We start from the raw sequence: 57,671 nt of genomic DNA on the forward strand, positions 1-57,671 counted from the left end.
ACGTACAATGGGTCATTGTCGTTAAGCGTCGTTATACCCCGGATCCGAACAGTCGCAGATGACCCTGGTTGTCCGGCGTTAGCAGCGACATATACGCCCGCGGTACGGCCCTGGATTGACTGCTCAATCCGGCTGAGGGGTTGTTTGGAGAGGTCCTGTACTCTCACCTTGGAAATCGCACCGGTTACCACACTCTTTTTCTGGGTGCCATACCCGATTACTACCACCTCATTCAGGCTTTCGGTTTCAGGCATGAGTCGGACGTCGATGCTACGACGGTCGAGAATTGTTTCTTCTTTTGACTGATAACCTACAAAAGAAAAAACAAGCGTGGCGTTGGCATCCGCCGTAATCTGGAATTTACCGTCCAGATCGGTAGAGGTGCCGTTTGTGGAGCCTTTCACCACCACACTGGCACTCGGGATAGGCATCCCGGTTTCGTCTGTCACCGTTCCTGATACCGTCACGCTCTGACTGAACGCCACCATCGAGAACAATGAAAAACAAAATACAAGTAGTTTTGTCAATTTCATATTTCTGAAATTTTGGGTTGGTTAATTATTGATTTGACGCAATAATACTATCTATTTTAGAAACATCGCAGACAGTTTTCTTTACAAAAACACATCACTTGATTTATTTTTGCTTTACAAAAACACATCAAGCAAATTTTAAAATATTTATATTCAATTATTTATGTTTTAATTTTATATGTTAGCTAAAAGTTAATGGTTTGTTTTTAACCCTACAGTTGTACTTTTAGGATGAATTACGATTTTTAAGGTTTTTTGCACTCCGATTGGCTGTTGCCCGCAAACGTTTGAACTCGTATTAGTTCGTTAAAAATTTGAGATTTTGATAAGGATTTACCGATATAAGGTTACTAAATGTGCTGCGCTTGTGGCGCTTTTACTGCTTTTTCAAACGTTTGCGGAAGCACAGATCAAGTCGATTGGCCTACCTGAGATACGGAATTACCGAAAATCGGAGTACGGAGGGGCCACTCAGAACTGGTGCGCCGACCAAGATGGAAATGGGAATCTCTACTTTGCCAACAATAATGGATTACTTCAGTTCGATGGCTCATCGTGGACGCTTTATCCGCTTCCCGAACGTCCCGCGGTCCGGTCATTAAAGGTGGGGAAGAACCATCGTATCTATGTCGGAGGCTACAACGAGTTCGGGTATTTTGCGGCGGGGGCCAACGGAAAGCTCAGCTATCACTCCTTGTCGAAACGACTTACTAGGGAATCACGCGACTTAATTGACTTCATCTGGAAGATACACACGTCCGGTGACGAAGTCATTTTTCAGGCGTTTACCTCTATCTATAGTTATAAGGAGGATAAACTCAGCGTCGTTGAAGCGCCCGAGCGGTTTCAGTTTTCTTTTTTGGTGGAGGCGCAGCTCTATGTGCAGGACATGAAGAATGGACTCATGCGATATCGCGAAGGAAGGCTGTCGGCACTTCCGGGCACAACGGATCTTAATAATACAGAGGTATGGGGTATTTTTCAGATGGGCGGCGACCAGCTTCTGATAACCACCATCGATAAAGGACTTTTCATCTATCAGGGCGGACGCTTGCGTCCGTGGGCAAGCGAGGCTAACGATTTTATGCGCCGGAATAGCTGTCTGGGTGGCGCGGCAATCGGCGACCGTTTCATTGCCCTGAACTCGGTGTCGGATGGGGTTATTGTGGTCGATTACGCCGGCCATATTGTCCAACATATCAATAGGAAGAAAGGGCTTCAGAACAATACCATCCTGGGCTCATTTGTAGATTCGGCTGATAATCTTTGGTTGGCTCTTGACAATGGCGTGACGTTTGTCAACGAGAATTCACCTTTTACGTTTTTCGGGTTCAGCTACGAACTTAGTTCGGTCTACGCGTCTGTTATCTATGACGGGCGCCTGTATGTAGCGACCAATCGCGGCGTGTATGTGCACGACTGGAGCGTTCCGTTCCGGCAGGATACGTTTGAATTGGTAGAAGGCACCACCGGTCAGGCCTGGAGTCTTAGCGTCATCGACGGGGAGTTGCTATGCGGACACAATCGCGGTGCGCTGGTATTGAAGGGTAATCGCGTGGTGAGGGTCATCGATTCAAAAGGCTATTGGTGCTTCCGGAAGATTCCTTCGCGCCTCAACATCATGATGGGTGCAAATTACAGTGGGTTTGGGATTTTCGAACGCACGTCATCCGGTTGGAAGCTTACGAATCAGGTGGCGGGTTTTGATAAGTCAACGGGTACTTTTGAAATGGATGAACGCTTTGCGTGGTTCCGAAAGGACGGCCAGTTGTTCCAAATGCAGCTTTCAGAGGATTTAAGCCGCTTTAAGTCTATAAAGGTCTATACCTCACTTTCTTCAAAAGACAAAGGCATCGGTGGCGTTCAGGCGATCGGGGGAAAGATTTATTTCCAGGCTAACAATCATTTTTATACCTATTCGAGGCAGGAAGATGCCTTCAGGCCTGAGCAGTACTATACCGGACTCTTTTCGAAAGTACCACCCACCCGCAGCATATTCGAGGATGCGGAAGGTAATATATGGTACATCCACGGAGAGTCAATTGGGGCGTTCATGCGCAGTGGCGCCGGCTATACCCACGTGAGCGAACCGTTCTCGAACCTGAAGGGGGAACTGGTTGCCAATTATGAAAATGTGTATACTTCGGGGCCCGGTAATATCTTCATCGGATTGGCTGAGGGATTGGTGCACTATGATTCAGGACTGCAGCGGAATTTCAACGATCGTCCCACTGTCTATGTTCGGAGTTTCACTTTTGGTGACGAAGTGCGTATCTTCGGAAATGGACCGAAGCGCGCGGAGGAATATGATTTATCATACGACCAGAACAACGTGAAGTTTACCTTTTCGGCACCCATTTATGAGGGTCGTGAAAATGTAATGTTCTCCTATAAGCTGGAAGGGTTTGATGGAAAATGGAGTCCGTGGTCACGCGGTTCTGTAAAGGAATACACGAACTTACATGAAGGTGACTACCGCATGCTGGTTCGTGTACGCAACAGCTTCGGCATCGTGTCCGCTACCACCACGCTCCCGTTTCATGTGGCGCCGCCCTGGTATCGGCACCCATTGGCCTATGTGGTATATATCATCCTGGCCGTACTCGCTTTCTATTACATCCGGATCCGGATATCGGCCCATATCCGACGCAATAAATATTATGAGACATTGGAGCAGCGCCGCCTTTACCTCGAAAAAGAAGCGCGTATCCGGCAGGAGCAGTATGAGTTGGAGAAAGAGATCGAACGACTCAAAAACGAACGGCTTCGGATCAGTTTGCTCACGAAGGATAAAGAGCTGGTCAACAATTCGCTCCAGGTAGTGAAGAAGAATAAAATACTGAATGGCATCATCCAGAAGATCAAGGACATCGATGCCGAACGACTGGACGAGGGTGCGCGTTCACAGATTACCCGCATCCACAAAAGCATTACCAAAGAGGTGAGTGCCGATAAGAGTTGGAAAGACCTTGAAAAGCATATCCGAAACGTGCATTTTGACTTTTTGAAGCGCTTGAAAGAGCAGTTTCCGACCATTTCACCCCGCGAGCTTGATCTTGCTACCTATCTTTTGATGAACATGTCAACCAAGGAAATCGCAGAGGTAATGAATATCTCGCAGGGAGGGGTCGAACTGGCTCGTTACCGATTACGCAAGAAACTCGGACTCACTAAAAAAGAGAACCTGGTAGGCTTCCTGATGAGTATTTAAAGTACGTCCATCAAACGTTCCAACGCCATGCCCCTTGAACCTTTGATTAGCAGTGTGGCATTTGTTGGTGTGTGCTTTTGCAGGTACGCCGCGGCCGAGTCAAAATCCGCAAAAAAGTTCTGTCCGGATGCCATATCCTGATGTTCGAAGAAACTTTTGCCGATAAATAGCGCAGGTATACCCAATTCGCGGGTCAGCGACACAATATCCAGGTGTTCCTGACGGCCTTCGTTTCCTAATTCAAACATGTCGCCCAGTACGGCGTATTTCGTTTTCTTATTAAGGGCGGAAAGGTTTCGGAGCGCCTCGCGCATGCTGCTCGGGTTGGCGTTATAGGCGTCGAGGATGATGTCGTTCGAGCCTTTCTTTACAATTTGTGACCGGTTATTTGAAGGCACGTATCCTTCAATCCCTGCCTTTATCAACGTATCGGGAATATCAAAATGGCGGCCGATAACGATGGCGGCATGTATGTTTGAAGCGTTGTAAAGACCGATAAGATGCGAGTGTATTTCAGTGGCGCCGTACGATGTAATGACAAAAGGGTCGGCTACGGGCGTATGGAACACCACATCCGCTTCGGATACATTTGTGCCAAACGTGATACGCCGTAGGTGACCGGATTTTTCGCGCTGGATGGGGTCGTCAAGGTTGATGATCGCGGTTTTCTGCCCTTCACCCAGGTACTCATACAATTCGCTTTTCCCTTTAATAACACCTTCAAAACCGCCGAAGCCCTCTAAATGCGCCTTACCGAAATTCGTGATATAACCGTAATCAGGCGTCGCAATTGAGCACAGGAATTCGATTTCTTTTTGGTGGTTGGCGCCCATTTCCACAATCCCGATTTCGGTATCGTCTGAAAAGGAAAGGAGGGTGAGCGGCACGCCAATATGGTTGTTTAGGTTACCCACCGTGGCATGTGCGTTATACTGCTGTTTCAGTACGGCATGGATCAGTTCTTTTGTCGTAGTCTTACCATTACTTCCCGTTAGCGCAATGATAGGTATATTCAGATAGTTCCGGTGATAGGCCGCGAGTTCCTGCAATGCGGTGAGAGCGTCTTCGACGAGCAGGGTGCGAGGACCGGTTTGGTAGGCAGGGTTATCGATGACGGCATAGGAAGCGCCTTTCGAAAGCGCATCATTTGCAAATGTATTGGCATCAAAGTTGGCTCCTTTCAAAGCAAAGAACATTGAGCCGTCGCCGATTTTCCGGGTGTCGGTGGATAGGCCGTTACAATCCAGGAAAAGGCGGTGTAATTCGTGTATTTCCATAAGAGAAACAAAAATAAAAAAAAGGGCCGTCTACTTTCAGACAGCCCTTGTTATATTTTTGGAAAACGCGATTTAGTTGCGAGCCCGTTTCTTTTTGTCAGATTTTGGACCTACACGTGACATCGCGCAACGGAAGCCAATGTAATCGGTTGCCATATCCTGAGGGAAGAACCTTCTTTGAGCCGGATCGAGCCAGTAGGCACGATCTCTCCAGGAACCTCCTTTGTATACACGTGCATCGTCATTTACCAATGTCGTACGCTTGTTTGACTTATCGTACTTGCGCTCCATTTGGTTCAGACTGTCGACTGATACGTTGTGAAGCGGAGAGTCATACATACGCTTGGTATCCACTTCTTTTTTCACGTCTTCTTCGCTGTTACCGTAGTCGTAATAACGGGTCGATTGCTTGTCACCATCACGGTAGTTACGGTTGTCGCTACGATCGAAGTTCTGACGGAGGTAGGTTTCTTTCTCATCCACCGGGACTTGGGCGATTTGGCCCGGGAAGTCACGTGCCATTACGCGTCCGTTGCTGATCGTATCGTATTTAATAGTTTCGGTAGTAACCAACTCGATTTGTCCGTCTTCACCGATTTTATTCTTTGTGTATACGTTGCCACGGTAGTAGTTGAAGTCGTTCGCTTCGTCGTCAACGATTGGACGGTATACGTCAGCAACCCACTCGGCAACGTTACCTGCCATATCATACAGACCGAAGTCGTTTGGTGGATATTGCTTCACCGCATTCGTGATGTCGGCGCCGTCGTCTGACCAACCTGCGATTCCGCCGTAGTCACCTTTACCTTGTTTGAAGTTCGCCAACTGGTCGCCACGGTACGCGCGTTTACCACTACGGGTATAAGCACCACGCCAAGGGTATTTCTTCTGGCCTTTGTAATTATTGTATTCACGGTTACCTACGTCAGAAGCAGCTGCATATTCCCATTCCGCTTCGGTTGGAAGGCGGTATTCAGGATTGATAAGGCCTGAACTTCTTTGGGCGTAGATATTGGTAGCTTCCTTCGTTTCAGAGCCACCGTCTTTTCCTTTTACAGTAGTCGGTTTCGCCTTACCATTACGACCTTTCAATACGATTTCTTCGTTTCCGCCAAATGCTTTGGTCGGGGCATTCAGATAGGTCTCTGTGCTGAATGTAGCACTGGCCTCAACATCCTGTGTTTTAGCGTCACGCTTCAGGTAGCCTTCGCGCTCCAAAGCGGCTTCGTTCACACGATCCGTACGCCATTTGGCGAACTCTGTAGCCTGGATCCAGTTAACGCCTACCACCGGATAGTTGGCATACGCCGGGTGGTGCAGGTAGTTGTTGGTCATGGTTTCATTGTAGCCCAAACGGTTACGCCACACCAGTGTATCCGGCAATACGCCGTCATAGATGTTTTTGTAGTTATCGTCTGTTGGCGGGAATACTTTCTTGATCCAGAACAGGTATTCATCGTACATAGCATTCGTTACCTCCGTTTCATCCATATAAAACGACTGCACGTGCTGCTGCGTCGGTGAATTGTTCCAGTCGTGCATTACGTCGTCCTGGACCTTACCCATTGTGAAGGTACCACCTTCCACCAAGACGAGTCCCGGGGCTGGCGCCTGCTTCTTGTAACGGGTATTCAATTGAAAGCCGCCTTTCTTGTCGTTAATTTTCCAGCCCGTAGCGCTTGAAACGTTCGAGCCCCCCTTCTTGCTGCAGGCGGTAAAAGCGAGTACCAATGCCGCTGTGAGCATCAGTTTCATTGCCGTTTGCATGTGTACTTTCATGTGTTAACAGGTACTAAATTTTCGTGGCGCAATATAACAATAACCGTTTAGATTGCAACAACTTTTTTTATTTAATCACGATTCCCTCCGTTTTTGTCAGGATACGCAAACTGAAACGCAATTTTCACTGCATTATTGTCAAATGCCGTTTTCAAATGAATTATTTTTACGCCTGTAATAAAAGTACACACGCTGCGTTACGTACTCTGATGAAGAAATTACTGTTACATTGCCTTCTGTTCTTTTGCGTCGTGTCGAATGCCCAGATAAAAGGAAGCCAGGTAGTGCAGTGGAAAGCCATTGCGCCGTCCGGGCCGGGCGAGACCGCGCTTCGTTTGCCGCAGTTCCAGGCCCAGCACATGATCGTCGACGGACGCACGCTCCGGTTCGGCTTGTCGGTGCCGGTGCGCCAGGCGGTGAACGAGTCGTCATTGCGCCTTACCGAGGTTGATTTCGAAACCATCGGACGCGAAGCACTGGGTGATCTCGACCCCGCCGCGCTGCCCACAGACTGGAGCGCAACGCTGACGAATTCAAATGCGCGGGGCGTCATGACCGCTGTGTTGGTAGTAACACCTATTATAAAAGACGCCGCCGGATTCAAGAGGCTCCGTTCGTTTTCATATGAAGCGTCCGCCGCACCCCCTGTTTTTTCGACTGCCCGCGATCGTTTCACTCCCGGCAACTCCGTGTTGGCATCGGGTGACTGGTACCGTTTCTACGTAGAGAAGTCCGGTGTTTATCGCATTTCGAAGAGTTTCCTTCAGTCATTAGGGATGAAATTGGGATCCGTCAACCCCCAAAATATCAAGATTTATGGAAACGGTGGGCGTATGTTGCCACTCAGTAATGCCGTCGACTATCCCGTCGATCTGACCGAAAATGCCATCTATGTGAAAGGTGGAGAGGACGGCTCTTTCGATAGTGAAGACTACATTGTATTTTATGCGGAAGGAACCGACAACTGGAGTCAGGAGAACCTTTCCCACAATAACCTTTACTCGGACAAGTCCTATTATTATGTCACGATTTCCGGAGGCGCAGGCAAACGCATCCAACCTATGCCCGACCTTTCCGGTTCGACCGAACCCATAACCACCATCTCGGAGGTAGACGATTACCATTTCCATGAAGTCGACAAGACTAATATTGCCCGAATGGGACGCCGTTGGTTCGGGGAGGATTTTGCCATCGATAACGAACAGTCATTTGATTTCGAACTGCCCGATTTCGTGCCCGGAAGCCAGGTAAATGTGAGTGTTACCGCTGCTGCGGCGGCGTTCACCAACACCTCTTTCTCGATCAAGGCTAATGGCTCTGACATCGGTTTGATATCGCTATTGTCTCTTAATACGATCGGCACGGAAGCGGCAGATGGAGTATTGAACGCAAATTTTCCCGCTGCCGCTGATGTAGAAATCGCGGTCGCCTACGATAATAATGGGGTGCCCGGCTCGAAAGCCTACCTCGATTACATCATCCTTCGATCAAAACGGCAACTGAAAGGCAACGGCAAACAATTCCGGTTCCGGTATAACGCCGCGGCAACGACCGACGGTATCGGGCAGTACCAGGTCGCCAATGCCACGTCGATTTCGGAGGTGTGGGACGTAACCGATATTTTCAATGTGACAACGGCTGTCAACAATGGACAGGCGTCTTTTTCGTTTCTGGCGCCCCTCGGGGAAGTGCGTGAATATATTGCCGTTTGCCCACAGGATTACCTTTCACCGAAAAAAGAAAGCCAGTCAAAGGTGGTCAACCAAAATCTGAAAGGGACTATCTTCCAGGATAACGGTGCATTTCGCGATATCGATTATCTGATCATCACACCCAAAGTATTCGCAACCGAGGCCGAGCGTCTGGCTGCCTTCCACCGCACCTATTCCGGACTCAATGTCAAAGTGGTGAACGTTGAATCGATCTACCCGGAATTTTCATCCGGGAAGCAGGATATCGGCGCTATTCGCAATTTCATCCGCTACGTCTACAAGAACGCTTCATCCGATGCCAAACGCGTGCGGTATGTCAACCTTTTTGGCGACGCATCCTTCGACTTTAAAAACCGCATTCCGAACAACACGAATTTTATACCTATCTACACGGCCACAAGCTCCTTTTCGCTTTCTTCTACCTATATCTCGGATGACTTTTTTGTGCTGATGGATGACAACGAGGGAACCATGAATGCCACCAATTCCCGCGGACTCGATATCGCTGTAGGACGGATGCCGGTCGACGATCTGGCGAAGGCGCGTGAAATGGTAGATAAAGTCCTGGAATACCACGATGCCAAATCGTATGGACGTTGGCGGAACAACTTCGTTTTGATTTCCGATGACGTTGATGAAGATTGGGAAGCAACCCTCGAGTTTGGACTGGATGAACTGGGCGACGAAATCCATAGCCAGAAACCGTTTGTCAACATTCAGAAGATACACGCGGATTCGTATGTTCAGGAGAGCTCGTCGGGGGGAGAGCGCTATCCCGGCGTGTACCGCGATTTTATTGAATCGCTTAATCAGGGAGCCCTGGTGTTCAATTACTTCGGCCACGGCGGTGAGGAGGGGTTGGCCTCGGAACGCATTTTTGACAAGGCCTCTATTACAGAGCTGACCAACCGTTACAAGTATCCACTTTTCGTAACGATTACCTGCGAGTTTACCCGCTTCGATAACCCGTTCCGACCGACCGCGGGAGAAGAATTGTTTTGGAAGAACCAATCCGGCGCTATAGCCCTTGTGACGACCACACGGCAAATATCACCTACAACCGGACAGGCGATAAACGAAGCATTTTCGTCAAACCTGTATGGCTACGGCACTAACGATCTCGACTCGATAGCAGAAGCGTTACGGCGCTCGAAGTCTAATTACGGAGGCGTCTCGTTGATGGTGTTCTTTATCGGCGACCCGGCGTTGCATTTGGCCATCCCGAAGCCAAGTATTGTCCTGACACAGGTGAATGACGCCCCCATTGCCGGTCCTGTCGACGACTTCAAGGCGCTCAGTCCGATGAAGGTATCCGGCGAAGTCCGCGACGAAACGGGCACTACCTTGCTTTCGGATTACAACGGAGAGCTGGCTCTCACAGTGTATGATAAGTCCCTGCAGAGCACCACTATCGGAAACGACGGCACCACTAACGGTTCCGGGTTGATTCTGTTGCCATTTACGAACATTGGTGAAACGCTATTTCGCGGTAATGCCACGGTCACCGGTGGAAAGTTCGACGTGCGGTTTGTAGTGCCGCGCGACATCCGAATCCCGGTCGACAAGGGCCGTATCAGTTTCTACGCCAAGAAAACCGGTCAGTTGATGGACCAGACGGGCTATAACATCGACATCAACGTGGGCGGTATCAACACCAATGCTACAAGTGATATAACTGGGCCCACCGTGCGTTTGTATATGAACGACGAGAGCTTCGTCAACGGCGGTATCACCAACACGTCACCGATTTTGCTGGCGATCCTGGAGGATGCCAACGGTATCAATACGGTAAGTGGTATTGGCCATGACATCGTAGGCATACTCGACGGGGATGAAGCGAATCCGTACATCATGAATCAGTACTACGAAGCCGAAGCCGATAACTATGCAAAAGGCAGGGTTCGTTTCCCGTTCAAGGATCTCGAGCCCGGATTACATACCCTTACGTTCAAGGCCTGGGATGTATACAATAATCCCGTGACAGCGGAAATTCAATTCGTGGTGGTAGGAGAGGAGATCCTTGCATTGAAGAATGTATTGAACTATCCGAATCCCTTCGTCGACTATACGGAATTCTGGTTTACCCACAACCGGCCTTTTGAACCATTGGAGGTGCAGGTGCAGGTGATGACCGTAACCGGAAAGGTCGTCTGGACCCGAAACCAGACCGTTGTAACCGACGGATTTTTGTCGCGTGACATCAAATGGGACGGCCGTGACGACTTCGGCGACCGCATCGGAAAAGGCGTCTATGTCTATAAATTAACGGTGCGATCGACCACCTCGGGCAAGCAATCCGAAAAGTTCGAGAAACTTGTAATCCTCTGATAAAGTACTATATTTGTTCCACTAACGTTCTAGATTCGAATGAAAAAAATTGCTAGTTTATTGATCTTCCTCGCTGCAGCACAGCACATTAGTGCGCAGGCAGACAGCAGGGTGATCACCACCGGCGTACCTTTCCTGCTGGTTGCGGCCGACGCTCGTTCGGCGGGTTTGGCCGATCAGGGGGTAGCCACTTCTCCGGATGTTTTCTCACAACAATACAACCCTGCCAAGTACGCTTTTTCATTGGATAAGCAAGGCTTTTCCGTAAGCTACACGCCGTATCTGACCGATTTGGTGAACGGAATCGCATTAGGGCAGGTGACCTACTACAACCGCTTCGGCGCGGAAGGACGGAGTGCCTTCGCGGCGAGTCTGCGGTATTTCGGACTTGGGGACATCGAACTCACGGAAGGACCCGATTCGCCTGTTCGAGTGGTATCACCGAGCGAATTCGCACTTGATGGGTCGTATGCCCTAAAGCTCAGTGACCGCTTCTCGATGTCGGTTGCCGGACGCTACATCCGCTCGAATCTCCGTATACCGGATGGTATCAGTGATGCGTCAGCTGCGACTTCTTTCGCCGTAGACATTGCCGGTTACTACCAGTCGGAGGAGCAAGCCTACACCGACTTCAACGGACGGTGGCGGGCTGGTTTCAATTTCCAGAACATGGGTCCGAAAATTAGCTATGATTCCGACGACATCAGTACCAACTTCCTACCGGCGAACATGCGATTGGGCGGGGGCTTCGATTTCATCTTCGACGAATACAATAAAGTAGGTGTTGGAATCGAGTTCACGAAGTTACTCGTACCGACACCTCCCAAGACGACCGATATGGACGGCGATGGGGACATCGATGATACCGACGTGCAGGCTGCCTATGACGATTATCGTAAAATCGGATGGGTGGAAGGGATTTTCAAATCCTTTGGTGACGCACCGGATGGCATAAGCGAAGAACTTAAAGAGGTCACCTACTCGCTCGGAGCGGAGTATCTCTATCAGGATTCGTTCGCTTTCCGTCTTGGCTACTTCAATGAAAATAAAGATAAAGGGGCACGTAAGTTCTTCTCACTTGGAGCAGGTTTCAAATACAATGTCGTTAAAATCGACGTGTCGTATCTCTTCTCGGCATCAAAAGTGCGCAACCCGCTCGAGAATACACTTCGTTTTTCCCTTACGTTCAACTTTGGAGAGAAATACGACGAATACTAGAAAAACCAAAACCGATAGCAAGGTCCAAATTCCAGCAATGGGGTTTGGATTTTTTTTCCTTACTACATCATGAAACACATTGACGTTACCGCACGTTTCGACGTATACGACTCTATCGGCGAGACACCGGTCGATATCCAGAACCTTATGGCCCGTGCCGTGGAAGCCCGAAGGGGAGCTTATGCGCCCTATTCGAATTTCCGCGTCGGTGTAGCGCTGTTGTTGGATAATGGCCAGGTATTGATTGGATCGAACCAGGAGAATGCCGCCTATCCGTCAGGACTCTGTGCCGAGCGGGTCGCCGTGTTCCAATCAGGGGCCGTGTATCCGGATGCGCGCATCCTTAAAATGGCGATCACCGCCGCCTCCGATCACAATCCGACGACTGAGCCGATTCCGCCTTGCGGGGCCTGCCGGCAGTCGATTGCGGAATACGAATTGCGTCATGGGCAGGATATCGAAATCTGGTTTATGGGTGAGACGGGTGTGGTATGTAAATCGGCCTCCCTCAAAAACCTGTTGCCGTTTACCTTTGACCGGAATTTCCTCTGAAAAAAGCCAATCCTAAATTTTCCTCCTATAAGTTAATGTCTTATTTTTGCAATCCGATCTGTCGGAGGCGCAAATTCGTGTGAGGCAACTGGTTTGCAGCCCATAAAATCGAACAAAAAAGTAACGAAGCGAAATGAAAGAAGTAACTAAAGAAGTCTACCTGAAATGGTATGAAGACATGCTGCTGTGGCGGAAGTTCGAAGACAAGCTGGCGGCCCTCTACATCCAACAGAAAGTCAGGGGCTTTCTTCACCTCTACAACGGGCAGGAAGCCGTCCTCGCCGGAGCCTTGCACGCAATGGACCTTTCCAAAGACAAGATGATCACCGCCTACCGGAACCACGTTCAGCCCATCGGAATGGGAGTGGATCCGCGTCGCGTCATGGCCGAGTTGCTCGGTAAAGTGACCGGAACATCAAAAGGAATGGGTGGATCCATGCACATTTTCTCAAAAGAACACGGCTTTTATGGCGGTCACGGAATCGTAGGGGCACAGATCCCTGTCGGTGCCGGTATCGCGTTTGCCGATAAATATTTCGGACGCGACGGCGTTACCCTTACCTATTTCGGTGATGGCGCTGCACGTCAGGGTTCCCTGCACGAAGCCTTCAATATGGCGATGCTGTGGAAACTGCCGGTGGTTTTTATCGTTGAGAACAACGGGTATGCCATGGGAACGTCTGTTGAGCGTACTGCCAATCACACAGACGTCTGGAAGCTCGGTTTGGGCTATGAAATGCCTTGCGGACCAGTAGACGGTATGAACCCGGTAAAAGTAGCCGAGGCTATGCACGAAGCCATCGACCGCGCCCGCCGTGGAGATGGTCCGACCTTCCTCGAAATGAAAACATACCGCTACCGAGGACACTCGATGTCGGATGCACAATTGTACCGCACGAAGGAAGAGGTAGAGGAATACAAAAAAATCGACCCCATCACGCAGGTACTCGACGTCATCCGTGAGAACAAATATGCTACGGAAGCCGAAATCGAAGCCATCGACGAGCGTGTGAAAGACCTCGTAGAGGAATGTGCGACGTTTGCGGAAGAATCCGAGTTCCCGCCGATCCAGCAGTTATATGATGTTGTGTACGAACAGGAAAATTATCCATTCATCCCTCATAAACTCTAAGCAATGGCGACAAAAATTACAATGCCGCGACTGAGCGACACCATGACCGAAGGAACGGTGGCGACCTGGCTGAAAAAAGTAGGGGATAAAGTAAACGAAGGTGATATCCTGGCCGAGATCGAGACCGACAAAGCGACGATGGAGTTTGAGTCGTTCAACGCCGGAACACTCCTGCACATCGGCGTACAGGAAGGTGAAACGGCCCCGGTTGATGCGCTTTTGGCCATCATCGGTAAGGAAGGCGAAGATATATCCGGCCTGCTGAACGGAAGTGCCCCTGCTGCTGCCGCTCCGGCACCGGCTGCCGAGAGTGCTCCTGCGACGGAAGCGCCGGCTGCGGCTCCCGCTCCGGCCAGTACGGAACTCCCTAAGGGTGTAAAGATTGTAACCATGCCTCGTTTGAGCGATACCATGACCGATGGTACGGTGGCCACGTGGCTTAAGAAAATTGGAGATAAAGTAAACGAAGGCGATATCCTGGCGGAAATCGAAACCGATAAGGCTACGATGGAGTTCGAATCGTTCAATGCCGGTACGCTGTTGTACATCGGCGTACAGGAGGGTGAAACCGCGCCGGTTGACTCGGTATTGGCGATCATCGGACCAGAAGGAACCGACGTTGCCGGTATCGCTGCCTCGTATGGCAAAGGCGGTGCTGTCGCATCGGCTCCGGCAGCCACTACGGAAGCGCCTGCTGCTGCATCTGCGACCACTACCGAAACGCATGTCGCTGCAGACGGTCGTCGTGTGTTCATTTCGCCGCTGGCCCGTAAAATGGCAGAAGAAAAAGGAATCGACATTGCACAAATAAAAGGTACTGGCGAAAACGGTCGAATCGTGAAAAGCGATGTCGAGGCGTTCAAGCCGGGAAGCGTGACAGCGCCACCTGTTGCTGCTGCGCCTGCTCCGGCCGAAAAAGCAGCTCCGGCGGTTACGCCGTTTGTGCCTGCCGGTCAGGAATACGCAGAGGAAGTCAAGAACTCACAAATGCGCAAAACCATCGCCCGCCGCCTGAGCGAATCAAAGAATGGCGCGCCACATTACTACCTGACCATTGAGGTGGCAATGGACGAGGCGATGAAGTCACGTACTGTAATCAATAATGTGCCCGATACCAAAGTGTCATTCAATGATATGGTAATCAAGGCGTGTGCGATGGCGTTGAAGAAACATCCACAGGTCAATACCACCTGGAAAGACGACGTCACAATCGTGAACCACCATGTCCACATTGGCGTTGCGGTTGCGGTGGAAGACGGATTGCTCGTACCCGTATTGAAGTTCGCCGATCAAATGACGCTTTCGCAAATCGGGGGTGCCGTAAAAGATATGGCAGGTAAGGCACGCAACAAGAAATTGCAGCCAGCTGAAATGGAAGGAAGCACCTTCACCGTTTCGAATCTGGGTATGTTTGGTATCACGGAATTCACGTCGATCATCAACCAGCCTAATTCTGCGATTCTTTCAGTGGGTGCGATTATCGAGAAACCGGTCGTTCGCGACGGGCAGATCGTGGTCGGACATACCATGAAAGTAACGTTGGCGTGCGACCACCGCACGGTTGACGGTGCAACGGGAGCCCAGTTCCTGCAAACACTTCGGGTGTATCTGGAGAATCCGGTGACCATGTTGGCCTAATAGCATCCCATCCTATACAATAAATCCCGCTTTCTCAGCGGGATTTTTTTTAGAGGTTACGGAAGCCTTCCAGCGCGGTTAACAATTGCGCTTTTTTGCGCGACGAAACCGGAAGCGTCGTCTGGTCACTTAGCAATACGTAGCCGCCATCGCGGTTGATATAGCTGACGAGGTGATCCAGGTTGATGATGTGCGAATGGTGGATACGTTCGAAACCGGTTCCGCCAGAGGCAACGGGAAGCAGTTCTTCAAATTCCTTCAATGGCCGTGCGACCAATAACTTTTTTCCGTTGGTAAAATGGACGCAGGTGTAGTTACCCTCTGCGTTGCAACGCACAATCGACTGTAGTTCATATAGATGGATGCCTTGCGAGGTGTGCAGTGCGATGCGGCGGTTTTGTTGGGGAAGCGCCTGGTTCCGCAGGAAGTTTTCTATTTGCATACCCAGATCGGCTGATTTCTGGCTTTGCGCACGTGCCACGGCTTCTTTGAGTTCTGTGGCATCGATGGGCTTAAGGAGGTAGTCAAGTGCGCTGAACCGAATGGCCTTGATTGCGTATTGGCTGTAAGCAGTGGTGAAAATCACCTGTACCTTTTGACCTTTGCAGGCTTCCAGTATATCGAAACCGAGTCCATCAGTAAGTTGTATATCAAGAAACACCAACTCCGGTTGGGCGCTTGCCATGAGGGCAATGCCATCCTGTACGGTACCTGCCGTTCCGATAACAGACAGCTCCGGGCAGTGCTTGGCGATGTCGGCCTTGAGGGCAGATATGGCCTGTTGTTCGTCTTCGATGATAATAGTTCGCATCTACCAAATGGTTTTAAATGGGATAATAAGCGTAACAGTCGTGCCGGCGGCGTCACCGTTTTCGTGGTAACGGTCGGTAATTTTGAAGGTGGTTTCACCAGGTGTAACCGCCATGAGTTGGAGTCGCTCGCGCGTAATTTCGATCGCCTTTCCGTCATGGTCGCGGTGCCGGTTGCGAGTAGCAGAAGCGGCGCGGCCTATACCATCATCCTGGACGGTACACACCAGTTGATCACCGTCCCGACGAAAGGACACTTCGAGCAGGCCTTTGTTTTTTTTCGGCGCCAGACCGTGAATGATGGCATTTTCAATCAGGGGTTGCAGCAGCAGGGTCGGAATCGCCACTTCGTCCCGGTTGAGGTACGGATCTGAATGAATGTGATAGTCGAAGGCATCCGGGTACCGAATCAGTGCAAGGTCGATATAGAGCGTCAACATCTGTATCTCGGTGGCCAGCGAAATCTGTTGTTCCGCATTCTCCAACAGCAGACGTAACAAGCGTGAGAATTTGGTAATATAGGTCCCGGCCAAATCGTCATTTCGTTCTGAATAGTAGCCTTTTATCGTATTAAGGGCGTTGAAGATGAAATGCGGGTTCATTTGCATCAGCAGTACTTTCTGCTCTAGTTCCGCTGCTTTTTTCTCGAGTTGGGCGCGATCGCGTTCCCGCCGGATCCGGTCGCGCTCCGCGGTAAACTGAGCGTCCAATGCGCGCAAACGCCATTTCCATATTCCATACAGAACACCACTTATAACCAAAATACTGATGAGGATAAAGGGCCATCGAAGCCAGAACGGTTCCCGGACCGTAAAGTCAAAATGTTGGGGTGTACTTGACGTCCCCGATACGTTGATCGCGGCCACAGTGAACCGATAATGCCCTGGGGGAAGCGCTTTATAGCGAATGTCTGTTTCCCCACTGATCGTCCAGCCGCGGTCATACCCGTCGAGTTTGTAGCGGTATCGGATGTTTTTGCCCGATCGGAACGAAATACCTCCAAAAAAGATACGCACTTCGTTCTGGTCATACGGAAGTTCCGTTCCGTTTGCCAAAGGATGTGTATCGTTTACCATGACCTTGCGAATCGTGACCCGCGGCGGTATCGAGATCCCGCGTATATCGCGCGCCGCAATCGCCAGTAGTGCATCGTCGGTCGCTAAAAACAGTGTATCTCCCACGATCTCCGTGTCGTTTACGCGCGTTTGTGCGAGACCCAGGGCCCGGTTGAGGTTGGTAACAGTACATCTGCCGTTCTCAATAAATAATTGGTCGACGCCCGCATTGTGGCTGATAAAAACCGTATGGGGATGGATGCCCGGTTTTATTGCATAGATGCTGTTACTGCCGAGTCCACTTCTCCTGGTAAGCTCCTGCACCAATTTCTCGTTTCGATATACCAGCAGCCCTTTCGAGTCGGTGCCCGCCAACAGTATACTACCTTCCTGGTAAAGCGTCAGGATGGTAGTCGGACCGTCGGGTGTGGGTAGTGGATGTCGTTGTTTCGGATTATCCAGTGAAACCCGGTATACGCCTTTCTTGGTTCCAGCCCACACATACCGGTCATCGGCCATCAGGCTGTAGGTAGGAAAATGCAGGACCATGCTGGAATCCTCATCATGGATAATATGGTTGGAGAGGTTGTACATCGTGGTGCGATCGAGGGCTACCAGCGCCGCCAATCCAAGCCAGTTGCGTCCTTTTGCGTCAATATATAAGGCTTTTCCGCCGGGCATGTCGACATCCCGGATGCGTCCGTTATCGATAAAACGAAAGCCGGCACTTCCGATAATGGCGGTGAAATGATCCTTGTGATAAATCTGTGACACCACACTATTGGGAGACGGTGTCGGAATGCTGTTTTCGGTTAACGTCCCGTTGCGCCAACGATAGTAGTCACTCGAAAATCCGCCGGCCCATAATTCATCCCGGTAGTAAGAGAGGCAGTTGGCTACAATATCGCTGCCGTCCCTTTTTTTGATGGCCGTCATGTGCCGTGACGGAATCAGGAACACTCCGTCGTCAAGGGTCGTCACCCACATCGCATGTTCAAAATCCTCGGCAACCGATGACACGGCGTGGCCTTTCAGGAAATGGGAGAAGCGGGCACCTGTATCGCGTAATCTTCGTCGGAAGAGCCCGTTTCGTGTTCCCACCCAGAGGTCTTCTTTTGAATCAATATAAATGCTGATGATTTCATCGTGCTCCAGATCAAGGTCGGCAACAAGACGCTGTTCGCGCCCGTCAAAACTGTAAAGCCGGTCGCCGTCGGAGAAGTACATGCCATCACGCCAACGAAGGGTGCGGCAGATATGTTTTCGGAATTCGGGCGGGCGGAAGGTGAACCGCCGCTTTTGCTGTCGGTCAGTGATGCCGGTCCGGAAGAACAATAGGTTTTCGTTTTGGTAACGAAAAATATCCAGGACTTCAGAACGGGCTCCAGTCCTGTTTAAACGGCTTCCGGTTTTCGGATTGAAGAAGATGTAATAACGGTTGCGGTACAGGAAAAATACGTTGCCGTTCGAATCCCCGTTCACCTTGAGCATCATGGTCGGCTCGGGGGTGCGCATCAGGCGTTTGTCTCGTGCGTCATTGTAGAAACGACCGTTTTGGTAGTACGAGATACGGCCATTATAAGTAGAGAACCAAATCCGGCCGGCCGGATCCTGATAGCATCCGAACACTTCATTGTCGCCCAAACCGTCTTCGGTGCTGTAATGCTGGAAAGTCGCGCCGTCAAAGCGCAGTACACCAATATCGGTACCGAACCACATGTATCCGTCGCGGTCTTGCATAGCGCAATAGACATTGGTGGTGGGTAACCCATCCTTGCGGCCAAAATGTACAGCATACGGTTCCTGGGCCCAGGTGGCCATCGTCCATAATCCGAAAAGCGCAAGCAAAAGACGCCACATCCTACAAATGTAACCTTTTGCATTTTGCAACACGCGTCCTGTACCTACGCCAGATTTACCGACCCACGCAGTTATCTACCGGAAGGGCGCACCTGATAACTTTTTGCCCTCACTTATCCGATTTGCGTAGGGTAGGGCTGTTTACCGTTGTTTTTTTGTAAACATAAGCAACTATGGGAACATCCACACATCACACGCGCTATTACGGAGCCTACGTGGCATTTGGTGCCGCCAGTTGTTTGTTTATACTGGCTATGGTGTGTTTGTCAGATGGTTTTTCGAACTTCGATTGGGAACACATCCGACAAAACCGGCTTTTGGATGCCACTCCGGTACTCCGCTCCTTATTTGCCCGCTTGCCGAACCCAGGGTTGATGCTTTCCTACGCTTTATTCATCTGGCCTGCGTTTGCCCTGCGAAAAGGCGCGGCTTCGGATCGTTGGATCAGTGCCTGCTCGTTTCTCATGATCGTCATTATCCTGTTCCTATTTATAAAAAGCTAACCTTTAAAACACAAAAAACCAATGAAAAAACTGATGATTGCGGCTGCTGTAGCCGTTGCTTTTGCATCAACTGCCCACGCGCAGAAACTTGATAAATTTGGTGCCGACCTGGGCAAAAAGAGTGTGATGGGTAAAGACATCCGTGTGCCCTATACCGATCTTACCAGTTATTTTGGGTACATCAAGCCAGGTGCGGCCCCAGATGAAGTAAAGAATGGAAAAAAGATGTACTATGTCTATGTCTGGATTCCGATTGCAGCCCCGGAAATCGGGATTCGTATGATGTCGCCAGCACCGGAAGGGATGAAGCCAGGTGCGAAAGACTTCGTAACGGCTGATTTTACGGCAAATGCTGCCGATACCAAAAGCTTCTTCGACACCTGGATCACGTTCGAACGTGCCGAAGGTATCCTGAAACTGGAAGACGCAGCGGCAAAAGCCAAGACGGCTAAGTGGGTTTCGATCGAGTCGAATGACGATTCAGGCGATATGCCGGCACAACCATCCGGAAAAAAATACAACTCGCTGATGCGCATCACCAGCGATCCAAACAATCCGACCAAGTCACTTGTAATGGGACTCTATCGAATCGGTTTCACCACGTATAAAACAGGCGAGGTACAAGGCAGCTTCCTGGCACAATTAGGTGCGCCAATAAGCCTTCCGGGCGTAGCTGTAGCAGCCCGTCCTGAGGATTTGCTGGCAGCCAAAAGGTAAATGGAAAGGCCGTTCTTGCCGGCCCTTCCACCTATGTATTCGTTTTTGGAGGAATCCCGCTGTGAAACCGGCGGGATTTCTTATTTTTAGCCACTAGCGGCGAGCGAAAGCCGCAGTCACGTTATGAAGAAAATTGTGATTACCGGCACCAGCCGCGGCATCGGATATGAACTGGCCCTACGCTTTGCTGAAGCGGGTTGGGAAGTGCTGGCGTTATCCCGTCAAACCCCACGTGTTTTGATGGAGCATCCTTCCATCACCTGCCTGTCAGTTGACTTCGGAGCCGCTGATGCGTTCGAACGTGTTGCCGCCTTTTTGTCTGAATGGGGTCCTATCGACGCGGTAGTGCACAACGCCGGACGATTGGTCGCGCGACCCTTTGCCGAGCTGACCGCCGCCGATTTCCAGTCGGTCTATCAGGTCAACGTTTTTGCGGTGGCCGGATTAACGCAGGTATGTTTGCCGTATTTGACGAAAGGCAGTCATGTGGTTTCTATCAGCAGTATGGGTGGCGTGCAGGGAGCGGCGAAATTTCCCGGACTTGCCGCCTATTCCTCAAGTAAGGCCGCGCTGATCGGGCTGTCCGAGTTGCTGGCAGAGGAATACAAAGAAGCGGGCATAGCGTTCAACGTACTCGCCCTGGGTGCCGTGCAGACCGAAATGCTTGAAGAGGCCTTTCCGGGCTATAAAGCACCGGTGACCGCATCGCAGATGGCGGATTACATCTTTCGGTTCACCCTCGACGGCCATCATTTTCACAACGGCAAAATCCTGGAAGTATCGGTATCGACACCATGAGTGACGTGTTGCAGAAATACCTGCCGGAACATGCCGTCATGCCGGTGTTTGAGTTGATCCGTACAAAAGGCGTGCACCTGCGGATCGTAAACGAACGGCAAACCCGTCACGGCGACTACCGACACTCTCCTTCTGGGAAACATGAGATCACGGTGAATGCAAACCTGAACCGGTATCGTTTCCTGATCACGCTCATTCATGAAATCGCACATCTGGTCGCGTTTGAAACATTTGGCCGTGGCATAAAGCCTCACGGAATAGAATGGAAGATGACCTTCCAACGGCTGATGGCGCCCTTCATCCGTCCGGAAATCTTTCCCGCCTCCGTACTTCCTTTGGTCGCCCGGCATTTCCGAAATCCGACGGCCAGTAGTGACACCGACCCCCATCTTTCCCGGGCACTGAAGTCGTTTGATGAACAGACGGATGATCGCTGTTATGTGTCGGAAGTGCCGAACGGACATTTGTTCCGAATCAAGGGCGGGCGCGTATTCCGTAAAATCGGCCTGCGCGTAAAACGCTACCAATGTGTGGAATTGACGACGGGCCGCGTTTTCCTTTTTAATGCAAACGCAGAAGTCGAAATGGTGCCAGGCGATTGATTTCACTTTTCTTTGGCGCCGCAACTCATATTCTTTTACTATTTTTAGTGTAGAAATACATCCAATGAACCAAAATTACTACGCCGTTCTGATGGCAGGCGGTGTCGGCTCACGCTTTTGGCCGGTCAGCACACAAGATTATCCCAAACAGTTCCATGACATGCTGGGCGCAGGGCAAACACTTATTCAAAAGACGTTTTCACGCCTTTCACGTCTTATCCCCGCAGAGAATATCCTTATCCTTACCAACGAACGTTACAACGATTTGGTACTGGAACAATTGCCGCAGGTAAAGCCGGAACAGGTGTTGTTGGAACCTGCCATGCGCAACACGGCTCCGTGTATTTTGTATGCGGCCCTTAAAATCCAGAAGCAAAACCCGGATGCGGTAATGGTAGTAGCACCGAGCGACCACTGGATCGAAGACGAAGCAGCGTTTGTTTCCAATCTCGAAACCTGTTTTCAGTTCTGTGCATCGCACAACGCCTTGATGACCCTGGGTATACAACCCACATTTCCCAATACCGGTTTTGGGTACATCGAGTTTGATGAGGAAGACCGTCAGCCTGTCAAGAGGGTGCGGCAGTTTCGGGAAAAACCCGACTATGAGACGGCAAAGTCTTTCCTTGAATCCGGGAACTTCTTGTGGAACGGTGGTATCTTTATCTGGAGCGCCGCCGCTATCACAGACGCCTTTGCGCAGTTTCAACCCGAAATGGACCAGCTTTTCCGCAGGGGCTTGCCGGTTTACAACACGCCCGACGAAGGTGCGTTTATTCAGGGAGAATATGCCTCGGCTGCAAATATCTCGATCGATTATGCCGTGATGGAGAAAGCAGAGAATGTGTATGTATTGCCCGCTTCCTTCGATTGGAATGATCTGGGGACCTGGGGTTCCCTACACGAGAAACTGCCGAAAGACGCGGAGAACAATGCCGTGGTGAACGCAACGGTCATACTCGAGAACGCGCATAATAACATTATTCGTGCGGAGGGTAAAAAGATGGTTATAATAGACGGATTGGATGACTTTATTATTGTGGACCGTGAGGAAGTATTATTAATATATCCGAAGTCCAAAGAGCAAGATATAAAACGGATTATGTCAATGGCAGACAAAACGATTTAATTTGTATTTTTACAGGGAAAGCAAGAGTCTCTTGGTACCTAGAATCCTCAAACTATCGGTATTCTTTTATCTTCTGTTAACTACGGTTGTGTCGGCCCAGTTGACCGATTTTTCTTTATCGCTAAGCAAAGTAGATGAGATCTGCCCGGGCAATGGAAGTATCACGTTTACGGTTGCCGGGGCCACCCCGGGGTCCACTTTTTTGTATTTCATCTATAAACTTCCCGATGAAACCAATCCCCTGGCGTTAATCGATGAAACAACGTACGAGGGCCTCACAGCAGGGATGTACAAGGTGGTGGCCGTTCAGTCGCTGGGGGTACAGACCAACTCACAGACGGCCTATATAACTATCGACCCTGTATACCAGCCTCTCATTTTTGCAGTCACCGGCTCGATTGCACCCTGTTCTACGGTTGGTTCTATCACCATTACAGGACTTCAAGGGGCGATCGCGACATATGAAATCACATCCGGACCTGTCATTCCTCCTCCGCAAAGCACGGGCTTTTTTCCTAACTTACCCCAAGGTGCCTACTCGGTAAAAGTTAGTGATGTGTGCGGGTTCGCTGCCACAATGGATTATTCATTGCTTCCACCCACCACTTCGCTTACGATTGCGCAGGCGGCACCTAATAATGCCTCATGTACCACCCAGATACTGTCGGGCTCTTTTGTCGCAACCGGGGCGCAGTCGATTGCAGCACCCATCCAGATGACCTGTGTGATACACCCTCCGTCGGGTGGGCCGGATATCGTATTAACACAAACATTCACTACCAATATGTACTCTTTCTCAGTACCCTTTTTTCCGTCGGAAACCTACACCTATGATTTGACGGCTGTCAACTCCTGTGGGAATACGGCCCAGGTTATGGGTGCTGTGGCAATGACGGATATTGCGCCTGAAGTAAATGGCTCTCCCCTTTTATGTTTGGAACAACTGACATTTTCCGGCGCCACGGCGGTACAACTTGTTTCAGCTCCGCCCGATTATACTGGTCCGGTTCCGTTTACCATTCCCCCAGGTTCTCAGAATAGCTTTACGCTTGGGAACATTGTTGGCGGTGAATATGGTTTTCAGGCAATAGACATTTGTGGAGGTCTTCACGCCCTTTCGTATATATCGGAACCACCTGTCCTTACACCACCGGTTATCGATACCTATCCCGGCTGTGGTGAGGAAGAAGGTGGCATCCGTATTTTGGCGAATGTCTCGAGTGGATCGCTTGTCAGCGCAGTAATTACGTCAGCTCCGGCTACCTTTTCGGGTCCTTTCGACGTCGCCAGCGCGATCGTGAACGGCTCTCTGTACCTGGGCGACTTACCTAAAGGGCCTTATTCCTTCCATGTTACCACGTTATGTGGTGGCGACTTTGATCTGTCTGTCAACGTCAATGGCGTTACGATAACGAATCTGGTATATGAAGTACAACAGGGGTGCGGCACGTTCGACTTGTTTTTGTCGGCCACCGTTTCAGCCCCTAACTTCAATATTTTTTATATCCAAAAGTACAATCCTGTATCGGGTTTGTGGACGCATCCTTTCACGAACGTTCCCCAACAACCCGGACAGTCACTGGGTGCGGTCAATGCCTATGGATTGAACAACGGCGGTATCACACCGAACTTTTTTGTAAATGCTACATATCGTATCCTAAATCAAGGACTCACATGGCAAACAGGCAATTCGTCGCTCAAACTTTGCTGGAAACCGATTGCTGAATTCACAGTAGGAGGTTTTATACCCTCCATCAGTGCCTTCGTTTTTGGTTGTAATGACGGTCAGTCGGATGTTTTGGTGAACTTCAACGGCATTCCACCCTATTCCTATCGCATTATTTTGAAGGATAATTTGCCGTTTATTGTGGATAATGGCGATTCGCCAGTGTTTACGAACCTGACGACCGGGCTTTACACCTTCGAGGTAACTGACGCCTGCGGTAACGTATACAATACGACCATCAATACCGTCGATGGCTTTGGCCTGCCGATTTCGGGTATTACGGGCTGCGAAAACACTCCAGGAAGTCTGGCTGTCCCGTATTTCGACTTTTTCGAATACAAATGGTGGAAAGGGGATGATGAGAGCAACGTCATTGGCACGAATAGCGTGCTTGCCTTTCCCTCATTATCGCCCGGTGACATAGGTGTTTATCACGTACGGGTCACGTATCTCTCCAACAGCAGTTCGTGCATCAACTTTGTGGCGACTTACAACTTGTCTGATGTTCCCCGTTTGCCAAAGGCTGGCGTTGGGAAATCAATCGAATCCTGTTCGTCGGTGGGCGCAATTGACCTTTTTACCCTGCTGGACCCGCCTTTCGACAATGGAGGAACATGGACGGCCCTGACGTCGGGTGATGTCGTCAGCGGAAGTACGTGGACGGCTGATTCTGCATCGTCTATCGGAAATCATGCCTTCCAATATACCGTACTCAATGGTTGCGGCACCGTCAATGCCGTAGCGAACGTGATGCTGCTTGACGCTCCTGAAACGCCGGTCGCTTCGGCCCTTCCTACGGCATGTGAAGGATCCGACCTTCAGTTATTCTCGACCACTGTATCGGGTGCCGAATATGTGTGGCGGGGTCCGAACGGTTTTGAGTCATCAGAAAAAGACCCTGTCATACCGAATGTGTCACCCGACGCATCGGGCACCTATACGCTGAGTGCCCGTACTACCGCATGTGAATCCGGAATCTCCGAAGTGGCGGTTATGGTGACCCCGCTGCCGCGATTTACGGTTAATGGCGTGTGCGAAGGGGCGCGGTTCCGACTGAGTGCGGTGCCAGAATCACCCGACATGGGACCTCTGTCCTATACATGGTCAGGCCCGAATGGTTACGTGGGCGACGGCGATTCTATTATTGCGCCGCAAAAAGGGAGTTACACGATTGTTTCGTCTGATATAAATGGCTGCAGTTTCGCACGAGATTTTGAAGTAGCAAGTATTGTGTGCGAGATCCCGCAAGGTATTTCACCTAACGGCGATGGGAAAAATGATTCATTTGACCTGTCGGGACTGGACGTGAAAAAGTTAGAGATATTGAACCGGTACGGTACTGTGGTTTTTGACAAGTTGCATTATCTCAACGAATGGCACGGGCAAGACAAATGCGGAAATCCGCTTCCGACAGCGACCTATTTTTATTATATCGAACTCGAAAACGGCACTGGCAAAGCAGGTTGGGTCTACCTGACCCGAAATTAATCAGAGGCTTTCGCCGAAATCTTCCTTCCGCTGTGCCTTGCGGATTTTTTTGAACAGGTTGGAGGAATACACAAAGTCGACCACTGCTTCGTTGTCGGTTCTGAAGATGTCTTTTTTGGTTCCTTCCCAAGCCAATACACCATTCTTCAAAAAGACGATTTTCTCACCGATCTCCATTACCGAGTTCATATCGTGTGTATTGATGACGGTCGTGATGTTATACTCCTGTGTGATTTCCTGGATGAGGTTGTCAATGACAATGGCGGTTTTAGGATCGAGTCCGGAATTCGGTTCGTCGCAAAACAAATACTTTGGATTGTTTACGATAGCCCGTGCAATCGCCACCCGTTTCTGCATCCCTCCGGATATTTCCGACGGCTTTTTATGGTTCGCCTCGAGAAGGTTGACCCGTTTCAATACGACGTCCACACGCTCCCGTATTTCTGCTGCGGTTTTATTGGTAAACATCGTCAGCGGAAACCCCACGTTTTGTTCTACCGTCATACTGTCGAACAACGCACTTCCCTGAAAAACCATCCCGATTTCGGTGCGGAGTTCCCGTCGCTCGTCGTCGGTCATGTCAGAGTACACCCGGCCATCATAGGATATGGTTCCCGAATCGGGCGTGTGGATACCCAGCAGGCTTTTCAATAGAACGGTTTTGCCCGAGCCACTCTGTCCGATGATCAGATTGGTCTTGCCGGTTTCAAAGACCGTCGAGATGCCTTTGAGCACCTTGCTGTCGCCAAACGACTTTTCTACGTTTTTGACTTCTATCATTTGCTCAGGAGGACTTGCGTCAGGATGTAATTCGACAAAATGATGACGACCGACGTCCATACAAATGACGTGGTACTGGCCTTTCCTACTTCAAGGGCGCCTCCCTTCATATAATAACCGTGGAACGAAGGGATGGTAGCCAACAGCATCGCGAATACCAATGTCTTGATGAATGCATACGTCACGTGGAAGGGTGTGAACTCGGTTTGCAACCCCTGGATGAACTCCGAACTACTCGTAAAACCGCCATAAACCGCCCCAAGCCATCCGCCTACGATGCCCAGGAACATGCTGAGCATGATGACAAACGGGTAGAGTGTAAGCGCCACAATTTTCGGGAAAACCAGGTAGTTCAGTGAATTGACACCCATTACTTCAAGGGCATCAATCTGCTCGGTCACCCGCATGGTGCCAATGCTGGATGTGATAAAAGAGCCGACTTTACCCGCCATGATGATCGAAATGAAGGTAGGGGCAAATTCCAGAATCACCGACTGTCGCGTGGCGAAACCGATCAACATCTTTGGAATAAGCGGATTGGTCAGGTTAAGCGCCGTCTGGATGGCAACAACCCCACCGACGAAGAAGGAGATAAACGCAACGATGCCGAGAGAATCAAAGACCAGATCGTCTATTTCCTTAAAAATCAGCTGTCGCATCGCTGACCATTTGGTGGGTTTTCGAAATACTTCCTGTATCATCAGGAAGTACTTGCCGGTCTGTGAAAGGATGCGGATAATGAACATTCGGGAAAAATAAGTGCTAAAATACGAATAAAGCCCCGAACCGATGTTACGTCTTTCATTTTTACGGATGCTTCAGTTGAGGGGTTGGCTTTCCAATTTCCGTACTTTCCGACTATCTTTGTGCACCGGGCCTTTGGTCGTACGGTAAGACGTAACACAACTACTATGAACTATTTTTCCTCCGGGTTTACACTGGGGATCCTGGGCGGTGGCCAATTGGGCAAAATGCTGCTGGCCGACACCCGCAAATTCGACATCCGGACACACGTATTGGACCCGGCCGGCGATGCACCCGGGCGTATCGCCTGCGATCATTTTGTGCAGGGCAGCCTGATGGACTTCGACACGGTTTATGAATTTGGTAAACAGGTAGACGTCCTGACCATCGAAATCGAACTCGTCAACCTCGAGGCACTGGAACGATTGGAGCAGGAGGGAACTATCGTATATCCTTCTTCTGCTACCTTGCGCCTTATCCAGGACAAAGGCACCCAAAAAGATTTCTATGCGGCCCACGGAATACCCACTGCACCCTATCGTAGGTTCGATTCTTTGGAGGAGCTTCGTGCCGCTGCGGTGGATTTTCCGTTTGTATGGAAAAGCGCCCGTTTCGGATACGACGGCAACGGCGTGAAGATCGTTCGTTCGCAGGCCGATTTGGTGTCGCTGCCGGATGTGCCCTGTATTATGGAAGAAATGGTGCCGTTCAAAAACGAACTGGCGGTCATCGTAGCGCGCAGTGCCAAGGGCGAGATACTAACTTATCCGGTTGTAGAGATGGAATTCCACCCCGAAGCCAATCAGGTGGAATATGTTCTGTGCCCGGCCCGTATCCCAGACAACATTGCTCAAAAAGCCCGTGCGATTGCACTGGAGGTCTCGGAAAAGTTCGCGCATGTGGGCTTGTTAGCCGTTGAGATGTTCCAGACAGAAGACGATGCTATCCTCGTGAATGAGGTGGCGCCGCGGCCCCATAACTCCGGTCACTATAGCATCGAAGCCAGTTATACCTCCCAGTTTGAAAACCACCTGCGCGCGGTCTTAGGACTGCCGTTGGGCGACACCGAAAGCAAGGTCGCCGGTGTAATGGTCAATTTGGTAGGGGCAGAGGGCCACAGCGGAAAGGTAGTGTATGAAAATATCGAAGAAATACTCGGAATGCCGGGAGTGACGCCCCATATCTACGGGAAAAAAGAAACCCGGCCTTTCCGAAAAATGGGACATGTGACCATCGTTGCGCACGACATCAACCAAGCCCGCGAAATGGCAGCGAATGTAAAGCGCACCATACGCGTGGTCAGCCAATAAAACTACAAACTTCAAGCAACCCAACCTATGAAAGTAGCCATCGTAATGGGATCACAATCGGACCTGCCCGTCATGCAGGAAGCCATCGACATGCTGGTTCAGTTCGGAGTCGAGACCGAAACCGACATCGTGTCGGCGCACCGCACACCCGAAAAACTCGTTGATTTCGCTACCCACGCCCACGAACGCGGCATTTCGGTTATCATCGCCGGGGCTGGGGGCGCCGCGCATCTGCCTGGGATGGTGGCGTCGATGTCGCCTTTGCCAGTGATTGGTGTGCCCGTTAAATCGAGTAATTCCATCGATGGCTGGGACAGCATCTTATCAATCCTCCAAATGCCGGGCGGCGTGCCCGTTGCGACCGTGGCATTGAACGGTGGTAAAAACGCGGGGATACTCGCGGCCCAAATCCTGGGAAGCCAAAATGCAGCGATACAACAACGCATCATCGACTATAAACTTCAGTTGAAACAGGCTGTGTTAGACGCATCCGACTCCCTAAAAAAACGCGGATAGCCGTTGGCATAAAAAGAAAAAGGCTTCCGCGCCCAAGCGGAAGCCCAAAAATCTTAAAAAGTGTTCCGGGACCTAATCAGTACATGTTTTTGTTTGGGGCAAAAAGAGTGCAGGCGGTACCGGAACGATGTACAAAAAGTTGAAACCTCGGTAAAAGTACAAATAAAATCGACAAAATACACTATTTGAACGTATTTAACAAATGGATGCATTTTTGTTATATTCCATAAATCATGAATTCCCTCACAGTTCCTTTTAATACGCGCCACGACAGCGCCCCGTTTTCATCGATTGCAACCCCTGATTTCAAACCGTTGATCGAAGCGGCCCTCGAAGAAGCACGCGCGGAAATCGCTGCGATTCGCAACCATACGGCCGCGCCCGATTTTTCAAACACCATTGAGACCCTTGAGTTCTCGGGGCAGAAACTCGACCGTATCACCTCGATTTTCTTTAACCTCAATTCGGCAGAGACCAACGACGAGATGCAGCAGATCGCGCAGGAGGTATCACCACTGTTAACAGCCTTCAGCAACGATATATCGCTTGACGAAACGCTGTTTGCCCGTGTACGTGCCGTATATGAGCAGCGGGCTAACCTGGCACTTAATGCAGAACAGTCGATGTTATTGGAGAAGAAGTTCAAATCGTTTGCCCGAAATGGCGCACTTCTGCCTGAAGAGAAAAAACAACAGTTACGCACTATCGATACCGAATTGGCGAAATTGAAGCTTACCTATGGGGAAAACGTCCTGGCGGAAACCCATGATTATATCCTCCATATTACAAAGCGCGAGGATTTGGCGGGACTTCCGGAAGGTGCCATCGAAGCAGCGGCCGCAGAAGCTACTGCGCGCCAACTTGAAGGATGGGTGTTCACACTTGACTTTCCCAGTTACCTGCCCTTCGTAACCTATGCTGAAAACCGGGACTTGCGCAAAGAACTGACGCTCGCGGCCGGTCGAAAAGCCTTTAGGGGCAACGCGCACGACAACCGTGACAATGTCAAGCGCATCGCAACGCTACGCCATGAACGGGCGGTTTTGCTGGGCTATGAAAGCCATGCACATTTTGTATTAGAGGAACGGATGGCACAGACGCCCGCAGCGGTAAAGGCCTTTCTAAACGATTTGCTCGAAAAGGCAAAGCCAGCCGCCCAACGCGAGTTTGCCGAACTCGAAGCGTTTGCAAAATCGAAAGACGGATTGGATCGCCTCGAAAAATGGGACGGCCCGTTTTACGCCGAGAAACTGAAACAGCAACGTTTCAACCTTGACGATGAGGTGCTGAAGCCCTACTTCCAATTGGAGGATGTAGTAGACGGTGCCTTCACGGTGGCCGGTCGCTTGTTCGGTATCCGGTTTGAAGAAGTGTTCGACGTCGATACCTACCATGAAGAAGTGCGGACATTTGAAGTGCGCGATGCCGACGATTCGTTCCTCGCACTCTTCTACGCCGATTTCTTTCCCCGTAAAGGAAAGCGGAATGGTGCCTGGATGACGTCGTTCAAACCACAATTCCGTAAGGAAGGTCGGGAGGAGCGCCCCCATGTGTCGATCGTTTGCAATTTCACGCGCCCCACCGATACGAAGCCGTCGTTGTTGACCTTTAACGAGGTGACGACGCTGTTCCACGAGTTCGGTCACGCGTTGCATGGTATGTTGGCGAACACGACCTATCCGTCGCTTTCGGGCACATCGGTGTATTGGGATTTTGTGGAGCTGCCGAGCCAGGTGATGGAAAATTGGTGTTACGAACCCGAAGCACTTGCCCTGTTCGCCCGTCATTACGAAACCGCAGAGGTGATTCCGCAGGAATATGTCGACCGAATCAGGGAAAGTGCGGCCTTTTTGGAAGGGATGGCCACCCTCCGGCAATTGAGTTTCGGATTGCTCGACATGGCCTACCACAGTGCCGACCCATCCGGCATTACGGATGTGAAAGCGTTTGAGAAACAGGCATTCGAATCGACGGCGCTGTATCCAGATGTGGAAGAAAATTGTATGAGCGTCGCCTTTTCCCATATTTTCCAGGGGGGCTATTCATCGGGATATTATAGTTATAAATGGGCGGAAGTGCTTGACGCCGATGCCTTCGCGTACTTTCAGGAAACCGGTATCTTCAATACGGAAACCGCTGCCAAATTCCGTGAGCATGTGCTGTCGAAAGGCGGAACCGAACATCCGATGACGCTCTACAAACGCTTCCGCGGACAAGAACCGAAGCCGGATGCGTTGCTGCGGAGGGCGGGGTTGGTTGATTAGCGAATGGGACAATTAGCCAATTAGATAATTAGAAAATTAGATAATGGTTGGACTGTGGTGGAATTGCGGTTGGTAATTAGCGAATGAGGCGATTAGCGAATGAGAAAATTAGATAATTAGCTAATGAGAGAATTGGATGGTGGGAAAGCATGCGCACTTTCGACTTTTGACTTTTGACTTTCGACTCCGGTTTTCGCGTTAGCGGTTGCAGCGGCAGCCCGCAGCCCCGCAGCCTGCGGAGGGGCGAGGACTATAGCGGAAGACGCGGCCCGACGCCTGTACAAAAGAGCCTTTAACCACAAAACCTTCCGGCGGAGGGAAACGCTCAAAAATAAATTTCAAATATTTTTGAAAGTTTCAAAATAACGTGTACCTTTGAAACATGGAATTCAAACAGGCAAAAGATCGATTCGTGCAGAGTTGGGGCGCCCTCGGGTCGCAATGGGGTATCAACAAGACCATGGCCCAGTTGCATGCGTTGTTGATGATTTCACCCGATGCGCTGTCGATGGAGGAACTGATGGATGAACTCCACATTTCAAGGGGCAACGCCAGCATGAACCTGCGGGCCCTGATCGAGTGGGGGATTGTCTATAAGGAATACAAACCAGGCGAACGCCGCGAGTATTTCAGGGCCGAGAAAGACCTCGACGAATTGGCGGTAAAGATTGCCCGTGAACGCAGTAAGCGTGAAATCAAGCCAGCACTAAAAGTGTTGAAAGATGTGTCGTCGATAGAAACCGGTTCACATCCGGAAGCACGGCATTTCGTCGACCAGACGAGCAAACTGTATGATTTCGTGCTGCGGGCCGATAACATGTTGGATAAGATCACGGAGTTGAAAGACAATTGGTTAGCCGGACTCTTGTTGAAAATGATGAAATAGTGAAAGCGGGTGGAAAACACCCGTTTTTTTTCAAAATAAGTTTCAATTTTTTCTGAAATAAATATAATTATGAAAACACTACCCAAACACACGCTGCTATACGATGATGAATGTCCGTTGTGTACGCTCTATTCCGGCGCATTTGTCGCCACTGGCATGTTGGATCCGGAAGGACGCAAGCCCTTTTGCCAGCTGGCTGAAAGCGAAACAGACGGAATCGACCTGGCACGGGCCGTCAATGAAATTGCACTGGTAGACCGCGGCAACGGTACGGTGTTGTACGGAGTGGATAGTATACTCAGGATTTTGGGGAACAGCCTGCCGCTGATCGAACGGGTCGGGCACCTCCGGCCCATCCATTTTATACTGCAAAAGGCCTATTCGTTCGTTTCCTTCAACCGAAAAGTGATTGTTCCAGGTGCCAAACCAAAGGCGGGAACGCTGGAATGCGTACCGTCTTTTCATGTAGGTTACCGACTGGCTTATATGGTTTTGGCAGCAGGTGTGGCCGCGCTGCTACTGGCGCGCTTCTCTGAACTGCTGCCTATGGGTCGGCACGGATGGGGCATCGGGCTTTTACTGGTAGCGGCCCAGGTACCGTTTCAATGGATGTGGCTTCGGGGCGACTGGCGGACGCGTCTCAACTATACCGGCAACCTGCTCACCGTTTCGCTCATGGGTAGCCTGATGCTGCTGCCGTTTCAGTTGGTGGCGCTATTTTTGGGCGTGCCTCCGCTGGTAGCGGTCGCCGCGTTTGCCTCAGTTGCCACAATATTGTTTTTCGAGCACCGGCGCCGCGTGCGGTTATTGGGACAGCCGTGGTGGGTAAGTGCGACGTGGGTCGTGTATCGGTTGTTGATGGGATTAGTTCTTATATAAATATGGAAGCGAAGAAAGTTGTGATTGCCGCCGGGACGGGTTTTCTGGGGCAGGTATTGTGTCGCTATTTTGCGAAAAAGGGTTACGGAGTGACGGTTCTTACAAGGGGTGCCGCGCGCACTGAAAACGGCATTGATTATGTAACATGGGATGCCCGCACGCGGGGTCGGTGGGAAGAGGTGCTGGAAGGGGCATACGTCGTGATCAACCTGGCGGGTAAGTCGGTCGATTGTCGCTATGACGAGAAAAATCGAAAGGAGATACTGGGGTCACGGATTGATAGCACCAAGGTATTGGGGGCGGCGATTCGCGATTGCAAACAACCACCCCACCATTGGCTGAATGCGGCTACGGCGACCATTTACCGCCATTCTGAAGATAAAAGAATGGACGAGGAGACTGGTGAAATTGGTCATGATTTCTCTATGGATGTGGCCCAGGCGTGGGAAGCAGCTTTTTTTGGTGAGGACACGCCCCTTACACGCAAGACGGCACTTCGAACCGCCATTGTGTTAGGCAAAGGCGGCGGTGCCTTTCCGCCCTTAAAGCGTCTGGTCGCCATGGGATTTGGAGGGAAACAGGGTAGCGGCCGGCAGTATATCAGTTGGATGCATGAAGCGGATTTTGCAAGTGCCGTCGCCTTTATCATCGAGGGCGGGATGGAAGGCGTGGTGAACCTCGTGGCTCCGGATCCGATACGCAACGCCGACTTCATGCGTGCGCTTCGTAAGGCAATGGGAGTGCGGTGGGGATTGCCCCTTACTAAGCAGTTGCTCGAGTTCGGCGCGTCAGTGATCGGTACCGAGACGGAACTGGTACTGAAAAGCCGGAACGTCGTACCTGCCCGGTTGCAGGAGGCAGGTTTTCAGTTCCAATACGGTAGCCTGGGGGCGGCCTTCCAACAATTGACCCGATGACGCGGCTTTATTTTGTTACCTACATCAGGGCCGCACGCGAGCGCGTTTTCGACCTTTCACGTGATGTCGATTTTCATACCAAATCGGCCACAACCTCAAGGGAGCGAGTAATTGGCGGTCGTATGTCGGGTTTGTTGGAACCCGGCGAAACGGTTCGTTTCCAGGGATACCATTTTGGGTTGTGTTTGCGACATACGAGCACCCTGACCGAGTTTGTGCATCCGGCGTACTTTGTCGACGAAATGACGGAAGGACACTTTCGGTATTTCCGCCATGAACATCGGTTTACAGAGGAGGGAGTACAGACGCGGATGGAAGACATCCTGCACTATGAAGTGCCTTTCGGATGGTGCGGAAGGCTGTTTGACCGGTTGTTCCTCCGGCGGCACCTGACGGCATTCCTTACTGAACGCAACCGGTATCTAAAGGAAGTGGCGGAGCAGGAGGTCGGCTATCCACCAGATAATCGGGATCGACTCGGCCCATAAAAGGGTGTAGTGCCGCGGGCGTCTTTCGTGTGCGAAAAAGAGGAAGAAACCGGTTAGTAGGAAGATGGATATGTTCAGTATGAAATCCGGGTAGGTACGGAAATCTATCCAGTTCAGTGCCATCAACAGGAGGAGCAGGGCATGCCCTAACTGTTTGGTGCGTTTCACCCCAATCCATTGCGGGATGGTGCGCAGCAAGGGATCGTCGTTGGCGAGGTCGATGATTTCGAAGATCAACACGAGTACCAGCACAAACAGGAAACGTCGCAGGCACAAAACAGCAACCGCCAGATCGAACGGCACCCGCGCCTGCACGAGGGGCAACACGGCTGTGACGCCCATCCAGCAAAGGGATACGATGTAGATTTTGACGCCGGCCCAGTTGCGTGCATTTTGCCGGTTGGGGAAAAACGGCAGTGCATACAATACGGTCAGCGCACCAAAACCCAATACAGTAAGTTGCGCGGCCCATCGAAGGCGCAGGAAACAAATGCCTGCCGCAACGAGGAAACCGAAACTGACGAAGGCTATGGCTTTGATGCGCGGATTCAAACTACGGCCCTTCATTCGCGCCAACGCGTCATATTTGATGAAATTGTATCCGGCAACCGTCCCAAAGAAGGCGAGCGGCGCGACGGCATCTTCCGCCGGAATCCCAAACCACGACTGCGTCAGCCGCACCAACGAATAGGCCGATAACCCGGTAAGGAAACTACCGTCGATGAGGAGGTGGAGGAAATGGCGAAAGAAGGCGTTCAAGGGGAGGGTTTAGGTTGATAGTTGGCAGTTGATGGTTCATAGTTCATAGTTCATGGTTCATGGTCATAGTGGAGGTGTTCCTAACCACTGACCACTGACTACTGACCACTAACTCCTCAAATTTACGCATTCTGTTCATAACCCCCTTTTTGGTTGAAAAATCATCTGCAATTCTGTTTTTTATGGGAATTGTTTTAGCAGATTAATAAGTACTTTTGCATACAACAAAACGCTATCCAACACACTATCCCGTTCATGAAGACAGACGCTTTTGCCCTGCGCCATTTGGGTCCACGTGAGACCGATCTTTCCTATATGTTCCAGACCATCGGCGTGTCCGATATCGAACAGCTGATTTACGAAACCATTCCGGATGACATCCGCCTGAAAAAGGACCTCGAACTCGATCCGGCGATGACCGAATATGAATACGCGCAACACATCCGTGCATTGGGCGAAAAGAACAAGGTATTTACCTCCTATATCGGTCTCGGGTACCATCCGACCATCGTGCCTGCGCCGATACAACGCAACATCTTCGAGAACCCCGGATGGTATACGGCCTACACGCCCTACCAGGCAGAAATTGCCCAGGGCCGTCTCGAAGCGCTTCTGAACTACCAAACGACCGTCATCGAACTGAGCGGCATGGAGATCGCCAATGCGTCACTCCTTGACGAAGGCACGGCCGCCGCTGAGGCTATGGCGCTTTTATTTGACGTACGCTCACGCGACCAGAAAAAGAACGGGGCCAATAAGTTCTTCGTTTCGGCTGAGGTGCTGCCGCAGACACTATCGGTACTTGAAACACGTGCGACCCCGATTGGCATAGAACTCGTCATCGGTGACCACCAACAGTTCGGATTCACGTCTGATTTTTTTGGCGCGCTCCTGCAATATCCAGGGAAGTTCGGACAGATTTATGACTACACCGACTTCATAAGCGAAGCAAAGAAAAACGAAATCAAAGTCGCCGTCGCGGCCGATATCCTCTCACTTGTGCTTCTGAAGTCGCCAGGTGAAATGGGGGCGGATGTCGTAGTGGGTACTACCCAACGCTTCGGCGTGCCAATGGGCTTCGGCGGACCACACGCGGCGTTCTTTGCTACCAAAGAAGAATACAAACGCAGCATGCCAGGCCGTATCATTGGTGTGACCGTTGATACCGATGGCAACCGCGCACTTCGCATGGCGTTGCAAACACGCGAACAGCATATCAAGCGTGAAAAAGCGACATCCAATATCTGTACGGCACAGGTGCTGCTGGCGGTTATGGCGGGTATGTATGCCGTATACCATGGCCCGAAAGGCCTCACCTACATCGCCAAAAAAGTACACGACAGCGCACGTAAAGCGGCTGCCGGTCTTCAGGCGATGGGCCTCCAACAGATCAATACATCGTATTTTGATACGCTGTGCGTGAAAGCGGATACCAAAAAGATCCGTCCGGTAGCGGAAGCAAAGGGCGTTAATTTCTTTTATATCGATGACGCGACGCTGTCGATTTCCTTCAATGAAACCACGTCGGATGCCGACATCGCCACGTTGTTCGCAATTTTCGCAGACGCATTGGGCGTAGCAGCCCCCGCGCTTGGCGAACCCCAGCGGGAGGTCGTGCCAACGGCTTTGCTTCGCACCGATCGTTTCCTGCAACATGATGTGTTCAACTCGTACCATTCGGAGACGGGCATCATGCGTTACATCAAAAAACTCGAGCGTAAAGATTTGGCCCTTAACCATTCGATGATCTCGCTTGGGTCTTGTACGATGAAGCTCAATGCTGCCTCAGAGATGTTGCCGCTGAGCATGGCCAACTGGAACAGCCTGCACCCATTCGCTCCGGCGGATCAGGTACAAGGCTACCTTGAAATGCTGAAAAAACTCGAACAACAACTCAATGTAGTAACCGGCTTTGCTGGTACGACGCTGCAACCAAACTCAGGTGCACAGGGCGAATACGCCGGCCTCATGGCCATTCGCGCCTACCATATCGCGCGTGGAGAAGGACACCGTCACGTGTGTCTCATTCCAGCCTCTGCCCATGGCACCAACCCGGCGTCGGCGGCTATGGCAGGTATGACCATCATCGTGACCAAAACCATGGAGAACGGCAACATCGATGTCGAAGATGTTCGTGCCAAGGCTATTGAGCACAAAGACAACCTGTCGTGCCTGATGGTGACCTATCCATCCACACACGGGGTGTTCGAAAGTGCCATCCGTGAGATTACCCAAATCATACACGACAACGGCGGACAGGTCTATATGGACGGTGCGAACATGAACGCGCAGGTCGGACTCACCAATCCGGCTACCATCGGAGCGGATGTCTGCCACCTGAACCTCCACAAAACCTTCGCCATTCCGCACGGTGGTGGCGGACCGGGCGTAGGACCTATTTGTGTGGCCGAACACCTTGTGCCTTTCCTTCCGGGCAATCCGGTTGTGCCAGTAGGAGGTAACCAGGCGATTACCGCGATTTCAGCGGCGCCGTACGGTTCAGCTTTGGTATGCCTCATTTCGTACGGATACATCTGTATGTTGGGCTCCGAAGGATTGAAGAAGTCAACCCAATACGCCATCCTGAATGCGAATTATATGAAGGCCCGCCTTGAGGCCCATTACCCGATTCTCTACACGGGCGAATGTGGACGTGCGGCCCACGAAATGATCGTCGACTGCCGCGCCTTCAAAGCAAAAGGCATCGAAGTGACGGATATTGCCAAGCGTTTGATGGACTACGGTTTCCACGCGCCGACCGTGTCGTTCCCGGTAGCGGGCACGCTCATGATCGAACCGACGGAAAGCGAAGACCTTGCCGAACTCGACCGTTTCTGCGATGCGATGATTGCCATCCGGGCCGAAATCGAAGCGGCATCGGCTGAAGATCCGGACAATGTGCTTAAAAATGCGCCTCATACGCTCGACCTACTGACTGCCGACACGTGGACTTTCCCGTATTCGCGCCAGCAGGCGGCCTTCCCACTTGATTATATCAGCGACAACAAGTTCTGGCCGAGCGTGCGCCGCGTAGACGACGCCTATGGCGACCGGAATTTGATTTGCTCGTGTGCGCCGATTGAAGCGTATGCCTGATAAACATCAGCGGTGTAATCGGGGCGGTGTCGGATTTTTGTACCCAAATCGCCCCGACTATGCGTGACATCGAAAACCAAGACGACCTCTACCAACTCGTCGAGACCTTTTACCAACGGCTGCTGAGCGATCCGGCCATTGCCTATATCTTCACGGATGTAGTCAAAATCCACCTCGAAGAACACCTCCCGATCCTCGTAACGTTCTGGTCGCAGGCCATTCTCGGAACCGGTGGTTACACCCGCAACCTAACCCAGTTGCATGTAGACGTCAGCGCCAAAGAACGCCTTACCCCCGCACTCTTCCAGATTTGGCTCGGTCACTTCAATGCCAGCGTCGATTTTCTTTTCAAAGGACCTAAAGCCGAACAGATCAAGACACAGGCCCTCAGCATTGCAACCATTATGCAAATTAAGATTGCGGCGCAGGAAAAATAACACAAAATGCAATCTGTAAGGCGGTTTCGCGCGAAATCCGTAAATCGGGCCTTCAAATGACATCCGTCAGGAAACCCTTCCGTAACAATTTCGTAATTTCGTAAGGATAACCTAAACGCATGAACATAAAGATAACCGGATCCGGGAGTTACATACCAAACGTACGTGTCACTAATGCCGAATTCGCCCAACACGTTTTCCTTAGTGAAGACGGCACTAATCTCCCGTATCCCAACAACACGGTAACCGAAAAATTCCGCGAAATCACCGGTATCGAAGAACGACGATACGTCGAAAATGACCTACTGACATCCGATATTGCGTTCTTAGCCGCCGAAAAAGCCATCGCCGACGCGGGCATCGATCCCGAAACGCTCGACTATATCATCTTCGCCCATAACTTCGGCAACGTCAAGAAAGACGCGATCCAAACCGATATCCTGCCGAGCCTCGCCAGCCGGGTGAAATACAGCCTTCGCATCCGCAACCCGAAATGTGTCGCCTACGATATCCTCTTCGGATGCCCCGGTTGGGTAGAAGGCGTCATCCAGGCACAGGCCTTCATCAAAGCCGGAATGGCCAAACGCTGCCTCGTCATCGGGGCCGAAACGCTCTCACGCGTGGTCGATATGCACGACCGCGACAGCATGATTTACTCCGACGGCGCCGGTGCCACGGTCATTGAAGCCACCGATGAACCCGGAGGCATCCTCGGACACGCCACGGCCACCTTTTCCTACGACGAGGCCTACTACCTTTTTTTCGGTAACTCGTTCAATAAAGACCACGACCCAGACGTGCGCTACATCAAGATGCACGGCCGCAAAATCTACGAATTCGCCCTGTCGAACGTGCCGAAAGCCATGAAAGACTGCCTCGATGCCAGTGGTTTAGACATCTCTGACGTCAAAAAAGTGCTCATCCACCAGGCGAACGAAAAGATGGATGAAGCCATAGTCCAGCGGTTCTATAAACTCTATAACCAACGACCACCCGAAGGCATCATGCCGATGAGCATCCATTACCTCGGCAATTCGAGCGTCGCCACGATCCCGACCCTATACGACCTGCTCGTCAAAGGAAAAATCCGTGAACAGGCCCTCAACAAAGGCGATGTTGTTATCTTTGCATCCGTCGGCGCCGGCATGAACATCAATGCGTTCGTGTACCGGATGTGACGATTGATTTGAAGCTGATCCGGCTGTTTGCTGCAAGTCCTCACCGGCGTGCCGGTTTTTTGTCGGTTTCCCGCGAGCTTCCCTCGGTCGCTGCGGTCTCCCCGCAAAAAACAACGGCACCCCGCTTCCGGGCTTTCCGCGTCCATCCGGGCTAAAACCGCTACATGTACGAAACAACCTTTCCCAACAAACGCTTCCGGCACACGCTGGAATTCCTGAAAAAACACGTGTCGACGTCAGAGACGATCCTCGACCTGGGCGTACCGAACCCGTTCTCCGAGATCATGCTGCAAAACGGCTACCAGGTGCAGAATACATCCGGCGAAGACCTTGACAACGACCAGTCGGCCCTGCAGTCCAGCGACGCGACCGTGGTCACGGCCTTCGAGATTTTCGAACACCTGCTCAATCCGTACACCGTATTGCAATCCATGAAGGCCAACAAACTCGTGTTGTCGATCCCGATGCGGTTGTGGTTTGCGCCGGCCTATCGCAGCAAGACCGATCCGTGGGACCGTCACTATCATGAGTTTGAGGACTGGCAACTCGACTGGCTCCTTGAAAAAACCGGCTGGACCATCCTTGACCGCCAGAAATTCACCAATCCGGTAAAGAAAATCGGCTGGCGTCCGTTGCTCCGGCGGTTTACGCCCCGTTATTATATCATCTACGCCGAGCGCCGATGAACTATTACGTCGTGATCCCCGCACACAACGAAGCGTCGTTCCTGAAACTGACGCTTGATTCGCTGGCGGCCCAAACCGTGCTGCCCACGAAAGTGGTGGTGGTTGACGACCATTCTTCCGATGCCACTTTTTCCATCGCATCCGACTTCGCGCAACAGCACCCGTGGCTATCGGTGATCCGGGCCGAATCAGACGCTGTGCACCTGCCCGGCAGTAAAGTCATCCGTGCTTTTGAGAAAGGGTTTGCGACACTTGACTCAAATTTTGATATCATCGTCAAAGCCGACGCCGACCTGATTTTTCCTGCGTCGTATTTCGAAACCATACTGCACCACTTCGCCTCCGACGAACGCATCGGAATGGCCGGCGGCTTTGCGTATATCGAAAAGAACAGCGAATGGGTATTAGAAAACCTTACCGATAAAGACCATATCCGCGGTGCGTTCAAAGCCTATCGCAAGGCGTGCTTTGAGCAAATCGGTGGACTTCGGCCCGCTATGGGTTGGGATACCGTTGACGAACTGCTCTGTGCCTTCTTTGGCTGGAAGGTTGTTACTGACGAGTCGCTTCATGTGCGGCACCTAAAACCCACCGGCGCCAATTACAACCAGGCGGCTCGCTTCAAACAGGGAGAAGCCTTTTACTCCCTCGGCTACGGCTTCGCCATCACGGCCATTGCCTCGGCCAAGCTTGCACTTATGAAAGGCAAACCCGCCCTGTATTTCGACTATATGCGCGGTTTTCTCAAAGCGGCACGCGCCCGTAAACCGCTTCTGGTCACCGACGAACAGGCGGCTTTCATCCGGAGCTACCGTTGGTCGCGGATGAAAGGCAAATTGGGCGGATAACCGATGAAACGGTTACCGGTCTTCGCTGCTGTTTTTTTTGATCGTTTTTTGGAATAAACGGGGGTGTATGAGCCAGTAAGGCGCGACATCCATCCGGTTTCGTTATATTTGCGTTTATTTTCGACATGGACAAAAAGACGGAGGAATTCTACATACGTTTGCGCGACGAGTTGCAAACCACATCGGCCTGGCCCTCAGATTATCTATATAAATTCATCGTGCCTACCGACGCCGGGAAAATCCGGCAGGTAGAAGACGCCTTCGACAACCTCGGGGCGGTCATCACAACACACAAATCGAAGAACGGCAACTACACCAGTGTTTCAGTCAATGTGACCATGAAAAACCCGGATGCCGTGATCGAAAAATACATCGCCGTCTCGACTATCGAGGGCATAATCTCATTGTAATGGCTGAACGTTATCACCCGGAGAATGCACACGACGTTGTGCATCACCTAGAATACAATGCAGAACGCGAACCGTTGTTCATTCCTGAATACGGTCGTATCCTGCAAAAACTCATCATGCAGGCGGTCGAAGTGGCCGATCGTGATGAACGTAACCGACTGGCCCGTTACATCATCCAGGTGATGGGCAATATGAACCCGCATTTGCGTGATGTGCCGGATTTCCAGCATAAACTCTGGGATCAGATCTTCATCATGTCCGACTTCAAACTTGATGTAGATTCACCCTACCCGCTCCCGACGGCAGAAGTACTGCAGTTGCGCCCGGAACCGCTGCCCTATCCGCAGCACTTTCCGAAGTATCGGTATTACGGCAACAACATCCAATACATGATCGACGCGGCCTTGCAGTGGGAGGACGGCGAAATGAAGAGCGCGCTCGCCATCGCCATCGCCAACCACATGAAGAAAATGTACCTGAGTTGGAACAAGGAAACCGTTACCGATGAGGTCATCTTCCAGCACCTACACGAACTGTCGGGCGGCCGACTCGACCTGCAGGGTACCGAAGAACTGGTGGAAACGGCTGAGCTTATCAAGACGAACCGACGCATGTCGAATTCGAAAAAGCCGCCCATACAGCAGACCAACAACAACCAGAAGAAAAACAATAAAAAGAACCAGTACAAAAAAAAGCAATAATCGATGGGGGTTTTCAAGATCGAGGGCGGCGTGCCGCTGAAAGGGGAAGTGACGCCGCAGGGCGCTAAGAACGAAGCACTGCAAATACTATGTGCCGTATTATTGACGCCGGAAAAGGTCACAATCCATAACGTGCCGGATATCATCGACGTCAACAAGCTTATCTCGCTATTGAAAAGCCTGGGCGTGAAAGTCGAGAAAATAGGGAAGGGATCGTATACCTTCGAATCGGATGAGGTAAACGTGGGCTACCTTGAAACAGAGGCGTTCCGCAAAGAAGGCGGTGCATTGCGAGGTTCGATTATGATCGTAGGACCACTATTGGCGCGATTCGGCCGTGGATACATCCCGAAACCGGGCGGTGACAAAATCGGTCGTCGTCGACTTGACACGCACTTCGAAGGGTTTATCAATCTGGGTGCATCGTTCCGCTACAACCGCGAAGACCATTTTTATGGGGTAGAAGCACCAAACGGACTCACCGGCACTGACATGCTTCTTGACGAAGCATCGGTTACGGGTACCGCCAATATCGTCATGGCTGCTGTTTTGGCCAAAGGCGTTACCACTATCTATAACGCGGCTTGTGAACCGTACCTGCAACAGTTGTCGAAGATGCTCAACTCCATGGGCGCGAAGATAACCGGTATCGGATCCAACCTGTTAACCATTGAAGGCGTTGAGCGACTCGGAGGTTGCGAACACCGCATCCTGCCGGATATGATTGAAATCGGCTCGTGGATTGGCCTGGCCGCCATGACCCGCAGCGAGATCACCATTAAAAACGTAAGCTGGGACAATTTGGGCCTTATCCCCAATACCTTCCGCAAACTGGGCATCACACTCGAGAAAAAAGGGGATGACATCTATATTCCCGCCCATACCGACGGTTATGAGGTCAAAACTGACATCGATGGTTCGATCCTGACGATTGCCGATGCCCCATGGCCAGGCTTCACGCCGGATTTGCTGAGTATTGTTTTGGTCGTTGCTACGCAGGCCAAAGGCGATGTGCTGATCCACCAAAAAATGTTTGAAAGCCGCCTTTTCTTCGTTGACAAACTCATCGACATGGGCGCTAAAATCATGTTGTGCGACCCACACCGTGCGGTGGTTATCGGCCACGACTTCAAATCGCAGTTGAAAGCGACGGTCATGTCGTCTCCGGATATCCGGGCCGGTATCGCGTTGTTGATTGCGGCCCTGTCAGCGAAAGGCACCAGTACCATCCAGAACATCGAGCAGATCGATCGTGGATACGAAGACATTGAGAACCGACTGAAAGCATTGGGCGCGCGGATTACCCGAGAGTAGCCCAATCCATACTATAAAATAAAAATCCCGGTTTCAAGCCGGGATTTTTTATTAGTGAATGGGGTCATATGCCACCGTTGTCCAGTTTTTCGTTACGTCGCAGTAGTGGTAATGAATGATGTCTTTTGCGTCGAATTGTCCGTTTTTGTTCGTATCCTCTGCACAACGAAAATACAGGCGCTCCTGGCTTTCGACAAAGGTCCAGTCGATCACTTCCTGCATGTCAACCGATAATTTCGTAAACCGGGTGCCGTCGGCCGCGCTGATGTATAATGATTTGATGTCGTTCTCGTCAAGGCGACCGTCGCGGTTCGTATCGCTGTCAGCGAGCGTATACACAATCGCGGGCGCCTTCTTGCGCGCCTGCAAGCCAGATAGATAGGTCGCGGTGTAAATGGTCACCTCTTTATCGGTTAACTTCCGAAAGGCCGTCGAATCCTGATGCTGGAAGGCGAGGTTCTTCAAATAGCCGGTAAATTCAAAACGGTCGTAGTTCGAGACGCTGAAACTGACATCCTGCGTGTAGCTCGATTCGAATTTGCCACTGCTTCGCGTCACGCGGGCATTTCCGATGGGATGTATCAGGTAACGGGAACCTTCGACCTGCACGGGCAAATCGGCCACGCGCACGTCAACCGTGTCCTTCTTATCGCTGGCGGGTGCCGCTTTCGCAGCATCTTCATAAATGACTTTAGGCGTGGCGGCTACTTCTTCTTTTTTACAGGAAGTCACAAGCGCCGTCAGCAATAGCGGTATCAGGATGCGTTTCATGGAACTACGATATAAACCAAAGATAGTGATTTTGCCTTTGCTACCCCGTTAAAGCTTCATGCTGAAACGGAGGTTGAAGACGCGTGTGGTAAGGTAGTTCGGCACACCATACTGTGTCTTGGTATACACGTCGCGTACCCAGGTATTGGTAATCGAGTTCTGGTTGTTGAAGAGGTTGAAAATCTCGAAGCCTGCCGAGAAATCGTGGAATTTCTTCAGCCAATGCCCATCCGGACGCTTGTCGTTGTTTTCCGTGAAGACGTAGGAAAAACCAACGTCGGCGCGGCGGTAATCGGGCAGTCGGATCTGGTATTGGTACGGATCGGCATAGGAAGGAGAGCCACCCGGTAGCCCTGTATTGTAAACGAGGTTTAGGTACACTTTTACGTTCGGGATATTGGGCATGTAATCCTGGAACAGGATGCCAAACTTCAGTCGTTGGTCGGTCGGACGCGAAATCCAGCCTTTGTTGGCATAGTTCTCTTCTGTTTTCATATACCCGAAACTGAACCACGACTCGGTTCCTTTCACGAACTCACCGTTCAGTCGCATATCGAGTCCCTGCACATAGGCCTTCGCATTGTTGTCAGCCGAATAGCGGATTCGCACGTTGTCGATGGTATAGGTGTTGACATCACTCAACGACTTATAATACACCTCGGAGACGAGTCGGAACTTCTTGTCGCCCCACATCTTAAACGCATAATCATGGCCGAATACCACATGTATCGATTGCTGCGCCTTCACATCCGGATTCACCGTGCCGGTGGCATCGCGCAATTCGCGGTAAAAGGGAGGTTGGTGATAGAAACCGCCCGAGAGCCGGAATAACATATCGCGACTACCGTTGGGTTTAAAGGTAAACTGGGCCCTCGGACTAAAAACGGTTTGTTGTTTGCCGTCGGCTGCATCGCCCGATACCTTCCAGCTATGGAAGCGCGCTCCCAGGTTGATGAACAGGTCGCCTTTTCCGATTGAAGCGCGTTTCGACCATTGTGCGAAACCGGAAAAACGGTCAATCGTCACAAAATTCGTGGCGCGTACATTTTGATACGGAACCAATGGACCTGTGTAAGGATTATACGGCTGGTCGTTCCTAGGCAAATCGATGCGCGGCGGATTGATGGCAAAACCCGCCGAATCAATCACTTCCCACTCCACCAGGCGGTCACGGAAATCTTCACGGGTGTATTTGACACCCCAGTCTACCTGGTGGCCGTTGCCGACACGATGGTTGCCCTTCACCTCGGCATTGACGATAAGGGCATCGAGATCGTTGCGGGCGTGGTTCAATTGGGATCCGATGCCTTCGGTAAACTCGACATTTCCAAAATTTTCATCCCCCAAATTCGTGTTCACTTCCCCCAAACGATACTGTGCCAGGATATCATAGTGTTCCTGTTCCTGGGTGTGGTAAGCGGAAGTGATGAATTTCAGCGTGAAATTGTCGTTGACGGTGTAGGTCGACTTGACCGCGCCGAAGTAGGTAAGGTATTTGTCTTTTTCCTGTCCCTCATAGAAAATCAGCAAGGCAATCGGATCGTCGATCGTTCCGAAATTGGTCTGACGGGTGATGGGTCGGTAGTCGTAGCGGTTTTGGGAGATATTCCCCAGGAAACTCCATTCCCATTTCAAAGAAGGGTGCCAATTGATAGCTGCCTGTACATCGGCAAAAATCGGACGGAAATTCGTTTCCGTTTCCTGGCTCTTCACCAACATGGCGTTGTTACGGTAGCGTACGCCCACAATCCCATCCCACTTTTGGTTTTTGGAAGCGGTCTCTACCATGGCGCTCGCCCCCAGAAAACTGGCGGTGGCGGCCGCTCCGAATTTATACGGTCGGCGGTAGGTGATGTCAAGCACCGAAGAGAGTTTGTCGCCGTATTTCGCCTGGAACCCGCCGGCGGAAAATTCCACCTTTGAGACCATGTCGGTATTGGTGAAGCTCAATCCTTCCTGTTGCCCCGATCGGATAAGAAACGGTCGATATACCTCTATTTCATTGACATAAACCAGGTTTTCGTCGAAGTTGCCGCCGCGCACGTTGTAGCCGGTAGAAAGTTCGTTGTTGCCACTGACGCCGGGCATGGTCTTCAATACGTTTTCAATGCCGGCATTACCACCCGGGCTGTTTGCGATGGTGGCCGGATCGACCGTTACAACGCCCTCCACACGGGGTCGGTTTCGGTTGTCAACGACCACTTCTCCCATCATTTCGGTGGTAGTACTTATCTGCGGACTAAGGAGATAGTCCTCATTCGGCTTGAGCGTCACAAACACGGATACGTTTTTGTGTCCGACATGCGAGAAGACGACGGTAATTTTTTCATTGGCGGGAACCGTAAGGAAATAGGCACCGTTCTCATCGGAAGTGGTTATCTGGTCACCGGCTTTAACGGTTACCCCTGCCACGGGAAGATTGGCTTCATCCACCACAACACCTTTTATCCGCGCCTGCTGCGCAAAGGCCGAAAAACCAGTAAATACTAATAGGAAGGTCAGGAAGTGGAAGACGGTTTTCAAATCGGTCGGTTTAGCGTTGGCACTTTTCCCAAACGCCGCAGCATCCGGAAAATTGCATGGTTCAGGGCGTCAATGCCCGAAAGAACCAGGTTTCAAATATAGCGGAATTTCCAACATTATCTGTTACGACGAGGCGGAGTTCGTTGCGTCCGTCGACGGTATTTCCATCCGAGAAATCGTAGGTAAGCGTTTTGGTCTTGTTATCATACTCAAAAAGAATCCACTTTCCGTTGAGGTAACCGCTATAGGATTGGATGCCGGATACATCATCCTGTATTTTGACCGTCAGTGTTTTATTCTTGCTGATCCATTTTGCCTCCTTGAAGTTCAGGGGTTTGATAACGGGTGCAACGGTATCCCGCACCAGCGTAAAATCACCAAGGTCTTTGGTTTGGGTTGTGAACACGCCCTTTTCCCATTTGGTGGCATTGTAACTGCGTCGGGAGCCCTCGATAGTGGCAATGAATGTCTGCTTTCGATCGGCTTCCGGAATGGTCGCGTCGGCGATGGAAATCGTGAAGTTGCGATGAACCGGCACCGAATCGTCGTGAAGGTGGAGCCGATTGCCGTCGACGGCGAAGTCGAGGTAAAAATCGTTGTAAAACGTTCCGGCAGGAAACGAAACCGTCACATTGTCTTTTCGGTAAATGTTATCAATGCCAGCTTTCAGGAAGTAAGGCGTTATCTTGACGGGCTCCGGTGTTGCCGTCGGCTCACTAGGGGCGTAGTCGATAGGAATATGCACGTTGACCGTATTTCCCTTGAAATCCGCTATTTCGATCCGGCACACATCTGTGAGGTTTGGTACCACGGTCACGATGCCTTCGTCGGGCCCGGGATCGAGTAGGCTGAGGTTGTAGGGCGCTTCCCGAAACAACTTCTGCAGCCGCATGCCCGTTTTTCGAAAACGAGGGTAGTCGAGAAGGGCATTGACATAGCGGCTCTCGTCAAACGCAAAAGTGTCGAATTCATAGCCAAAACCCGGCGATCCGTTGTGGTACGTGCGAATTCGGTAGACGCCGTGTTTGGTATAGTTTGCATCGGACTGGTCATAGGTGCTTACGCCGAATCCAATCTTGCCGATAGCTTCGATACGGTCGGCAATATAACTGCCGTCTGACTGTAATTTCAGGCTGACCATCACCGGACGACGGGATTGGTTGACGCTTGATTCCGGACCGATGGGATACACCATCAAACTGGTCAACACAGGTATTCGCGAGTCGGCAACCCATTGGTCAAAGCCAAACAACATGGGGTTGATGATTTTTTCACTCTTGGTATTCCGAATTTCAAAGTGCAGGTGGGGTCCGGCCGATCCGCCAGTATTGCCCGACCACGCAATCGTATCGCCTTTCTTTACGGTCAACTCTCCCGGCTCGGGAAAGACTTCGATTTCGAAATTCTCTTGTGCATACTGTTGTTTCCGGATGTATTCCTCCACCGCGCCATAGCCTTTTTGCAAATGTCCATAAACGGTCGTGTAGCCATTGGGATGGTCGATATAAATCGCTTTTCCATAACCAAACGGCGAGATCTTGATACGCGAAATATACCCATCGGCGGCGGCCATGACCGGAAACCCTTCCTTTTGCTGTGTCTTGAAATCAAGTCCGGCATGGAAGTGATTGCTCCGCAGTTCCCCAAAACTCCCGGAAAGCAAAAGGGGAATGTCAAGTGGCGACCGAAAGTAGTCACGCGGATACGACGGGGCGGTCGACTGCGCAAACGCTGACAGCGACAAAAGACCGAGGCATAAGGCTTTTAGTTTGTCCATTTTGCGAAATTAGCGATAAGGTGGCTGGAGGCATTACGGGAAATCCGCAAAAATAGTAACCATTTTGTCCACATTGCCCTAACGCGAAGAAGGGATAAAAAATTTCAAAAGTCTTGTAATAACCAAATAGAATAGTAATTTTGTGAAGATAGGAATGAATCGGATTTATGAGTGAAATTTCAGAGACCGTACGTGTTCTCGAGGCCAGTATCGGCAAGCTTTTCCAGCGATTGGAAAGTCTTGAGCGGACAGCCGGTGAACTCAGACGGGAACTGGAAGCCGCCACAGCGACGATCGATCGGCAACAGGCCGAGTCAGATGCGCTGAAAAAGCAGTACGAAACGCTTAAAATCGCTAATTCATTGCTTGGCAGTGACGAAAACAAACGAGATACGAAGCTCAAGATAAACGCTTTGATACGGGAGATCGACTACTGTATTGCGCAACTTTCCGACTGATGGACGAAAAGCTCAAAATCAGGATTTCGATAGCCGACAGGATGTATCCGCTGACGGTCGACCCTTCGCAGGAAGAAGGCCTTCGGCGTGCCTCGAAGAAAATAGATGCGATGATCCGGCAGTTCGAAGAGAACTATGCCGTCCGTGACAAACAGGATGTACTGGCCATGTGTGCCCTGCAGTTTGCATCACAACTCGAGCAGAAGCAAATCGACACCACCGCTGACAGTTCCGATGCCCATGACCGGCTGAAGGAACTCAATTCGCGGTTGGCCGAGTATCTGTCCAAATAATACGTTCTTTACATACAACGATACTGCCTACATTGGTTTCAATTGGTAAACTCAACACCAACAATTTAAACGGGTGAGTCGACGCTACTAAAGCATGCCCTCCAGTCAGGGATCCTTGAACAGCGTGCTAGCCCTAAACTTGTCTTTACGAGTTTACGCATACGAATTTCTAATGTAGGCTTTTTTTATTTTAATCCTTAAAACACTAACATGGACATCGTATCAATACTCATCGGGCTGGCAGCCGGCGGGGGCGGTGGTTTCCTCTTCGCAAAATACATGCAGAAGAAGAGTGATACCGCACAAGTCTCCAACGCGCACAAAGAAGCCGCTTCGATCATAGAGGCCGCTAATGTAAAAGCGGAAAACATCAAGCAGGACAAGATACTGCAAGCCAAGGAAAAGTTCATCGAACTCAAGGCCGAACACGAACAGGTCATCCTGCAACGCGACAAAAAGGTAGCGGAAGTGGAGAAACGCATCCGCGACAAAGAGTCAATGGTTTCCAACGAATTGGCGCGTACCAAGAAACTCAACGACGAATATGAGAGCAAGGCCAATGAATATGCGGCTAAAATCGAAGCACTCGACAAAAAACAACAGGAAGTCGACCGTCTCCACAAGAGCCAGCTCGAACAACTTGAAGTGATATCCGGACTTTCGGTAGAGGAAGCGACCAACCAATTGGTGGAAGGACTAAGGGCAGAAGCGCGTACACGGGCGATGTCGTATATACAGGACACCCTGGAAGAGGCCAAACTCACCGCACAACAGGAAGCAAAAAAAGTCATCATCAGCACCATCCAACGGGTGGGTACGGAAGAAGCGGTTGAAAACTGCGTGTCTGTTTTCAACATCGAATCAGACGACGTAAAAGGACGTATCATCGGCCGTGAAGGACGTAACATACGCGCACTTGAGGCTGCCACAGGCGTCGAGATTATTGTGGATGACACGCCTGAAGCAATCATTCTTTCCTGCTTTGATCCGGTTCGTCGGGAAATTGCACGGTTGGCGCTGCACAAGCTCGTAACAGACGGACGTATCCACCCGGCCCGTATCGAGGAAGTAGTAGCTAAGACAAGCAAACAAATCGAAGAAGAAATCATCGAAGTGGGAAAACGCACGGTGATCGACCTTGGTATCCACGGTTTACATCCGGAATTGATCAAGGTGGTCGGACGGATGAAATACCGTTCGTCATACGGACAAAACCTGCTCCAGCACTCGCGGGAAGTGGCGAAGTTGTGTGGCCTGATGGCGGCAGAACTCGGACTCAACGTGAAGCTTGCCAAACGCGCCGGTCTCCTTCACGATATTGGAAAAGTGCCAGAAACCGAAAGCGACCTGCCACACGCGCTCTTGGGTATGCAGTGGGCGGAGAAATATGGGGAGAAAGAAGAAGTATGCAACGCCATTGGGGCACACCACGATGAAATTGAAATGACGTCGCTGATTTCACCGATCATCCAGGTATGTGACGCCATCTCAGGTGCCCGTCCGGGTGCGCGTCGTCAGGTATTGGATTCGTATATCCAGCGTCTTAAAGATCTTGAGAACATCGCCTTCGGGTTCCACGGGGTGAAAAGTGCGTACGCGATCCAGGCGGGCCGTGAACTCCGTGTGATCGTAGAAAGCGAAAAGGTATCCGATGATAAGGCTGCCAGCCTGTCTTTTGACATATCGCAGAAGATACAGACAGAGATGACGTATCCAGGGCAGGTAAAGATTACCGTAATCCGTGAAACGCGCGCCGTCAATATCGCGAAATAAGAAAGAGTATAGAAATGAAAAAGTCCGCAATTGCGGACTTTTTTTTGGTTTCAACTTTCGATCAGTTTGCGAAAATGCGGGAAAGATCGTGTTCGTTGATGGGCTTTACGTAATATTTCGCTATTTCTTTTTCGAAGAATTGGGCGCGGGCTTTGTCAACCGTATCAACTGATGAGGTCACCATGTACACCTTCGTGGGGATATCGTAGTTTTCCTTCAGCTTTCGGTATTCTTCCAAAAACTGCCATCCATCCATGATAGGCATATTGATGTCAAGAAGGATAAGATCAGGGAATTCGTTGGTCACCACTTTTTCTTTCAGGTTCTGGAGTGCATCCTGACCATTTTCAAAAAAAGAGGTTTCTGTGCAGATGTCGTTCTTCTGTAATAGGTTTCGAAGGATAAAATGATAGATTTTATCGTCGTCAACCACATATATGTCTTTAAACTTCCTCATTAATCCAAAATTGCACTATTCCCCTACGCAAAAGTACCTAAGTGTTTTTTTTTCGCCTACTTTCTCGGATGAAATGCATTAATAATCTGTGAAAGGTGCGTTCTGTCGAGGTGGAGGTAGATTTCGGTGGTCGTAATTGACTCATGTCCCAGCATCAACTGAATCGATCGCAGGTCAGCACCGTTCTCAAGCAAGTGGGTAGCAAACGAGTGTCGGAAGGTGTGTGGACTGATCCGTTTTTCGAGATGGATTGCGGTAGCGAGCCTCCGTATAATGGTAAACACCATGGCACGCGTGAGTCCGGCGCCGCGTCGGTTCAGGAAGAGTGTGTCTTCGTGTCCCTTCTGGATGGCCAGGTGTGCCCGGGGCCCCTCGGCGTAAAAGCGGATGTACTTCAGCGTGGCCGGTCCAATGGGAACGAAGCGTTGTTTGTTACCCTTTCCCGTCACCCGGATGAAACCTTCCTCTGGGAAAAGATCCGACAGCCGCAACGTAACCAGCTCCGATACGCGAAGTCCACACCCGTAAAGCGTTTCCAGCATCGCCCTATTGCGTTCGCCATCTTCTTTTGAGAGGTCGATAGCGCCGATTAGTCGGTCGATATCGGAAATGCTCAGCGTATCGGGCAGTTTGCGTCCGAGTTTGGGCGCATCGATGAGATCCATCGGGTTGTCTTTACGGTAGTTTTCGAAGATGAGATAACGGAAAAAGCTTTTGAGTCCGGATATAATGCGGGCCTGTGACCGCGGTTTTACTTCCTGTGCCAATTGGTAGAGGAATTGCTGGATGGTTTCACTGGTAATGTGTAACGGGCTTTCGGTTATGCCGTTCGTTTCCAAAAACAGGCAAAACCGCTCAAGATCGAAGAGGTAATTGGTAATCGTATTATCCGAAAGGGCACGTTCGAGCCGCAGGTAATTCTTAAAATGGGTGAGATAAGGAGCCCAGTTCTGCATTGTTCCAAGGTAGAGAAAAAAACGTCCTTTACAAAATAGGGGACGTGAAGGAGTGATGATACATGATTTCGCTCAGATATTACATAATTTTCGATTTTTCAGCCACTTCACTTGTGATTCATGTATAAAAACGCATTAATTTTTGTTTTTGTAGAAAATAATGTAAAGTTAAAGCTATGTGAATTGGGAGCGTATTAAGTAAATCGGGGATGGGGTGGGACTAACTTTGGGTAAAACCTTTAAATCGAACCATTATGAAAGTACTACCTTTTTTAAGTCTGACCGCACTCTTACTCGCCACTACAATGGTGGAGGCCCAGTCTGATAATTCCGCTACAACAACATCCGGCATTCGCTTTGGCGTGAAGGGTGGTGTGAACTTTGCAACAGTAACAGGCAAAGACTTCGATACGCCGGATTCACGTACAAGTTTTCACGCGGGTGTTCTGACTGAATTTCCGTTGACTGAGATGATTTCGCTGCAGGCGGAGGCCTTATACTCCGGACAGGGATTTAAGTCGGATATCACCGGTACCGATGGAAGTAAAGTGGAATACCAATTGGATTACATCAACGTTCCGGTATTGGTAAAAGTGTTCCTGACCACTGGATTAAGCCTTGAAGTGGGCCCGCAGTTCAGTTTTAAAGTAAACGAAGAAATCGATACAGATCCGTCGGATAATCCGGGAGATATCGATCTTAATGCTGCAAAAGACTACGACTTCGGTATCGCGGGTGGTGTAACTTTCCGCACGCAGGGCGGATTTTTCGCCACGGGCCGCTATACCTATGGCTTGACCGATATAATAGAGGATGCCGATGTGAAGAACTCGGTTTTCCAGTTGGGCGTAGGTTTCTTGTTCTAGTCAAAAAGAAAAACCCCTTCAAATGAAGGGGTTTTCCAATCTTAAAAACCTATGTATAAAAAATTCGATTAGAATTTGTAAAGCAGGCCGAAGTTGATGTTATCAAGATCAAGGCCGAAGTTGAAGCTGTTAGAAGACTCAGCTCCGTCGAAATCAGGTTTCGCTGTAGCGTAGCTCAACGCACCCCAAGACGCTTCGATAGCGAAGTTTTTGTTCAGGAAGTAGTTCACGCCTGGAGACAATACAACGCCGAAGCCGTTCACTTTGTAGTCAAGGGCATCAAAATCAGTTGAAGAGTACGCAACACCCAATTGTCCGAAAACAGAGAACTTCGAAGCTGGTGTAGTGTAGTAACGACCAAAAGCACCTACGCTAAGCGTATTAACTTTTGTAGAAGCGTCACCTTCATTTTCAGTTACTTTAGAAGAAGCGTACCCAATAGTACCTCCGATTGCAATGTTGTCAGTTACGAAGAACCCTACGCTTGGAGCTACAGAGAAAGAAGACTCTTTGTAGTTTCCACTGTCAGTGTACTTGCTTGAACCGATGTTGAAAGAGCCTGAGATAAAAATGTCACCATTTTTGAATCCTTCAGAACTTTCAGTTTCTTGAGCGTTAGAAACGCCGAAAGCGAAAAGTGCCGCAGCAGCAAAGATTAGTTTTTTCATGATTTGTTTAGTTTTTTCATTTTAGTTTGGGACAAAGTTAGCTTAATGAAATTCCCAGTAAATACAGGCCACGAGTGGATTTATCAACATAGTTTTCAACAGTTAATTAACATTTAAAATACTCTTAAAATGAAACGGAAATAGGTTTATTTACAAGATGTTGTCTTTTCCCTCGTTGTATATTTGGATTGAACATTTTACAAAATATAAACCGATTACTCATGAAAAAGCTACTTGTTTGTCTTTTGTTTTCCGTCGTCTGTCTACCGCTCTCCGCACAATCCCTTCGTTTTGGTGTAAAAGCGGGTGCCAATTTTGCCAATGTTGATGCACAGGATGTCTCAACCGACAACATGACCAGTTGGCATGCGGGCGCTGTGCTCGAAATCAATGTTTTGCCTACATTCTCTATCCAGCCGGAGGCGCTTTACAGCTCTCAGGGGGCAAAAGTGGAAGGGGCAGGCGACTTCAATTTCGATTACATATCGGTTCCTGTGTTGGCACGTTTCTACCTCCTCCCGGATGTGCTCAGCCTGGATGCCGGGCCACAATTCTCGTTTCTGGTCAATGATGACGTAGACGAAACCTTCAAAACCAAGTCGTTTGACTTCGCCATCGCAGGCGGTGCGTCCGTCAATATAACCAAGAACCTGTTCGCCCAGGCGCGTTATGTGGTGGGCCTGACCGATACCACCGAAGACGCGGAAGTAACCAATAAAGTCATTCAATTATCATTGGGCTACCGATTCTAAACGCATTTCATTCCTCTCTATACGCATGACCGTCCTCACATTGGGGGCGGTTTTTTATGATCGGATGAACTTCACTACATTTACAAAAAACAACGATGACGATCGCTATCATCAACGGCCCGAACCTGAACCTGCTGGGTAAAAGAGAACCCGACATCTATGGGAACACAGATTTTGAGACGTTTTATAACCATTTGATCCAGCGTTTTCCGGATGTCACCTTCCGTTATTTCCAAAGTAATGTGGAAGGGGAACTCATCAATCAAATTCAGGAGGCGGGTTTTTCCGCTGATGGTATTATACTTAATGCAGCGGCCTACACGCATACTTCTGTAGGGATTGGCGATGCGGTAAAGGCGATTCCCGCACCCGTGATCGAAGTACATATCTCCAATACGTTTTCGCGCGAGACGTTTCGCCACCAGTCATTCGTTTCGCCACATGCTAAAGGGGTAATTATTGGCCTAGGACTTGAAGGGTATGCACTGGCCGTGCAGGCCTTACGGCGTCACTAGATTAGGATGTCGCTTTCGAGGTCTGATTTTTCGATTCGGAAGTCGAAGCCCAATTTTGAAACCAGTTCGATGACCAGTCGTTTGTACCAGTTCTCTGATTTGGGATGGATGTAGATTCGGTCGATCAGGGTTTCAAGGTCGACATCGATTTTGAGTCCTTCATTGATGGTAATGCCCTCATGGGAGGTAACATCCGTGAGGATACGGACTTCCCGCTCATACTGGAAACTTTTGCGCTTGAAAAGAAAAGGGAAGAACAGGTCATCAAACGGGATGTATTCCTTTTTATAGTCAATATAGTTGACTTCACCGATGAACTGCCGGAACTGCCGCTCGGGCTCCACCGCACGTTGCAGGCGTTCGACGGTCGACTGTATCGCAATTCCCTCGCTGTTCTGGGTGAAAATCTGCCACATCGCAAACGATTCGTATTCGTTGATATGCCAACTGCTGATGACGACTTTTTCGCGGTGGGTTTTGTAATAGTCCAGAAATTCCGGATTGTCGTGTGCCAGTTTCTTGATTTCTTCAAAGGTAGGCTCTGAAAATGTCCCCTCGTATTGGTCTTCGAACTTGTCGGAACGCGACATAAACAGCTTCCGCGATAATAACAAATCGAGGAATTTCGAAAGGTCAAGGTATTTCCAGACGAGTGTCTTTCCGTCTTCCGGCAGCGTGATATGCGCGTTCGCCGTATACATTGCCTTTAACTTTCGAACGACTGCATCTCGACCAGTTTGCGGTAAACACCGTTCTTTTTCATCAATTCATCGTGTTTGCCCATCTCCGAGATTTGGCCTTTTTGCATCACCACGATGAGGTCGGCTTTCTGTATGGTTGACAAACGGTGCGCAATCACGATTGAGGTACGGTTCTGCATCATGTTTTCCAACGCCAATTGCACGAACTTTTCACTTTCGGTGTCAAGCGCTGAGGTCGCCTCATCAAGGATCATGATAGGCGGGTTCTTCAACACGGCCCGCGCGATGCTGAGGCGCTGCTTTTGTCCGCCCGAAAGTTTGTTGCCGCTGTCGCCGATGTTGGTGTGGATGCCTTCCGGAAGTTCGCTTACGAACTCATAGGCATTTGCCACTTTCAACGCTTCGATGATGTCTTCGTCAGTCGCACCGGGCTTGCCCAACGCCACATTTCCCGCAACGGTATCATTGAACAAGATGCTGTCTTGCGTCACAAGTCCGATCAACGATCGCAGCGACACCAGATCAAGGTCGCGGATGTCGGTTCCGTCAATCGCAATACGGCCTTCCTGCACGTCGTAAAAACGTGTGAGGAGGTTGGCAATCGTACTCTTTCCACTTCCTGATTGCCCTACCAACGCCACGGTTTGGCCTTTCGGAACGGTCAGGGAAAAATCCTTCAGGACGCGCTCACGTACATATTTGAATTGGATATTTTCTATGGTAATGGCTGAGTCGAAAGATGTTTTTTGTAGGGCATCCGGCTTCGAGCGGATGGGGTTTTCCTGGTCGAGTATCTCCATCACCCGATCGGCGGCTGCTTGTCCGCGTTTCAGCGAATAGGAGGCCTTTGAAATGGCTTTGGCCGGTGTCAGGATGTTGTA

The 57,671-nt window shown here is 50.5% G+C and carries 49 protein-coding genes and 1 other RNA gene (2 of these 50 only partly in view); 34 read left to right on the top strand and 16 right to left on the bottom strand.

The window, feature by feature from the left end; genetic code table 11:
- Positions 1-533: the 5' portion of a TonB-dependent receptor gene (locus tag MKO97_RS06615; protein ID WP_241105341.1), read on the bottom strand. It extends 2,572 nt beyond the left edge of the window; only the first 533 of its 3,105 coding nucleotides appear in the window; the start codon lies at positions 531-533; its stop codon lies beyond the left edge, outside the window.
- 367 nt (positions 534-900) lie between these two features.
- On the opposite strand from MKO97_RS06615, the gene MKO97_RS06620 reads away from it, so the two are divergent.
- On the top strand, positions 901-3,744 hold the full coding sequence (locus MKO97_RS06620; protein WP_241105342.1) for a triple tyrosine motif-containing protein: 2,844 nt from the start codon (positions 901-903) through the stop codon (positions 3,742-3,744).
- Here the strand turns inward: MKO97_RS06620 and murF are convergent.
- Positions 3,741-5,021, bottom strand: a complete 1,281-nt coding sequence (gene murF, locus MKO97_RS06625; RefSeq protein ID WP_241105343.1) for a UDP-N-acetylmuramoyl-tripeptide--D-alanyl-D-alanine ligase — start codon at positions 5,019-5,021, stop codon at positions 3,741-3,743. The genes MKO97_RS06620 and murF overlap by 4 nt on opposite strands.
- Positions 5,022-5,093: 72 nt before the next feature.
- Entirely contained in the window at positions 5,094-6,800 is a 1,707-nt protein-coding gene (gene gldJ, locus MKO97_RS06630) for a gliding motility lipoprotein GldJ (protein ID WP_241105344.1), read from the bottom strand.
- Between the two features lie 209 nt (positions 6,801-7,009).
- On the opposite strand from gldJ, the gene porU reads away from it, so the two are divergent.
- The 5 genes from porU to MKO97_RS06655 all read left to right on the top strand — a co-directional run bounded on the left by porU (position 7,010) and on the right by MKO97_RS06655 (position 15,380).
- Positions 7,010-10,840 (top strand): type IX secretion system sortase PorU, encoded by a 3,831-nt coding sequence (gene porU / locus MKO97_RS06635; RefSeq protein WP_241105346.1) that lies wholly within the window; start codon positions 7,010-7,012, stop codon positions 10,838-10,840.
- Positions 10,841-10,879: 39 nt separating this feature from the next.
- The gene (porV, locus tag MKO97_RS06640; protein ID WP_241105348.1) at positions 10,880-12,058 is read left to right on the top strand and encodes a type IX secretion system outer membrane channel protein PorV; all 1,179 of its coding nucleotides are present in this window, start codon (positions 10,880-10,882) and stop codon (positions 12,056-12,058) included.
- Positions 12,059-12,127: 69 nt separating this feature from the next.
- Positions 12,128-12,610, top strand: coding sequence for a cytidine deaminase (gene cdd / locus MKO97_RS06645; protein ID WP_241105349.1), 483 nt, complete (start codon positions 12,128-12,130; stop codon positions 12,608-12,610).
- Positions 12,611-12,743: 133 nt separating this feature from the next.
- Positions 12,744-13,742, top strand: a complete 999-nt coding sequence (gene pdhA, locus MKO97_RS06650; protein WP_241105350.1) for a pyruvate dehydrogenase (acetyl-transferring) E1 component subunit alpha — start codon at positions 12,744-12,746, stop codon at positions 13,740-13,742.
- Positions 13,743-13,745: 3 nt separating this feature from the next.
- Entirely contained in the window at positions 13,746-15,380 is a 1,635-nt protein-coding gene (locus tag MKO97_RS06655; protein ID WP_241105352.1) for a 2-oxo acid dehydrogenase subunit E2, read from the top strand.
- A gap of 49 nt (positions 15,381-15,429) precedes the next feature.
- Here MKO97_RS06655 and MKO97_RS06660 read toward each other — a convergent pair whose 3' ends face one another.
- Complete coding sequence (locus MKO97_RS06660) at positions 15,430-16,191, bottom strand: LytTR family DNA-binding domain-containing protein (RefSeq protein WP_241105353.1); 762 nt, start codon at positions 16,189-16,191, stop codon at positions 15,430-15,432.
- A complete protein-coding gene (locus MKO97_RS06665) occupies positions 16,192-19,104 on the bottom strand; it encodes a histidine kinase (protein WP_241105354.1) in 2,913 nt (970 codons plus the stop codon).
- A gap of 173 nt (positions 19,105-19,277) precedes the next feature.
- On the opposite strand from MKO97_RS06665, the gene MKO97_RS06670 reads away from it, so the two are divergent.
- The 6 genes from MKO97_RS06670 to MKO97_RS06695 all read left to right on the top strand — a co-directional run bounded on the left by MKO97_RS06670 (position 19,278) and on the right by MKO97_RS06695 (position 26,067).
- On the top strand, positions 19,278-19,607 hold the full coding sequence (locus tag MKO97_RS06670) for a hypothetical protein (protein WP_241105355.1): 330 nt from the start codon (positions 19,278-19,280) through the stop codon (positions 19,605-19,607).
- Between the two features lie 21 nt (positions 19,608-19,628).
- On the top strand, positions 19,629-20,324 hold the full coding sequence (locus tag MKO97_RS06675) for a LipL32 family surface lipoprotein (protein WP_241105357.1): 696 nt from the start codon (positions 19,629-19,631) through the stop codon (positions 20,322-20,324).
- A gap of 123 nt (positions 20,325-20,447) precedes the next feature.
- Positions 20,448-21,122 carry an SDR family oxidoreductase gene (locus tag MKO97_RS06680; RefSeq protein ID WP_241105358.1) on the top strand — a complete coding sequence of 225 codons (675 nt, stop codon included), beginning with the start codon at positions 20,448-20,450 and terminating at the stop codon, positions 21,120-21,122.
- A complete protein-coding gene (locus MKO97_RS06685) occupies positions 21,119-21,724 on the top strand; it encodes a SprT-like domain-containing protein (protein ID WP_241105360.1) in 606 nt (201 codons plus the stop codon). The genes MKO97_RS06680 and MKO97_RS06685 overlap by 4 nt, the downstream gene beginning before the upstream one ends.
- A 64-nt stretch (positions 21,725-21,788) precedes the next feature.
- Entirely contained in the window at positions 21,789-22,853 is a 1,065-nt protein-coding gene (locus MKO97_RS06690; RefSeq protein ID WP_241105361.1) for a mannose-1-phosphate guanylyltransferase, read from the top strand.
- A gap of 31 nt (positions 22,854-22,884) precedes the next feature.
- Positions 22,885-26,067 (top strand): gliding motility-associated C-terminal domain-containing protein, encoded by a 3,183-nt coding sequence (locus MKO97_RS06695; protein WP_241105363.1) that lies wholly within the window; start codon positions 22,885-22,887, stop codon positions 26,065-26,067.
- On the opposite strand, the gene MKO97_RS06700 is transcribed toward MKO97_RS06695, so the two are convergent.
- Together MKO97_RS06700 and MKO97_RS06705 are read right to left on the bottom strand one after the other, a co-directional pair.
- Entirely contained in the window at positions 26,068-26,847 is a 780-nt protein-coding gene (locus MKO97_RS06700; RefSeq protein ID WP_241105364.1) for an ABC transporter ATP-binding protein, read from the bottom strand.
- Positions 26,844-27,593 (bottom strand): ABC transporter permease, encoded by a 750-nt coding sequence (locus MKO97_RS06705; protein WP_241105366.1) that lies wholly within the window; start codon positions 27,591-27,593, stop codon positions 26,844-26,846. Before MKO97_RS06705 ends, MKO97_RS06700 begins: the two co-directional genes overlap by 4 nt.
- A gap of 165 nt (positions 27,594-27,758) precedes the next feature.
- Between MKO97_RS06705 and MKO97_RS06710 the strand changes: the two genes are divergently transcribed.
- The 7 genes from MKO97_RS06710 (at position 27,759) to MKO97_RS06740 (ending at position 34,851) form a co-directional block, all read left to right on the top strand.
- On the top strand, positions 27,759-28,901 hold the full coding sequence (locus MKO97_RS06710; RefSeq protein WP_241105367.1) for a 5-(carboxyamino)imidazole ribonucleotide synthase: 1,143 nt from the start codon (positions 27,759-27,761) through the stop codon (positions 28,899-28,901).
- A 27-nt stretch (positions 28,902-28,928) separates the two neighbouring features.
- Positions 28,929-29,417, top strand: a complete 489-nt coding sequence (gene purE, locus MKO97_RS06715; protein WP_241105369.1) for a 5-(carboxyamino)imidazole ribonucleotide mutase — start codon at positions 28,929-28,931, stop codon at positions 29,415-29,417.
- Between the two features lie 233 nt (positions 29,418-29,650).
- On the top strand, positions 29,651-31,681 hold the full coding sequence (locus MKO97_RS06720; protein WP_241105370.1) for a M3 family metallopeptidase: 2,031 nt from the start codon (positions 29,651-29,653) through the stop codon (positions 31,679-31,681).
- Positions 31,682-32,063: 382 nt separating this feature from the next.
- Positions 32,064-32,567: a GbsR/MarR family transcriptional regulator gene (locus MKO97_RS06725; RefSeq protein WP_241105371.1), complete on the top strand. Its 504-nt coding sequence runs from the start codon at positions 32,064-32,066 to the stop codon at positions 32,565-32,567.
- Between the two features lie 69 nt (positions 32,568-32,636).
- Complete coding sequence (locus tag MKO97_RS06730; protein ID WP_241105372.1) at positions 32,637-33,446, top strand: DUF393 domain-containing protein; 810 nt, start codon at positions 32,637-32,639, stop codon at positions 33,444-33,446.
- 2 nt (positions 33,447-33,448) lie between these two features.
- On the top strand, positions 33,449-34,363 hold the full coding sequence (locus MKO97_RS06735; RefSeq protein ID WP_241105373.1) for a TIGR01777 family oxidoreductase: 915 nt from the start codon (positions 33,449-33,451) through the stop codon (positions 34,361-34,363).
- A complete protein-coding gene (locus MKO97_RS06740; RefSeq protein WP_241105374.1) occupies positions 34,360-34,851 on the top strand; it encodes an SRPBCC family protein in 492 nt (163 codons plus the stop codon). The genes MKO97_RS06735 and MKO97_RS06740 overlap by 4 nt, the downstream gene beginning before the upstream one ends.
- Here MKO97_RS06740 and MKO97_RS06745 read toward each other — a convergent pair.
- The gene (locus MKO97_RS06745; RefSeq protein ID WP_241105376.1) at positions 34,786-35,610 is read right to left on the bottom strand and encodes a hypothetical protein; all 825 of its coding nucleotides are present in this window, start codon (positions 35,608-35,610) and stop codon (positions 34,786-34,788) included. The genes MKO97_RS06740 and MKO97_RS06745 overlap by 66 nt on opposite strands.
- 255 nt (positions 35,611-35,865) lie before the next feature.
- Here MKO97_RS06745 and gcvP point away from each other — a divergent pair, with 255 nt between their 5' ends.
- The 8 genes from gcvP (at position 35,866) to murA (ending at position 44,280) form a co-directional block, all read left to right on the top strand.
- Positions 35,866-38,706, top strand: coding sequence for an aminomethyl-transferring glycine dehydrogenase (gcvP, locus tag MKO97_RS06750; protein WP_241105378.1), 2,841 nt, complete (start codon positions 35,866-35,868; stop codon positions 38,704-38,706).
- A 59-nt stretch (positions 38,707-38,765) separates the two neighbouring features.
- Positions 38,766-39,143 (top strand): group III truncated hemoglobin, encoded by a 378-nt coding sequence (locus MKO97_RS06755; RefSeq protein ID WP_241105379.1) that lies wholly within the window; start codon positions 38,766-38,768, stop codon positions 39,141-39,143.
- Between the two features lie 119 nt (positions 39,144-39,262).
- Positions 39,263-40,321 carry a 3-oxoacyl-ACP synthase III family protein gene (locus MKO97_RS06760; RefSeq protein WP_241105380.1) on the top strand — a complete coding sequence of 353 codons (1,059 nt, stop codon included), beginning with the start codon at positions 39,263-39,265 and terminating at the stop codon, positions 40,319-40,321.
- A 164-nt stretch (positions 40,322-40,485) separates the two neighbouring features.
- Positions 40,486-41,007, top strand: a complete 522-nt coding sequence (locus MKO97_RS06765) for a methyltransferase (RefSeq protein ID WP_241105382.1) — start codon at positions 40,486-40,488, stop codon at positions 41,005-41,007.
- The gene (locus MKO97_RS06770) at positions 41,004-41,855 is read left to right on the top strand and encodes a glycosyltransferase family 2 protein (protein ID WP_241105383.1); all 852 of its coding nucleotides are present in this window, start codon (positions 41,004-41,006) and stop codon (positions 41,853-41,855) included. The genes MKO97_RS06765 and MKO97_RS06770 overlap by 4 nt, the downstream gene beginning before the upstream one ends.
- A 125-nt stretch (positions 41,856-41,980) precedes the next feature.
- Positions 41,981-42,265, top strand: coding sequence for a DUF493 family protein (locus MKO97_RS06775; RefSeq protein ID WP_241105384.1), 285 nt, complete (start codon positions 41,981-41,983; stop codon positions 42,263-42,265).
- Complete coding sequence (locus tag MKO97_RS06780; protein WP_241105385.1) at positions 42,265-42,966, top strand: DUF4290 domain-containing protein; 702 nt, start codon at positions 42,265-42,267, stop codon at positions 42,964-42,966. Before MKO97_RS06775 ends, MKO97_RS06780 begins: the two co-directional genes overlap by 1 nt.
- Positions 42,967-42,969: 3 nt before the next feature.
- A complete protein-coding gene (gene murA / locus MKO97_RS06785; RefSeq protein ID WP_241105386.1) occupies positions 42,970-44,280 on the top strand; it encodes a UDP-N-acetylglucosamine 1-carboxyvinyltransferase in 1,311 nt (436 codons plus the stop codon).
- 51 nt (positions 44,281-44,331) lie between these two features.
- Here the strand turns inward: murA and MKO97_RS06790 are convergent, their stop codons facing one another.
- The 3 genes from MKO97_RS06790 to MKO97_RS06800 all read right to left on the bottom strand — a co-directional run bounded on the left by MKO97_RS06790 (position 44,332) and on the right by MKO97_RS06800 (position 49,351).
- Entirely contained in the window at positions 44,332-45,051 is a 720-nt protein-coding gene (locus tag MKO97_RS06790) for a hypothetical protein (RefSeq protein WP_241105388.1), read from the bottom strand.
- 48 nt (positions 45,052-45,099) lie between these two features.
- Entirely contained in the window at positions 45,100-47,574 is a 2,475-nt protein-coding gene (locus MKO97_RS06795; protein WP_241105389.1) for a TonB-dependent receptor, read from the bottom strand.
- 61 nt (positions 47,575-47,635) lie between these two features.
- On the bottom strand, positions 47,636-49,351 hold the full coding sequence (locus MKO97_RS06800; protein WP_241105391.1) for a M23 family metallopeptidase: 1,716 nt from the start codon (positions 49,349-49,351) through the stop codon (positions 47,636-47,638).
- 167 nt (positions 49,352-49,518) lie between these two features.
- Between MKO97_RS06800 and MKO97_RS06805 the strand changes: the two genes are divergently transcribed.
- The 4 genes from MKO97_RS06805 to rny all read left to right on the top strand — a co-directional run bounded on the left by MKO97_RS06805 (position 49,519) and on the right by rny (position 51,875).
- Positions 49,519-49,809, top strand: coding sequence for a hypothetical protein (locus MKO97_RS06805; RefSeq protein WP_241105392.1), 291 nt, complete (start codon positions 49,519-49,521; stop codon positions 49,807-49,809).
- Complete coding sequence (locus tag MKO97_RS06810) at positions 49,809-50,102, top strand: cell division protein ZapA (protein WP_241105393.1); 294 nt, start codon at positions 49,809-49,811, stop codon at positions 50,100-50,102. The genes MKO97_RS06805 and MKO97_RS06810 overlap by 1 nt, the downstream gene beginning before the upstream one ends.
- A gap of 49 nt (positions 50,103-50,151) precedes the next feature.
- A non-coding RNA gene (gene ssrS / locus MKO97_RS06815) (6S RNA) lies at positions 50,152-50,257 on the top strand.
- Between the two features lie 55 nt (positions 50,258-50,312).
- On the top strand, positions 50,313-51,875 hold the full coding sequence (gene rny / locus MKO97_RS06820; protein WP_241105394.1) for a ribonuclease Y: 1,563 nt from the start codon (positions 50,313-50,315) through the stop codon (positions 51,873-51,875).
- Positions 51,876-51,936: 61 nt separating this feature from the next.
- Here the strand turns inward: rny and MKO97_RS06825 are convergent, their stop codons facing one another.
- Together MKO97_RS06825 and xerD are read right to left on the bottom strand one after the other, a co-directional pair.
- The gene (locus MKO97_RS06825) at positions 51,937-52,332 is read right to left on the bottom strand and encodes a response regulator (RefSeq protein ID WP_241105395.1); all 396 of its coding nucleotides are present in this window, start codon (positions 52,330-52,332) and stop codon (positions 51,937-51,939) included.
- 56 nt (positions 52,333-52,388) lie between these two features.
- Complete coding sequence (gene xerD, locus MKO97_RS06830) at positions 52,389-53,288, bottom strand: site-specific tyrosine recombinase XerD (protein WP_241105396.1); 900 nt, start codon at positions 53,286-53,288, stop codon at positions 52,389-52,391.
- Positions 53,289-53,542: 254 nt separating this feature from the next.
- Between xerD and MKO97_RS06835 the strand changes: the two genes are divergently transcribed.
- A complete protein-coding gene (locus MKO97_RS06835) occupies positions 53,543-54,154 on the top strand; it encodes a porin family protein (protein ID WP_241105397.1) in 612 nt (203 codons plus the stop codon).
- Between the two features lie 68 nt (positions 54,155-54,222).
- Here MKO97_RS06835 and MKO97_RS06840 read toward each other — a convergent pair whose 3' ends face one another.
- Positions 54,223-54,822 (bottom strand): outer membrane beta-barrel protein, encoded by a 600-nt coding sequence (locus MKO97_RS06840; RefSeq protein WP_241105398.1) that lies wholly within the window; start codon positions 54,820-54,822, stop codon positions 54,223-54,225.
- Between the two features lie 221 nt (positions 54,823-55,043).
- On the opposite strand from MKO97_RS06840, the gene MKO97_RS06845 reads away from it, so the two are divergent.
- Positions 55,044-55,574 (top strand): porin family protein, encoded by a 531-nt coding sequence (locus tag MKO97_RS06845; protein WP_241105399.1) that lies wholly within the window; start codon positions 55,044-55,046, stop codon positions 55,572-55,574.
- A 95-nt stretch (positions 55,575-55,669) separates the two neighbouring features.
- Complete coding sequence (locus MKO97_RS06850; RefSeq protein WP_241105400.1) at positions 55,670-56,089, top strand: type II 3-dehydroquinate dehydratase; 420 nt, start codon at positions 55,670-55,672, stop codon at positions 56,087-56,089.
- On the opposite strand, the gene MKO97_RS06855 is transcribed toward MKO97_RS06850, so the two are convergent.
- Positions 56,086-56,790, bottom strand: coding sequence for a DUF2971 domain-containing protein (locus MKO97_RS06855; protein ID WP_241105401.1), 705 nt, complete (start codon positions 56,788-56,790; stop codon positions 56,086-56,088). The genes MKO97_RS06850 and MKO97_RS06855 overlap by 4 nt on opposite strands.
- A 5-nt stretch (positions 56,791-56,795) precedes the next feature.
- Positions 56,796-57,671, bottom strand: partial view of an ABC transporter ATP-binding protein gene (locus MKO97_RS06860; RefSeq protein ID WP_241105402.1) — the end only. It continues 954 nt past the right edge of the window; 876 of the gene's 1,830 nt are visible here — the last part of the coding sequence; its start codon lies beyond the right edge, outside the window; the stop codon is at positions 56,796-56,798.

Source organism: Flavobacterium sp. HJ-32-4, assembly GCF_022532105.1.
Lineage (GTDB): Bacteria > Bacteroidota > Bacteroidia > Flavobacteriales > Flavobacteriaceae > Flavobacterium.

Coding starts and splice junctions, on each gene's coding strand:
- murF (WP_241105343.1), bottom strand. CDS start 5,021: ATGGAAATACACGAATTACACCGCCTTTTCCTGGATTGTAACGGCCTA.
- gldJ (WP_241105344.1), bottom strand. CDS start 6,800: ATGAAAGTACACATGCAAACGGCAATGAAACTGATGCTCACAGCGGCA.
- porU (WP_241105346.1), top strand. CDS start 7,010: ATGAAGAAATTACTGTTACATTGCCTTCTGTTCTTTTGCGTCGTGTCG.
- porV (WP_241105348.1), top strand. CDS start 10,880: ATGAAAAAAATTGCTAGTTTATTGATCTTCCTCGCTGCAGCACAGCAC.
- cdd (WP_241105349.1), top strand. CDS start 12,128: ATGAAACACATTGACGTTACCGCACGTTTCGACGTATACGACTCTATC.
- pdhA (WP_241105350.1), top strand. CDS start 12,744: ATGAAAGAAGTAACTAAAGAAGTCTACCTGAAATGGTATGAAGACATG.
- MKO97_RS06655 (WP_241105352.1), top strand. CDS start 13,746: ATGGCGACAAAAATTACAATGCCGCGACTGAGCGACACCATGACCGAA.
- MKO97_RS06660 (WP_241105353.1), bottom strand. CDS start 16,191: ATGCGAACTATTATCATCGAAGACGAACAACAGGCCATATCTGCCCTC.
- MKO97_RS06665 (WP_241105354.1), bottom strand. CDS start 19,104: ATGTGGCGTCTTTTGCTTGCGCTTTTCGGATTATGGACGATGGCCACC.
- MKO97_RS06670 (WP_241105355.1), top strand. CDS start 19,278: ATGGGAACATCCACACATCACACGCGCTATTACGGAGCCTACGTGGCA.
- MKO97_RS06675 (WP_241105357.1), top strand. CDS start 19,629: ATGAAAAAACTGATGATTGCGGCTGCTGTAGCCGTTGCTTTTGCATCA.
- MKO97_RS06680 (WP_241105358.1), top strand. CDS start 20,448: ATGAAGAAAATTGTGATTACCGGCACCAGCCGCGGCATCGGATATGAA.
- MKO97_RS06685 (WP_241105360.1), top strand. CDS start 21,119: ATGAGTGACGTGTTGCAGAAATACCTGCCGGAACATGCCGTCATGCCG.
- MKO97_RS06690 (WP_241105361.1), top strand. CDS start 21,789: ATGAACCAAAATTACTACGCCGTTCTGATGGCAGGCGGTGTCGGCTCA.
- MKO97_RS06700 (WP_241105364.1), bottom strand. CDS start 26,847: ATGATAGAAGTCAAAAACGTAGAAAAGTCGTTTGGCGACAGCAAGGTG.
- MKO97_RS06705 (WP_241105366.1), bottom strand. CDS start 27,593: ATGTTCATTATCCGCATCCTTTCACAGACCGGCAAGTACTTCCTGATG.
- MKO97_RS06710 (WP_241105367.1), top strand. CDS start 27,759: ATGAACTATTTTTCCTCCGGGTTTACACTGGGGATCCTGGGCGGTGGC.
- purE (WP_241105369.1), top strand. CDS start 28,929: ATGAAAGTAGCCATCGTAATGGGATCACAATCGGACCTGCCCGTCATG.
- MKO97_RS06720 (WP_241105370.1), top strand. CDS start 29,651: ATGAATTCCCTCACAGTTCCTTTTAATACGCGCCACGACAGCGCCCCG.
- MKO97_RS06725 (WP_241105371.1), top strand. CDS start 32,064: ATGGAATTCAAACAGGCAAAAGATCGATTCGTGCAGAGTTGGGGCGCC.
- MKO97_RS06730 (WP_241105372.1), top strand. CDS start 32,637: ATGAAAACACTACCCAAACACACGCTGCTATACGATGATGAATGTCCG.
- MKO97_RS06735 (WP_241105373.1), top strand. CDS start 33,449: ATGGAAGCGAAGAAAGTTGTGATTGCCGCCGGGACGGGTTTTCTGGGG.
- MKO97_RS06740 (WP_241105374.1), top strand. CDS start 34,360: ATGACGCGGCTTTATTTTGTTACCTACATCAGGGCCGCACGCGAGCGC.
- gcvP (WP_241105378.1), top strand. CDS start 35,866: ATGAAGACAGACGCTTTTGCCCTGCGCCATTTGGGTCCACGTGAGACC.
- MKO97_RS06755 (WP_241105379.1), top strand. CDS start 38,766: ATGCGTGACATCGAAAACCAAGACGACCTCTACCAACTCGTCGAGACC.
- MKO97_RS06760 (WP_241105380.1), top strand. CDS start 39,263: ATGAACATAAAGATAACCGGATCCGGGAGTTACATACCAAACGTACGT.
- MKO97_RS06765 (WP_241105382.1), top strand. CDS start 40,486: ATGTACGAAACAACCTTTCCCAACAAACGCTTCCGGCACACGCTGGAA.
- MKO97_RS06770 (WP_241105383.1), top strand. CDS start 41,004: ATGAACTATTACGTCGTGATCCCCGCACACAACGAAGCGTCGTTCCTG.
- MKO97_RS06775 (WP_241105384.1), top strand. CDS start 41,981: ATGGACAAAAAGACGGAGGAATTCTACATACGTTTGCGCGACGAGTTG.
- MKO97_RS06780 (WP_241105385.1), top strand. CDS start 42,265: ATGGCTGAACGTTATCACCCGGAGAATGCACACGACGTTGTGCATCAC.
- murA (WP_241105386.1), top strand. CDS start 42,970: ATGGGGGTTTTCAAGATCGAGGGCGGCGTGCCGCTGAAAGGGGAAGTG.
- MKO97_RS06790 (WP_241105388.1), bottom strand. CDS start 45,051: ATGAAACGCATCCTGATACCGCTATTGCTGACGGCGCTTGTGACTTCC.
- MKO97_RS06800 (WP_241105391.1), bottom strand. CDS start 49,351: ATGGACAAACTAAAAGCCTTATGCCTCGGTCTTTTGTCGCTGTCAGCG.
- MKO97_RS06805 (WP_241105392.1), top strand. CDS start 49,519: ATGAGTGAAATTTCAGAGACCGTACGTGTTCTCGAGGCCAGTATCGGC.
- MKO97_RS06810 (WP_241105393.1), top strand. CDS start 49,809: ATGGACGAAAAGCTCAAAATCAGGATTTCGATAGCCGACAGGATGTAT.
- rny (WP_241105394.1), top strand. CDS start 50,313: ATGGACATCGTATCAATACTCATCGGGCTGGCAGCCGGCGGGGGCGGT.
- MKO97_RS06825 (WP_241105395.1), bottom strand. CDS start 52,332: ATGAGGAAGTTTAAAGACATATATGTGGTTGACGACGATAAAATCTAT.
- xerD (WP_241105396.1), bottom strand. CDS start 53,288: ATGCAGAACTGGGCTCCTTATCTCACCCATTTTAAGAATTACCTGCGG.
- MKO97_RS06835 (WP_241105397.1), top strand. CDS start 53,543: ATGAAAGTACTACCTTTTTTAAGTCTGACCGCACTCTTACTCGCCACT.
- MKO97_RS06840 (WP_241105398.1), bottom strand. CDS start 54,822: ATGAAAAAACTAATCTTTGCTGCTGCGGCACTTTTCGCTTTCGGCGTT.
- MKO97_RS06845 (WP_241105399.1), top strand. CDS start 55,044: ATGAAAAAGCTACTTGTTTGTCTTTTGTTTTCCGTCGTCTGTCTACCG.
- MKO97_RS06850 (WP_241105400.1), top strand. CDS start 55,670: ATGACGATCGCTATCATCAACGGCCCGAACCTGAACCTGCTGGGTAAA.
- MKO97_RS06855 (WP_241105401.1), bottom strand. CDS start 56,790: ATGTATACGGCGAACGCGCATATCACGCTGCCGGAAGACGGAAAGACA.